Annotated in this window: 49 protein-coding genes and 1 pseudogene (1 of these 50 running past the window's edge); 32 read left to right on the forward strand and 18 right to left on the reverse strand. The window is 62.7% G+C overall.

Features of this window, described 5'->3' with window-relative positions; genetic code table 11:
• The coding region (locus tag R3E49_RS08580; RefSeq protein ID WP_371294658.1) for an NAD(P)-binding protein at positions 1–373 on the reverse strand (373 nt) is incomplete at its 3' end.
• A 6-nt stretch (positions 374–379) separates the two neighbouring features.
• Positions 380–1,519, reverse strand: a complete 1,140-nt coding sequence (locus R3E49_RS08585; RefSeq protein WP_371294659.1) for an acyl-CoA dehydrogenase family protein — start codon at positions 1,517–1,519, stop codon at positions 380–382.
• 111 nt (positions 1,520–1,630) lie between these two features.
• Here R3E49_RS08585 and R3E49_RS08590 point away from each other — a divergent pair, with 111 nt between their 5' ends.
• The 7 genes from R3E49_RS08590 to R3E49_RS08620 all read left to right on the forward strand — a co-directional run bounded on the left by R3E49_RS08590 (position 1,631) and on the right by R3E49_RS08620 (position 12,385).
• Entirely contained in the window at positions 1,631–3,058 is a 1,428-nt protein-coding gene (locus R3E49_RS08590) for an aldehyde dehydrogenase family protein (RefSeq protein WP_371294660.1), read from the forward strand.
• A gap of 1 nt (position 3,059) precedes the next feature.
• Complete coding sequence (gene glpK / locus R3E49_RS08595) at positions 3,060–4,547, forward strand: glycerol kinase GlpK (protein WP_371294661.1); 1,488 nt, start codon at positions 3,060–3,062, stop codon at positions 4,545–4,547.
• A 9-nt stretch (positions 4,548–4,556) separates the two neighbouring features.
• The gene (locus R3E49_RS08600; RefSeq protein WP_290743952.1) at positions 4,557–4,742 is read left to right on the forward strand and encodes a hypothetical protein; all 186 of its coding nucleotides are present in this window, start codon (positions 4,557–4,559) and stop codon (positions 4,740–4,742) included.
• Between the two features lie 80 nt (positions 4,743–4,822).
• Positions 4,823–6,175: an aminotransferase gene (locus R3E49_RS08605; protein WP_371294662.1), complete on the forward strand. Its 1,353-nt coding sequence runs from the start codon at positions 4,823–4,825 to the stop codon at positions 6,173–6,175.
• A 114-nt stretch (positions 6,176–6,289) separates the two neighbouring features.
• On the forward strand, positions 6,290–7,828 hold the full coding sequence (locus R3E49_RS08610) for an arylsulfatase (RefSeq protein WP_371294663.1): 1,539 nt from the start codon (positions 6,290–6,292) through the stop codon (positions 7,826–7,828).
• A 136-nt stretch (positions 7,829–7,964) separates the two neighbouring features.
• Positions 7,965–10,205 carry a TonB-dependent receptor gene (locus R3E49_RS08615; protein WP_371294664.1) on the forward strand — a complete coding sequence of 747 codons (2,241 nt, stop codon included), beginning with the start codon at positions 7,965–7,967 and terminating at the stop codon, positions 10,203–10,205.
• A 17-nt stretch (positions 10,206–10,222) separates the two neighbouring features.
• Positions 10,223–12,385 carry a PQQ-dependent dehydrogenase, methanol/ethanol family gene (locus R3E49_RS08620; protein ID WP_371294665.1) on the forward strand — a complete coding sequence of 721 codons (2,163 nt, stop codon included), beginning with the start codon at positions 10,223–10,225 and terminating at the stop codon, positions 12,383–12,385.
• 1 nt (position 12,386) lies between these two features.
• Here R3E49_RS08620 and R3E49_RS08625 read toward each other — a convergent pair whose 3' ends face one another.
• From R3E49_RS08625 to pspF, 3 genes are all read right to left on the reverse strand, one after another.
• The gene (locus R3E49_RS08625) at positions 12,387–13,325 is read right to left on the reverse strand and encodes a LysR family transcriptional regulator (protein WP_371294666.1); all 939 of its coding nucleotides are present in this window, start codon (positions 13,323–13,325) and stop codon (positions 12,387–12,389) included.
• A gap of 11 nt (positions 13,326–13,336) precedes the next feature.
• Positions 13,337–14,800 (reverse strand): succinate-semialdehyde dehydrogenase, encoded by a 1,464-nt coding sequence (locus tag R3E49_RS08630; protein WP_371294667.1) that lies wholly within the window; start codon positions 14,798–14,800, stop codon positions 13,337–13,339.
• 82 nt (positions 14,801–14,882) lie between these two features.
• The gene (gene pspF, locus R3E49_RS08635; RefSeq protein WP_371294668.1) at positions 14,883–15,947 is read right to left on the reverse strand and encodes a phage shock protein operon transcriptional activator; all 1,065 of its coding nucleotides are present in this window, start codon (positions 15,945–15,947) and stop codon (positions 14,883–14,885) included.
• A gap of 212 nt (positions 15,948–16,159) precedes the next feature.
• Between pspF and pspA the strand changes: the two genes are divergently transcribed.
• The 4 genes from pspA (at position 16,160) to R3E49_RS08655 (ending at position 18,606) form a co-directional block, all read left to right on the forward strand.
• Positions 16,160–16,846, forward strand: coding sequence for a phage shock protein PspA (gene pspA / locus R3E49_RS08640; RefSeq protein WP_371294669.1), 687 nt, complete (start codon positions 16,160–16,162; stop codon positions 16,844–16,846).
• Positions 16,847–16,908: 62 nt separating this feature from the next.
• Positions 16,909–17,178, forward strand: coding sequence for an envelope stress response membrane protein PspB (gene pspB, locus R3E49_RS08645; RefSeq protein WP_371294670.1), 270 nt, complete (start codon positions 16,909–16,911; stop codon positions 17,176–17,178).
• Positions 17,171–17,698: a PspC domain-containing protein gene (locus tag R3E49_RS08650; RefSeq protein ID WP_371294671.1), complete on the forward strand. Its 528-nt coding sequence runs from the start codon at positions 17,171–17,173 to the stop codon at positions 17,696–17,698. Before pspB ends, R3E49_RS08650 begins: the two co-directional genes overlap by 8 nt.
• 104 nt (positions 17,699–17,802) lie before the next feature.
• Complete coding sequence (locus R3E49_RS08655; protein ID WP_371294672.1) at positions 17,803–18,606, forward strand: alpha/beta fold hydrolase; 804 nt, start codon at positions 17,803–17,805, stop codon at positions 18,604–18,606.
• A gap of 7 nt (positions 18,607–18,613) precedes the next feature.
• Here R3E49_RS08655 and fghA read toward each other — a convergent pair whose 3' ends face one another.
• Positions 18,614–19,456, reverse strand: coding sequence for an S-formylglutathione hydrolase (gene fghA, locus R3E49_RS08660; RefSeq protein WP_371294673.1), 843 nt, complete (start codon positions 19,454–19,456; stop codon positions 18,614–18,616).
• A gap of 15 nt (positions 19,457–19,471) precedes the next feature.
• A complete protein-coding gene (locus tag R3E49_RS08665; RefSeq protein WP_371294674.1) occupies positions 19,472–20,578 on the reverse strand; it encodes an S-(hydroxymethyl)glutathione dehydrogenase/class III alcohol dehydrogenase in 1,107 nt (368 codons plus the stop codon).
• Positions 20,579–20,715: 137 nt separating this feature from the next.
• Between R3E49_RS08665 and R3E49_RS08670 the strand changes: the two genes are divergently transcribed.
• From R3E49_RS08670 to R3E49_RS08725, 12 genes are all read left to right on the forward strand, one after another.
• Complete coding sequence (locus tag R3E49_RS08670; RefSeq protein ID WP_371294675.1) at positions 20,716–21,540, forward strand: alpha/beta fold hydrolase; 825 nt, start codon at positions 20,716–20,718, stop codon at positions 21,538–21,540.
• Positions 21,540–22,769 (forward strand): nucleoside recognition domain-containing protein, encoded by a 1,230-nt coding sequence (locus R3E49_RS08675; protein ID WP_371294676.1) that lies wholly within the window; start codon positions 21,540–21,542, stop codon positions 22,767–22,769. Before R3E49_RS08670 ends, R3E49_RS08675 begins: the two co-directional genes overlap by 1 nt.
• Positions 22,770–22,864: 95 nt before the next feature.
• A complete protein-coding gene (gene ppk1, locus R3E49_RS08680; protein WP_371294677.1) occupies positions 22,865–25,015 on the forward strand; it encodes a polyphosphate kinase 1 in 2,151 nt (716 codons plus the stop codon).
• Between the two features lie 96 nt (positions 25,016–25,111).
• Positions 25,112–25,825 (forward strand): thermostable hemolysin, encoded by a 714-nt coding sequence (locus R3E49_RS08685; protein WP_371294678.1) that lies wholly within the window; start codon positions 25,112–25,114, stop codon positions 25,823–25,825.
• A complete protein-coding gene (locus R3E49_RS08690) occupies positions 25,822–27,318 on the forward strand; it encodes an AMP-binding protein (protein WP_371294679.1) in 1,497 nt (498 codons plus the stop codon). Before R3E49_RS08685 ends, R3E49_RS08690 begins: the two co-directional genes overlap by 4 nt.
• Positions 27,315–28,001, forward strand: coding sequence for a TenA family transcriptional regulator (locus R3E49_RS08695; protein ID WP_371294680.1), 687 nt, complete (start codon positions 27,315–27,317; stop codon positions 27,999–28,001). The genes R3E49_RS08690 and R3E49_RS08695 overlap by 4 nt, the downstream gene beginning before the upstream one ends.
• Positions 28,002–28,009: 8 nt before the next feature.
• On the forward strand, positions 28,010–28,804 hold the full coding sequence (locus R3E49_RS08700) for an SDR family oxidoreductase (protein ID WP_371294681.1): 795 nt from the start codon (positions 28,010–28,012) through the stop codon (positions 28,802–28,804).
• Between the two features lie 9 nt (positions 28,805–28,813).
• A complete protein-coding gene (locus tag R3E49_RS08705; RefSeq protein ID WP_371294682.1) occupies positions 28,814–29,476 on the forward strand; it encodes a response regulator in 663 nt (220 codons plus the stop codon).
• On the forward strand, positions 29,473–30,789 hold the full coding sequence (locus R3E49_RS08710) for a sensor histidine kinase (protein WP_371294683.1): 1,317 nt from the start codon (positions 29,473–29,475) through the stop codon (positions 30,787–30,789). Before R3E49_RS08705 ends, R3E49_RS08710 begins: the two co-directional genes overlap by 4 nt.
• Positions 30,786–31,118, forward strand: a complete 333-nt coding sequence (locus R3E49_RS08715) for a cupredoxin domain-containing protein (protein WP_371294684.1) — start codon at positions 30,786–30,788, stop codon at positions 31,116–31,118. Before R3E49_RS08710 ends, R3E49_RS08715 begins: the two co-directional genes overlap by 4 nt.
• Before the next feature lie 9 nt (positions 31,119–31,127).
• Positions 31,128–31,910 (forward strand): FTR1 family protein, encoded by a 783-nt coding sequence (locus R3E49_RS08720; protein WP_371294685.1) that lies wholly within the window; start codon positions 31,128–31,130, stop codon positions 31,908–31,910.
• Positions 31,894–32,616: a hypothetical protein gene (locus R3E49_RS08725; RefSeq protein WP_371294686.1), complete on the forward strand. Its 723-nt coding sequence runs from the start codon at positions 31,894–31,896 to the stop codon at positions 32,614–32,616. The genes R3E49_RS08720 and R3E49_RS08725 overlap by 17 nt, the downstream gene beginning before the upstream one ends.
• On the opposite strand, the gene R3E49_RS08730 is transcribed toward R3E49_RS08725, so the two are convergent.
• From R3E49_RS08730 to R3E49_RS08755, 6 genes and pseudogenes are all read right to left on the reverse strand, one after another.
• Positions 32,580–33,395 carry a hypothetical protein gene (locus R3E49_RS08730; protein WP_371294687.1) on the reverse strand — a complete coding sequence of 272 codons (816 nt, stop codon included), beginning with the start codon at positions 33,393–33,395 and terminating at the stop codon, positions 32,580–32,582. The two genes, R3E49_RS08725 and R3E49_RS08730, sit on opposite strands and share 37 nt — an antisense overlap.
• 8 nt (positions 33,396–33,403) lie before the next feature.
• Positions 33,404–33,844 carry a peptide-methionine (R)-S-oxide reductase MsrB gene (gene msrB / locus R3E49_RS08735; RefSeq protein ID WP_371294952.1) on the reverse strand — a complete coding sequence of 147 codons (441 nt, stop codon included), beginning with the start codon at positions 33,842–33,844 and terminating at the stop codon, positions 33,404–33,406.
• 147 nt (positions 33,845–33,991) lie between these two features.
• Positions 33,992–34,540 (reverse strand): annotated as a pseudogene (msrA, locus tag R3E49_RS08740) (peptide-methionine (S)-S-oxide reductase MsrA); the annotation flags it as partial.
• 125 nt (positions 34,541–34,665) lie between these two features.
• A complete protein-coding gene (locus R3E49_RS08745) occupies positions 34,666–36,120 on the reverse strand; it encodes a helicase HerA-like domain-containing protein (protein ID WP_371294688.1) in 1,455 nt (484 codons plus the stop codon).
• A gap of 11 nt (positions 36,121–36,131) precedes the next feature.
• Positions 36,132–37,760, reverse strand: a complete 1,629-nt coding sequence (locus tag R3E49_RS08750) for a wax ester/triacylglycerol synthase family O-acyltransferase (protein WP_371294689.1) — start codon at positions 37,758–37,760, stop codon at positions 36,132–36,134.
• 76 nt (positions 37,761–37,836) lie between these two features.
• Positions 37,837–38,805: a magnesium transporter CorA family protein gene (locus tag R3E49_RS08755; protein WP_371294690.1), complete on the reverse strand. Its 969-nt coding sequence runs from the start codon at positions 38,803–38,805 to the stop codon at positions 37,837–37,839.
• A 28-nt stretch (positions 38,806–38,833) separates the two neighbouring features.
• On the opposite strand from R3E49_RS08755, the gene R3E49_RS08760 reads away from it, so the two are divergent.
• The 4 genes from R3E49_RS08760 to R3E49_RS08775 are packed head-to-tail and all read left to right on the forward strand — an operon-like array spanning position 38,834 to position 42,880.
• On the forward strand, positions 38,834–39,688 hold the full coding sequence (locus R3E49_RS08760; RefSeq protein ID WP_371294691.1) for a mechanosensitive ion channel family protein: 855 nt from the start codon (positions 38,834–38,836) through the stop codon (positions 39,686–39,688).
• Positions 39,689–39,745: 57 nt separating this feature from the next.
• Complete coding sequence (locus R3E49_RS08765) at positions 39,746–41,128, forward strand: nodulation protein NfeD (RefSeq protein WP_371294692.1); 1,383 nt, start codon at positions 39,746–39,748, stop codon at positions 41,126–41,128.
• 5 nt (positions 41,129–41,133) lie between these two features.
• Positions 41,134–41,880, forward strand: coding sequence for a slipin family protein (locus tag R3E49_RS08770; protein ID WP_371294693.1), 747 nt, complete (start codon positions 41,134–41,136; stop codon positions 41,878–41,880).
• Positions 41,881–41,899: 19 nt separating this feature from the next.
• Positions 41,900–42,880 carry an NAD(P)H-quinone oxidoreductase gene (locus R3E49_RS08775; protein ID WP_371294694.1) on the forward strand — a complete coding sequence of 327 codons (981 nt, stop codon included), beginning with the start codon at positions 41,900–41,902 and terminating at the stop codon, positions 42,878–42,880.
• A gap of 13 nt (positions 42,881–42,893) precedes the next feature.
• Here R3E49_RS08775 and R3E49_RS08780 read toward each other — a convergent pair whose 3' ends face one another.
• Positions 42,894–43,772: a helix-turn-helix transcriptional regulator gene (locus R3E49_RS08780; RefSeq protein WP_371294695.1), complete on the reverse strand. Its 879-nt coding sequence runs from the start codon at positions 43,770–43,772 to the stop codon at positions 42,894–42,896.
• 43 nt (positions 43,773–43,815) lie between these two features.
• Here R3E49_RS08780 and R3E49_RS08785 point away from each other — a divergent pair, with 43 nt between their 5' ends.
• Together R3E49_RS08785 and R3E49_RS08790 are read left to right on the forward strand one after the other, a co-directional pair.
• Positions 43,816–45,246 carry a DUF2868 domain-containing protein gene (locus R3E49_RS08785; RefSeq protein ID WP_371294696.1) on the forward strand — a complete coding sequence of 477 codons (1,431 nt, stop codon included), beginning with the start codon at positions 43,816–43,818 and terminating at the stop codon, positions 45,244–45,246.
• Entirely contained in the window at positions 45,243–46,649 is a 1,407-nt protein-coding gene (locus tag R3E49_RS08790) for a DUF3482 domain-containing protein (protein WP_371294697.1), read from the forward strand. The genes R3E49_RS08785 and R3E49_RS08790 overlap by 4 nt, the downstream gene beginning before the upstream one ends.
• Positions 46,650–46,657: 8 nt before the next feature.
• Here R3E49_RS08790 and R3E49_RS08795 read toward each other — a convergent pair whose 3' ends face one another.
• Positions 46,658–49,894, reverse strand: coding sequence for an amidohydrolase family protein (locus R3E49_RS08795; protein WP_371294698.1), 3,237 nt, complete (start codon positions 49,892–49,894; stop codon positions 46,658–46,660).
• Between the two features lie 132 nt (positions 49,895–50,026).
• Between R3E49_RS08795 and R3E49_RS08800 the strand changes: the two genes are divergently transcribed.
• Complete coding sequence (locus R3E49_RS08800) at positions 50,027–50,551, forward strand: peroxiredoxin (protein WP_371294699.1); 525 nt, start codon at positions 50,027–50,029, stop codon at positions 50,549–50,551.
• A gap of 214 nt (positions 50,552–50,765) precedes the next feature.
• On the forward strand, positions 50,766–52,127 hold the full coding sequence (locus R3E49_RS08805) for an MATE family efflux transporter (RefSeq protein ID WP_371294700.1): 1,362 nt from the start codon (positions 50,766–50,768) through the stop codon (positions 52,125–52,127).
• A gap of 6 nt (positions 52,128–52,133) precedes the next feature.
• Here R3E49_RS08805 and R3E49_RS08810 read toward each other — a convergent pair whose 3' ends face one another.
• On the reverse strand, positions 52,134–53,015 hold the full coding sequence (locus R3E49_RS08810) for a lysophospholipid acyltransferase family protein (protein ID WP_371294701.1): 882 nt from the start codon (positions 53,013–53,015) through the stop codon (positions 52,134–52,136).
• A 36-nt stretch (positions 53,016–53,051) separates the two neighbouring features.
• On the reverse strand, positions 53,052–55,295 hold the full coding sequence (gene ptsP, locus R3E49_RS08815; RefSeq protein WP_371294702.1) for a phosphoenolpyruvate--protein phosphotransferase: 2,244 nt from the start codon (positions 55,293–55,295) through the stop codon (positions 53,052–53,054).
• A 139-nt stretch (positions 55,296–55,434) separates the two neighbouring features.
• On the opposite strand from ptsP, the gene R3E49_RS08820 reads away from it, so the two are divergent.
• Positions 55,435–57,174 (forward strand): DUF885 family protein, encoded by a 1,740-nt coding sequence (locus R3E49_RS08820; RefSeq protein ID WP_371294703.1) that lies wholly within the window; start codon positions 55,435–55,437, stop codon positions 57,172–57,174.
• Between the two features lie 4 nt (positions 57,175–57,178).
• On the opposite strand, the gene R3E49_RS08825 is transcribed toward R3E49_RS08820, so the two are convergent.
• On the reverse strand, positions 57,179–57,671 hold the 3' portion of the coding sequence (locus R3E49_RS08825; RefSeq protein WP_371294704.1) for a lysophospholipid acyltransferase family protein. The gene runs 296 nt beyond the window's last position; the window shows 493 of its 789 coding nt (coding positions 297–789); its start codon lies off the right edge, out of view — the gene reads right to left on this strand; the stop codon is at positions 57,179–57,181.

Genomic DNA, 57,671 nt, shown 5'->3' on the forward strand with positions numbered 1-57,671 from the left:
CGTCCAGTGTCCAGCGCGCTGTGTCACTGCTGAAGCGGGTCCGCAGTACCTTGTGTTGAAAGCGGATGCGTTCGCGCACGCCGTACTCGTCCGCCGCGCTGTTGATGTACTCGAGAATCGACGCGCCGTCGGCAATGGCGCGTTCGTGTATCCAGGGTTTGAAATCGTAGCCCAGTGTATGCATGTCGCTGTCGGAACGAATGCCGGGATAGCGAAACAGGTCCCAGGTGCCACCCACCCGCGGCCGGGTCTCCAGCAGCATGACACGCTGGTCCGGGCACAGGGTTTGCAGGTGTACTGCGGCGCCGATGCCGGACAGCCCGGCGCCGACGATGATCACATCGGCGCTGTGCCCGCTGTTCGGTGCTCGCATTGGCGCTCAGCCCCGACCGAGTATCGAGCGCGCCACCAGCTCCCGCATGATTTCCGATGAGCCGCCATAGATGCGCTGGATGCGGGCGTCCGTGTAGAAGCGGGAAATCGGGTATTCCACCGTATATCCATAGCCGCCGAACAGCTGCAGGCACTCGTCAATGGTGTCGCACTGCATTTCGCAGGAGGCGAGCTTCAGCATGGCAGCCTTGTCGGCGGTCAGCTCACCACGGCTGTATTCATCGGCACACTGCTCGTACAACGCGCGGTTGAGGGCGATCTGCGTGCGCACATCCGCCAGCTTGAAACGGGTATTCTGAAAGCTGCCGATGGCCTGGCCGAAGGCCTTGCGCTCCAGCACATAGTCCACGGTCAGTGCGAGTGCGCCCTCGGCGGCGGCCACGGCCTGCGCCGCAATCCCCAGGCGCTCCCGGGGCAGCTCCTCCATCATGATCACGAACCCCTTGTTTTCCTCGCCGAGCAGTGCATTGGCGGGCAGGCGCATGTCCTGGAAGAAGAGCAGGGCGGTGTCGGATGCGTGCTGGCCGATTTTCTCGATTTTTTTGCCGCGCTCAAAGCCGGGCAGGGTGGTGTCGACAAGGAACAGGGAGGTACCCTTGGCTCCCTTGCCGGGGTCGGTAATGGCGGCGACGATAACCAGGTCGGCGTGCATGCCGTTGGTGATAAAGATCTTGGAACCATTCAGGATCCACTCGTCGCCGTCACGCACGGCATTGGTGCGTATGCCCTGCACATCGGAGCCGGCGCCCGGCTCGGTCATGGCCAGCGCGCCCACGGCGTCACCGCTGACCATTTTCGGCAACCAGTGCTGCTTCTGCGCTTCGGTCCCGTGGCGGGCCAGGTAGGGGGCGACGATATTCGAGTGGATGCCGAAGCCGGAGGCGAAGCCACCGAAGCCCATCCGCGACAGCTCTTCAATCAGCATCAGGGTGACGTGGGGCGTGGTGCCGGCGCCGCCGTAGGCTTCGTCCATGTCCGCGCAGAGCAGGCCGGCTGCACCCAGTGTGCGCCACAGTTCGCGCGGCACCATGTGATCCTGTTCCCACTGTTCATAGTAGGGCGTGATTTCCTGTTCAAACGCACGTCTGGCCATATCGCGGAACAGTGTCAGTTCGTCACTCTGCATGATCGTTTCTCCAAATCGAGGGTGGCGCAATGATAACCTCATGGGGTAGTGGCCGACCACTCATCGGGTGCTACACTACGCCGCAACGATAATCAGCAATGGAGAGTACCGATGCGCGAATACCTGCAGTTCTATATCAACGGTGAGTGGGTCGACCCCGTTACCCCCAAGGTGCACGACGTGATCAACCCCGCCGATGAGTCGGTCTGTGCCCACATTTCCCTGGGTAGTGAAGCCGATGTGGACCGCGCCGTGGCGGCCGCTCGCAAGGCGTTCGACACCTGGGGCTACAGCAGTCGTGAGGAACGGATTGCGGTGCTTGAGTCCTGCGTTGCCACGTACGAAAAGTACTACAACGACATGGCCGACGCGATTCGTGAGGAAATGGGTGCGCCGAAGTCCCTGGCTGTTTCTGCACAGGCGCATGCCGGGCTGGGGCACCTGCAGGAGGCGCTGCGCGTGCTGCGCGAATTCGAATTCGAAGAAGACCTGGGTGAACACCGTCTGTTCAAGGAACCGATCGGCGTATGCGGCCTTATCACGCCGTGGAACTGGCCGGTCAACCAGATCGGCTGCAAGGTGGCACCAGCGCTCGCCGTGGGCTGCACCATGGTCCTCAAGCCGTCTGAAGTGGCGCCGCTGTCGGGCTACCTGTTTGCGAAGATCATGCACGAGGCGGGTGTACCCGCTGGTGTGTTCAACCTGGTCAATGGCGACGGCCCTACCGTCGGCGCCGCGCTGTCCCGTCACCCTGATGTGGACATGATGTCCTTCACCGGTTCCACCCGGGCGGGCTCCCAGGTGGCGCAGAACGCCGCGCCCACGGTGAAGCGTGTCACGCAGGAACTGGGTGGCAAGTCGCCGAACATCATTCTTGACGATGCGGACCTGGAAGCCGCGGTCACCCGTGGCGTGTTGCACATGTACAACAACACGGGCCAGTCCTGCAACGCGCCATCGCGCATGCTGGTGCCGCGTGCGCGTCTGGCTGAGGCCGAAGCGATCGCCGCTGCGGTCAGCGCCAAGGTGGTTGTGGGTGATCCGGCCGATGAGGCGACCACCATGGGCCCCGTGGTGTCTGAACTGCAGTTCAACAAGATCCAGGGCCTCATTGAAAAAGGCATTGCCGAGGGTGCCAAACTCGTGTGCGGGGGTCCCGGGCGCCCCGAGGGCATCGACAAGGGCTACTTCGTACGCCCCACGGTCTTTTCCGAGGCCAATAACGAAATGACCATCGCCCGCGAAGAGATCTTTGGCCCGGTACTGGTCATGATTCCCTATGACACTGAAGAGGAAGCCATCGCCATTGCCAACGACACCCCCTACGGTCTCGCAGGCTACGTGCAGAGCGGCGATATTGCCCACGCGCGCCGGGTCGCCTCGCGCATCCGTGCTGGCAACGTGCACATCAACGGTGCCAGCGGCGGCTACAACGTGCCGTTTGGCGGTTACAAACAGTCTGGCAACGGTCGCGAGTGGGGCGCCCACGGCTTTACCGATTTCCTTGAAATCAAGGCGGTAGAGGGCTTCGGCGGCTGAGATGTCGGCGTTCATTCTGGCCATAGACCAGGGGACGACTGGCACCACGGTCGCGCTGATGGACGCCTCGGGGCGCTTGCGCACCAGCGTCAACATCGAGTTCCCCCAGCACTACCCGAAACCGGGCTGGGTGGAACACGATGCCGCGGACATCTGGTCCTCGGTGCAGCGCGGTATCCGCAGTGTGCTGCGCAAGCGCGTCTGCAAACCGTCGGACATCGTCGGCATTGGCATCACGAACCAGCGCGAAACCTCACTGCTGTGGGACCGCAGTAACGGCGATGCGCTGAACCGGGCTATTGTCTGGCAGTGCCGTCGCACAACCGACTTTTGCGAAACCCTCAAGGCCGGTGGTCACGAGGCGCAGGTCAGGCGCAAGTCGGGCCTGGTGCTGGACCCGTACTTCTCCGCCAGCAAGTTCCGCTGGCTGCTGCGTAACACGCCCGGCGTGGGGCGTAAGCTGCGTGCGGGTCGGGTGGCTGCGGGTACCATCGACAGCTATCTGGTCTGGCAACTCAGCGGCGGGGCAGTGCATGCGACCGATGTGTCGAATGCGTCGCGCACGTCGCTGATGAACCTGCAGCGCCTGAGTTGGGACAAGGAACTGATGGCCCTGTTTGAGGTGCCTGAGGGCGTGCTGCCGGATATCGTACCCTCCAGTGGTATCGTTGCGCATACCCGTGGCGTACCCGGCCTGCCGGATGGCATTCCCATCGCCGGTATCGCCGGGGACCAGCAGGCAGCCCTGTTTGGCCAGGCCTGCTTCAGTGCGGGGGATGCAAAGTGCACCTTCGGCACAGGCTCTTTTATCCTGATGAATACCGGTGCCGAGCTGTTGCAGTCCCGCTCCGGGCTGCTGACCACCGCAGCCTGGCAGTTGGGCAACGCGGACCCTGTCTATGCACTGGAGGGCGGCGCTTTCGTGTGTGGCGCAGCGGTGCAGTGGCTGCGCGACGGACTGTCGCTGATCCGGCGGTCCGCAGAGGTGGAGGCACTGGCCGCCTCGGTTCCCGACAGTGGCGGCGTGGAATTCGTGCCTGCCCTGACCGGTCTCGGTGCACCACACTGGGCGCCTGACGCACGCGGTGTGCTGACAGGATTGACCCGCGGCACAGGCCGTGGGCACATCGCCCGGGCCACGCTGGACGCCATGGCGCTGCAGAATGCCGATATCCTGCTCGCCATGGAGCGCGACCTTGGCAGGCGCATGCGTCCCCTGCGGGTGGATGGCGGGGCAGCGGCCAACAACCTGCTCATGCAGATCCAGGCGGATGTGCTGGGCCGCAAGCTGATCCGTCCCGAGGTCATTGAGACCACCGTGGCGGGTGCGTGCTATCTCGCCGGGCTGGGTGTGGGGCTGTGGTCCAGCACCGCTGACCTGCGCAAGATCTGGTCGGTAGAGCGGGAGTTCACCGTGCGTCTTTCGGCATCGGCGCGCCGTCGGCGGCATGCTTCCTGGCAGGCCGCGCTGGCCCGGGCGCTGCTGTGAGGAGGCCACGTGGCTGATATCCTCACGTTCCGCAGGCCTTCGCTGAAAGAGAAGCACAAGGGCAACACGCTGTGTCGCCACGGTCATCACAAGTGGCTGGTCGACAAGGCGAAACAGTTCGACGTCAAGCAGGGTCGCCTCGTCACTGTGTATTGCTGTGCACGCTGCGGTGAGCGTAAAGTGAAGGCCTTGTAGGCACCGGCGTGTGTTGAGGCAGGGCGTACGCCTGCCCGCCAGCCGGTTTTCACTCACCGTCAGGCATTCGGGTGACCACCATGACGCAGATGATCTATCCCACCACCAATTTGAAGGCCACTGAACAGCTGGTCATCGAGCGCGGGGAGGGCGTATACGTCTACGACAACCACGGTCGGCAATATCTCGAGGGGATGAGCGGGCTCTGGTGCACCGCCCTGGGGTACGGCAACGAGGAAGTGGTCGAGGCTGCGGCACGGCAGATGCGTACCTTGTCCTACTCACACCTGTTCGGCGGCAAGACGCACCCGGCGGCCATGCAACTCGCGGATACCCTGGCGTCCATGGTGCCGGTGAACAATGCGCGCGTATTCCTTGGCAACTCAGGGTCCGACGCCAATGACACCCTGGTCAAACTGTTGCGCTATCACTTCAACGCCATCGGTCAGCCGGAAAAGTTCAAGATCATAGCCCGTGAGCGGGCCTATCACGGTGTGACGGTGGCTGCCGCCTCGCTGACCGGGCTGCCGCCCAATCACACGCATTTCAGCCTGCCGTTTGATGCGCTGGGTGTGCTGCGCACAGGTGCGCCGCACTTCTACCGCGACGGTTTGCCCGGTGAAAGCGAGTCGCAGTTTGCCAGCCGCCGGGCCGAGGAACTCGAAGCCCTGATTCTTGCCGAGGGTCCGGAAACGATCGCGGCGTTCATCGCCGAGCCGGTCAATGGCGCCGGCGGCGTCATCGTGCCGCCCGCCGGCTATTTCGACAAAGTGCAGGCGGTGTTGCGCAAATACGACATCCTGTTCTGGGATGACGAAGTGATTTGCGGGTTTGGCCGCACCGGTGAAGACTTTGGTGCAACCACCTACGGCATTCAGCCGCAGCTGATGTCGCTGGCCAAGGCCCTGTCGTCCGCGTACCTGCCGGTGAGTGCGGCGGTTGTCAGCGGCGACATCTACGAGTCGCTTGTGGAGCCGAGTGCGGCGGTCGGTGTATTCGGCCACGGCTACACCTACGGGGGGCATCCGGTCGCCTGTGCTGTGGCATCCAAGGTGCTGGAAATCTACGAGCGCGATCAGCTGTTTGCCAGGGCGGCTGACACCGGCCGCTACCTGCAGCAACAGCTGCAGCGGTTCGCCGATCATCCGCTGGTGGGCGAGGTGCGCGGAGTGGGCATGATAGCGGCGCTGGAACTGGTAGCAAACAGGACAACGCGCGAGGCCTTCAGCGGCAACGCGATGGGCGGCTACTGCGCCCTGCGAGCGCAGGCGCACGGCCTCATCGTACGCGCCATGGGCGGTAACAGCATAGCCCTGTGCCCGCCGCTGGTGATCACCCGGTCGCAAGTGGATGAACTGGTCAGCAAGCTCGGCAGCGCGCTGGATGACACGCTGCAGCACGCGCAGGCCGAGGGGTTGCTGCGCGGCGACTGACCACTACAGCGCCATAACCTCAGGCTATCGGCCACATGACTCCAAGTGCCTGTGCGTCTCATATTCAGTCTCTATAATCGGGAGTAAAACGGCGAGACGTTGAGGACGCACAACATGGTAACAATAACACTCAAGCGCACAGCGGGGCGTCTGCTGGCCCTGTTGCTACTCGGCTTTTCCGCAGTCGCCTCTGCCAAGGCACCCAATATCCTGGTGATTTGGGGCGACGATATCGGCATGACCAATCTCAGTGCGTACAGTGACGGGTTGATGGGCTATCGCACGCCCAACATCGACCGTATTGCGCGCGAAGGCATTCGTTTTACCGACTATTACGGTGAGCAGAGCTGTACCGCGGGTCGCTCGGCATTCATCACCGGCCAGAGCCCGATCAGAACCGGCCTTACCAAAGTGGGCATGCCCGGTGCCGATATCGGCCTGCAGCCGGAGGACGTGACACTGGCGGCGCTGCTCAAGGATCGCGGTTACGCCACCGGCCAGTTCGGCAAAAATCACCTGGGTGACAAGGATAAGTTTCTCCCCACCAACCATGGTTTTGACGAGTTTATGGGGAACCTGTATCACCTGAATGCTGAAGAAGAGCCCGAGCATCCCGATTACCCGCAGGATGCGGAGTTTCGCAAGCGCTTCACACCGCGGGGTGTGATCCACAGCCACGCCGATGGGCGCATAGAAGACAGCGGCCCATTGACGCGCAAGCGCATGGAGACTGTGGATGAGGAGTTCCTGGCGGCGGCAACGGATTTCATCGGCCGTTCCGCACGTCAGGAAAAGCCGTTTTTTGTCTGGTTCAACACGACGCGCATGCACTTCTACACGCACATTGCAGATGCCGAGCGCGGTCTTTCAGGCCAGGGCTTCTATAACGATGCCATGGTGGCACACGATGCACTGGTCGGCCGTCTGCTCAACCAGCTGGATGAACTCGGCGTGAGTGATGACACCATCGTTGTGTATTCGACCGACAATGGCCCGCATTACAACACCTGGCCGGATGGCGCTATCACACCTTTCCGCGGTGAGAAAAATACCAACTGGGAGGGCGGCTACCGTGTGCCTGCCATGGTGCGCTGGCCGGGTCGCATTCCGGCGGGCAGGGTATCCAATGAGATCATGTCCCACATGGACTGGGTGCCCACCCTGGCCGCCGCAGCGGGCGCGCCAAATGTCATTGAGGATCTGAAACGCGGGACCACCGTCAACGGGCGCAAGTACCGCGTGCATCTCGATGGTTACAATTTTTTGCCCTACCTGACGGGCGAGGTGGAGGCCGGTCCCCGCGAGAATTTCCTCTACTGGAGCGATGACGGCCAGCTCACCGGGATGCGTATTGGCGACTGGAAGGTGGTGTTCGCCGAACAGCGCGCAGCCCGCTTCGATGTCTGGCGCGATCCCTTCGTGCCACTGCGCATTCCCAAGCTGTTCAACCTGCGCCGTGATCCCTTCGAGCGTGCGGACACGGATTCCAACGCCTACAACGAGTGGTGGGGGCGCATCGCCGGGCCCTTTATATCACTGTCCAGAATGCAGCTGACCGAGTTTCTGGCCACGCTGGAGGAGTTCCCGCCGCGCCAGCGCCCCGCGTCGTTCACGGTCGACCAGGTGCTCGAGGCGGCATTCCAGGACCGCTAGGCTCACCGCGCCCCGGGCTTTTCCGGCCGGGGCGTCTGCCACCCGCCGGTTATGCGCCTGATAACAATTAGTCATTTCCGCCCTGCCGGGTGGGCCGGTATGGTTCCCGCAAATTCCTACAATAACGGAGACACGCATGTTTGCCCGATTCGACAAGACGATGAAAATACTGCCTTTGGCGGTCGCCTGTGCCTGTGCGGCCAATGCTGCATCGGCGCAGATGCTGGAAGAGGTCGTGGTGACCGCGCAGAAGCGAAGCCAGAGCCTGCAGGATGTGCCGATATCCATCAACGCAGTATCCGGTGAAAAACTCAAGGAGGCGGGCATCACGCGTATCGCCGATCTGCAGGTGTATGTGCCGAACCTCACCATGAGTGAGGCGGCGATCGGTTCCAACATCTATATCCGCGGCGTCGGGTCACAGGTCAACCAGGGTTTCGAGCAGTCGGTGGGAACCTATGTTGATGGCATCTATTTTGGCCGCCCGCGCCAGTTGCGTGCGCCGTTCTTTGACCTCGAGCGTATCGAGGTACTGCGCGGCCCGCAGAGTATTCTGTTCGGCAAGAACTCGATCGCAGGCGCCCTCAACCTTGTCTCTGCAAAACCCACCGAAGAGTTCGAGGGCAGTGTTTCCGCGCTCCTGGAGCCGGACCATGGTGAACTGGAAACCAGCCTGGTACTTTCCGGGCCGCTGAGTGACACCCTGTCGGGCCGCCTGGCCTTGCGCTACCGGGAAATGGACGGCTTCATCGACAACGTCGCAAAAGACATTGATGAAATGGAGACCGAGGAAACCGTGGTGCGGGGCGCGCTGCGCTGGGATGCCTCCGACAACCTGCAGGTCGACCTGAAACTGGAGACGGGTGAATTCAACTCTGTGGGCCGCAACTCGATTATTATCGGCAACCCTGCGCCGGGTGGGGCGACCCCGGTAGTGGGTGACTTCACACGCAAGGCCGCGCTGGACCCGGAATTCAGTGACAACAATTACGACAATGCGACACTCACGCTCAACTACCAGATGGGCGAGTATGAGCTGGTGTCGATCACCGGCTGGTCTGCCTACGACTACACCGAAGAAGTCGACACCGACTTTGGTGTGGGCAGCACAGTGCAGTCCCCCGCCGCCGAGGATTTCGAGCAACTGAGCCAGGAACTGCGTCTGGTGTCGCCGCAGGGAGAAACCTTCGAGCACATCGTCGGCGTGTTCTATCAGGCCTCGGAAATCGATTACGCGGAACCTGCCCGGATTACCCTGCCGGCAGTTGCCGTGGAGATCGATCGTGAATACTTCTCCGACAGCGATCTGTGGGCGGTGTTTGGTCAATCCACCTGGAACATCTCGGACACCTTCCGCGCGACACTGGGTTTGCGCTACACGGTTGAAGACAAGGACGGTGGACGTCGCCTGGCTCTGCGCAATCCCGATGGCAGCATTTTCAACCCTCTGGGTTTGCCCGAGTTTGCGGAGTTGGGCATGCCACTGCCGCCCCTCGGTATCACCCCGCATGACCTGAAGGGGGACCGCGACGAAGAAGTGGTCACGCCCATGGTTAACCTGCAGTGGGATGTGTCTGGCGACGCGATGTTATACGCCAGTGTGTCGACCGGTTACAAGGCTGGCGGATTTGATGCGCGCAGCAACCGCGCCACCCTGCCTGCGGGCGGCCCGGCGCTGGAGTTCGAGGAAGAGGAAGCCTTGTCCATGGAACTCGGGGCGAAGCTCGGGTTGATGGACGGCGCGGCGGAATTGAACATCGCGCTGTTCCGCACCGAGTACGATGACCTGCAGGTCAGCGTGTTCGACGGCGTGCTGGGTTTTGATGTGCAGAACGCGGCTTCAGCGACCACCCAGGGCCTGGAAATGGACGGCCGCTGGCAAGTTACGGAGAAGCTGCGGCTGACCGGTGCACTGGCCTACACCGATTTCGAGTTTGACGACTATGAAAACGGTGCCTGTTACAAGGGCCAGCAAGCTGACCAGGTGGTGGATGGGGTGCCATTCTGCAACTGGTCGGGGAACACCAACCAGTTTACCCCGGAGTTCAGTGGCACCCTGGGTGTCGATTTTGTCCAGCCGGTATTCGGTAATCTGGAGTTGAGGTCAACGCTGGATATCATATACTCGGACGAGTATTTCGCCGCGCCCGATCTCGACCCCAACGCTGTGCAGGACAGTTATGCCAAGCTCAATGCACGGATTGCCCTGGGCCGGGCCGATGGTGTGTGGGAAGTGGCGCTGGTTGGCAAGAACCTGACCGATGAGGAAATCATCACCTTTGCCAACGATGTACCGCTGACCGGGCCGGTCACCAGCTACTTCGCTTTCGTGGAGCGTCCGCGGACAGTGGCGGTGCAGGCAACCTATAACTTCTGATAAAAAAAGAGGGCGGTATGGCAGTTTCCGGTAGCAGGTTGACAGGCCTGAAGATGGGTCTGGTGGGGGCGCTGCTTGTTGCAGCGGTAGGTTGCGAGCAAAAAGCCTCCGAGCCAGCGGCCGCACCGCCCGCGCCGCCGCCCGTACCGGCAGTGGCCGAGGTCGACACGGCGCGTTTGCTGGCGGCAGACGCGCAGCCCGGCAACTGGATGACGCACGGGCGCACCTACAGTGAGCAGCGCTACAGCCCGCTGTCTGCCCTGGACGCCAGTAACGTGGATGAACTCGGCCTGGCCTGGTATTTCGATCTGCCCGATGACCGCGGGATCGAAGCGACACCGATCATCGTCGACGGTGTGATGTATGTCACCGGGGCCTGGAGCAAGATCTTTGCCCTGGACGCCGCTACGGGCGAGTTACTCTGGCAACACGATCCGCAGGTGCCGCGGGAGTGGGCATCCAACCTTTGTTGTGATGTCGTTAACCGTGGCGTTGCCGTATGGAAGGGCGTGCTCATTTCCGGCACCCTGGACGGGCGCCTGCTCGGCCTTGACGCTGCCTCCGGCGACGTACTCTGGGAAACCCGAACCACGCCCCAGGATCGCCCGTATTCCATTACCGGTGCACCACGGGTGATCAAGGACCGGGTGATCATCGGTAACGGCGGTGCTGAACTCGGTGTGCGGGGCTATGTTTCCGCTTACGACTACCGCACCGGAGAAATGCTCTGGCGCTTCTACACCGTACCCGGCGACCCCTCGAAGCCGCTGGAACACCCGGCGCTGGAACTGGCGGTTGACACCTGGAAAGGCGGTGCGTGGTGGGAAGTTGGCGGCGGCGGCACGGTGTGGGACTCAATGGCCTACGATGCCGAGGCTGATCTGCTGTATATCGGCACCGGTAACGGGTCCCCCTGGAACCGCAGTATTCGCAGCCCGGGTGGTGGCGACAACCTGTACCTGTCGTCCATTGTTGCACTGCGCCCTGAAACCGGGGAATACGTCTGGCACTACCAGACTACGCCGGGCGAGAGCTGGGATTACACCGCGACACAGCACATGATCCTTGCCGAGCTGTCCTGGCAGGGCGAGCCGCGCAAGGTGATTATGCAGGCGCCCAAAAACGGCTTTTTCTACGTGCTGGACCGGTTGACGGGTGAACTGCTGTCCGCGGAGCCGTACACGCAGGTGAGCTGGGCCGAGCGTGTGGATCTGGAAACAGGCCGTCCTGTGGAGAACCCGGAGGCGCGTTATGAAAATGGTGAGGCCGCACTGGTGTGGCCGCACCCGTTGGGCGGCCACAACTGGCACCCGATGAGCTACAGCCCGGACACCGGCCTGGTCTATATTCCCGCGCAGGAGATCGCCATGAACTACGCGCATGACGCGGAGTTCACGTACACGCCTGGTGCCTGGAATACGGGGGTGGTCTTCGAGGTGGCGGGCATGCCCGATGACGTGGAAACACGCGAGGCGTTCGCCAAGCTGATCAAGGGGCATGTCAGCGCCTGGGACCCGGTAGCCGGGCGCGAGGTCTGGCGCATCCAGCACGACAACGTCTGGAACGGGGGGTTGCTCTCGACGGCGGGCAATCTGCTCTTCCAGGGCAATGCCGAGGGCGAACTGGTTGCCTACCGCGCCAATGACGGCGAACCTGTGTGGCGTTTTCCGGCCCAGACGGGGATTGTGGCAGCGCCGGTGAGCTACACAGCGGGCGATACGCAGTTTGTGGCTGTCGCTGCGGGCTGGGGCGGGGCGTTTGCACTGGCCGGCGGCGAGCTGGCGTCTCGCAGTGCGGGTTCCGTGACCCGTGCGCGCGTGCTGGCCTTCCGCGCTGGCGGTAATGCATCACTGCCGCCAGTAAAGGTCGCGGAGGAACGCCCTGCGACCGTCGCCGTTGCCGTCAACCCGGAGGACGCTGAGAGCATTGAGCGTGGGCGGGTGTTGTTTATGCGCAACTGCCATATGTGCCACGGTGACCGCGCGATTTCCGGCAGCAGCCTGCCCGATCTTCGCCAGATGTCAGATGCGACGGTCGCGGAGTTCGGCGCGATCGTCCTCGGCGGCTTGCGGCACCAGGGAGGTATGCCCGGCTTCGCCGAGCGTCTCGACCAGGCCAACGCCGAGGACCTGCTTGCCTACCTGCTCAGCGTGCGCGCCGGGGCATCCGGGGAAGGCTGATTCAGTGTGCCGGGGCCCCCGGCTCCGCTTCCCCGGAGAGTAGCTGTTCGATCAACACCCTGCCCGCCGGTGGCAGGGTAGTATTGCGCAGGTAGACGATGCCCGGGCGCACCAGGATGTCACTGAAGCCCGGGAAGTCGATTTCCACGAGCTGTCCCCCCACAACGTTGTCGCGCAGGATCCGTTCCGGTCCACAGGTGATAAAGTCCGAGTGCAGGACGACTTTACTGAGGAGGCTGAAGTCCTCGCAGTAGATGCGGCAGGCCTGGGCGACGAAGCCGTCCGGATCCGCGCCTGCCGGGGCGTTGGCACGCAACCACTCCACCCAGCGTCGCGGCAGAGACGGCAGTGCCAGCGGGTAGCTCGTCAGGTCTGTCGCCTGCACCCGGCCAACCTGCAGCAGGGGGTGACCCGGCCGACAGACGGCGATGGAGCGAATGGGGTTTAAGGGGACAACCTCGAGATCCGCCTGACCTTCAAATTCACCGATGTCCGCAACCATGAGGTGCAGAGCACCAGCGTGCAGTTGCTGTACCAGGCCTGCCCAGCTATCAATGGTGACCCGGATGCTGAGTCCGGGGTGCCTGGACACCAGCCGCGCCACGGCGTCACCAATGGGGCCGCGAGCCACGATAGGACCACTGCCCACACGCAATTCGCCGCGCAGGCTGTCGGAGAGCGCATCGAGGCTGTGATGAATATCGTCCAGTTCGTGCATGATGCGCTGCGCGTGTTCCATCAACACCTCGCAATGCGGCGTTGGGTCCACACTCTGGGACTTGCGGTCGAACAGCATGACGTCCAGCTGCTGTTCCAGGTTCTTGATGCTCTTGGTGAGTGCCGGTTGCGTGATAAACAGGGCGTCTGCCGCTTTGCGAAAACTGCGATGCTTCGCCAGCATCAGTACGTGGCGGAGCTGGCGGGTATCAATGGGATGCATGGCCGGCGCCCCTAACGGTCGAGGCCGCCCATGAGCATGTACTTGATTTCCAGGTAATCATCCATGCCGTACTTCGAACCCTCGCGTCCGGAGCCGGACTCCTTTACGCCACCGAAGGGCGCCATCTCATTGGAGATCAGGCCTTCGTTGATACCCACGATGCCATACTCCAAAGCCTCGGCGACGCGCCACACGCGCCCGATATCCCGCGTGTAGAAATAGGAGGCAAGCCCGAATTCGGTGTCGTTGGCGAGTTCGATGGCCTCGGCTTCCGTGTGAAAGCGCACGACGGGTGCGACCGGGCCGAAGATCTCATTGCGGAACACTGGCATCTCGCGGGTCACGTCCGTGAGGATTGTCGGCTGATAGAAGCAGCCCCCCAATGTGTGCCTGCCGCCGCCCAGCGCGACCTGCGCGCCCGCGTCGATGGAGGCCTGCACCAGGGCGTCCACGTCATCCACAGCGCCGCTGTTCACCAACGGGCCGATTTTCACGTTGTCCGCAAACCCGTCGCCGACCGCCAGTTCCCGCGTCGCGGCAACCAGCTTGCCCACGAAATCGTCATAAATGCCGTGTTGCACAAGGAGACGGTTCGAGCAGACGCAGGTCTGGCCCGCGTTACGGTACTTGGATGCGATGGCGCCATCCACCGCAGCGTCGATGTCGGCATCGTCGAAGACGATGAACGGTGCGTTGCCGCCCAGTTCCATGGAGGTCTTTTTCAGGGTGTCGGCGCACTGCGCTTCGAGCATCTTGCCGACGGGTGTGGAGCCGGTAAAGGTCAGTTTGCGCACCACCGGGTTGCTGGTCAGCTCGCCGCCGATAGCCGAAGAACTGCCGGCCACAATATTCAGCACGCCGGCAGGCACACCCGCGCGCTCGGCCAGCACGGCCATGGCGAAGGCGGAAAGCGGGGTTTCGCTGGCGGGTTTGATAACGATGCTGCAGCCGGCCGCCAGCGCAGGCGCGGCCTTGCGGGCGATCATGGCATTCGGGAAGTTCCACGGGGTGATGGCGGCAACGACACCGACGGGTTGCTTGATGCAGACAATGCGCCGGTCAGACCCGGGGCCAGGTATGACGTCACCGTTGACGCGCTTGGCCTCCTCACCGAACCACTCAATGAACGAGGCGCCGTAGGCCACTTCCCCACGCGACTCGGCGAGGACCTTGCCCTGTTCCGCGGTCATGATCCTGGCGAGGTCTTCCTGGTGCTCCATCATCAGGTCAAACCACTTGCGCAGAACAGCGGCGCGCTGTTTGGCCGGCCGGGCTTTCCAGTCGTTCATGGCGAGCTGCGCTGCGTCGATGGCGCGCCGCGTTTCCGCCGCCCCCACCTTTGCCACGCGCACCAGTAACGCGCCATTGGCGGGGTTGTTCACGGGGAACGTGGCGCCGTCATCTGCATCCACCCAGGCGCCGCCGATATAAGCCTGGGTCTGCAGTAGGGTAGGGTCCGACAGTGAAAGGTCCATAACGGTGCTCCTTGAAGTTTCCGGGCCGGAGCAATGCGCCGCCCACTTTGCGCTCTAGTGTGAAGCACAACCCGCAGCGGCTTCAAGAGCGCGTATTTTTCGCATCTGCGCGTGTGTGACGGGTGCGACGCCGGCGGCCACTGAGCTTGTGCTTGCGCACCAGCCCTCGCAGCTGGTCATAGCTGAGCCCCAGCGCCTGTGCTGCCCGCCGCTGGTGGTGGTTGTGCTCCGCCAGCGCCTGGTGGAGGAGGCGACGCTCGATAGCCAGCATGCGCGCACTGAAATCGGTAATACCAGGTGTGGTGAGCTCTGCCGCCGCGCTGGCCCCCGGCGGCGATGCCCGATCCCCGGACGGTGGGATCGATAGCGGCGCAAAGGGCGATTGAAAGGGGTCCAGTACGATCTCTGCCACCGGGCGCGACTTTTTGCCCCAGCGGTGCAGTGAGCGTTCCACGGTATTTTTCAGTTCCCGCACATTCCCCGGCCAGCTGTGCCCCTGCAGGCTCTCCAGAGCGCTCGCGCTGAACCCCGGAAACAGCTCCCAGCCCAGTTCCTTGCACATGAGAATGGCAAAGTGACGGGCCAGTTCGGGAATGTCCTCGGGGCGTTGCCGTAGTGCGGGCAGGTGCACCACGTCAAAGCTCAGGCGGTCCAGAAGGTCGGCACGGAAACGCCCCTCGGCCACCAGGGCCCGGAGATCCGCGTGGGTGGCGGCAACCACCCGCACATCGACCTGCAGTGTCTCTTGGCCGCCGAGCCGTTCGAATTCACCGTACTCGACCAGTCGCAGGAGTTTTTCCTGCACCGGCAGGGGCATGGTGCCCAGTTCGTCGAGAAACAGGGTGCCGCCATCCGCGCGTTCAAAGCGCCCCTGGCGGAGTCGTGTGGCCCCGGTGAATGCGCCCGCCTCATGGCCGAACAGCTCGGAGTCCAGCAGCGTCTCGGACAGTGCCGCGCAGTTGACCTTGACGAAGGGCGCCGCCCACCGGGCTGAAAGAAAGTGCAGCCGTTCGGCCGCCAGCTCTTTGCCCGTGCCCCGTTCACCCTGAACCAGCACGGGCCGATTGATTCCTGCCAGTTGCGAGACGTGCTCAAGGGCATGAGCCAGCGCGCTGGAGCTACCGATAATACCTTCGCCACTTCGCATGGGTGAAAAAAACCAATTAAAAGAGCTAATAAAACCTTTATAAGGTAAATAAAACCTATAAATCAAGAGGATAGGCCTGAATTTCGCCCCATGACGTATGTTTAGCCAAGAAAAACAGTGACTTACGTGATCTGGCACGGTTCCTGTATCAAGAAGCCTAGAAACGCCATGAATGGCATACGGCAAACGGGCTAGGCCCGGGGAGAAGGACCATGGGCATTTTTTCGCGAATGAGCGACATCATTAACTCCAACCTCAACGCCTTGCTGGACCAGGCTGAAGACCCGCAGAAGATGATTCGCCTGATCATCCAGGAAATGGAAGATACGCTGGTGGAGGTGCGCAGCTCCTCGGCACGGGTGCTCGCAGACCGCAAGGCCGCTGCGCGTCGCCTGCAGCAGGTACAGGCCGAGGCGGAGAGCTGGGAGCAGAAAGCCAGACTGGCGGTGAACAAGGGGCGCGAGGACCTCGCACGGGCAGCGTTGCAGGAAAAGCACGCCATTGAGGATGAAGTCGCGGTGGTGGAAGCCGAGTTGCGGGCAGCAGACGAGCACATTGCCCAGCTCAGCACCGAGATTGGTCAGCTGCAGCAGAAGCTCTCGGACGCCAAGTCACGCCAGCAGGCACTCTTGATGCGCAGCAAAACCGTGGAATCGCGGATCAAGGTGAAGCGTCAGATGCACCGTGAGGCACTGGATACTGCCTTTCAGCGTTTCGAGCACTTCGAACGGCGCATCGACAACCTCGAAAGCCAGCTGGAACTGCTCGATGTGGGGCGTGACGTTGCACCGGACCTCGCCGCCGAAATCGAATCCCTGGAAGAGGACGAGCGCATCAGCAACGAGTTGCAGCGACTGAAGGCCGAGATGCAGGGCAGCGCAGAGAACAAGGCCCAGTAGGGCCTGCTATGATCGAGCTGTCGGCTTAGCCGGGTTTCCCACTCCGTCCGAGGATACCGTCCATGCAATTCTGGCAATTCATGTTTGTGCCAACCATCCTGTTTCTGGTCATCGTGGCTCCGATCTGGATCACCATGCATTACCGCAGCGTCAACCGCTCATCCCAGAGCCTGAGTGCGGCAGATCGGCAGGATCTTGAAGACCTTCTGGCCACGGTGGATCGACTCACAGAGCGTATCGGCGCCCTGGAAACGATTCTCGATGCCGACCACAGTACCTGGCGCAAGCCGTCGGAGCGCACGCCGCGCAATGAGGAGCACAACGATGAGTAACCATTACCAGCGCAATCGGGATCGCCATAGCCCTGACTGGCGCACGGCAGAGCGGGGTTTTCGCCAGCGTCGTGATGCGGGATGGGGTATGAACCTGTATCGCAGCACACGCAGCCGACGCATTGCCGGTGTCTGCGCTGGCCTGGCAGATCACTTTGATATCGCCCACTGGGTGGTGCGTTTGCTCTGGGTTGCCGCCGTGCTGTTTACCGGCACGCTGGCCCTTTGGGCCTACCTTGGCGCATGGCTGTTGCTGGCGCCGAGGCCGCAAGCGCAGGGCAGGGCAGGTGCTGTGTCGGGCGGACCTGCTGGTGGCCCGGAGTCCGGCGTGGAGATGGAATACGACGAGCGGAACCACCACTATCGGCCGCGCAAGGTGTTCCGCTACAGCGAGCCGGGGCCGGTGCGTCTGCGCCGCGCCCGGGAACGCCTGGACGCCGCCCTGCGCCGTGTAGAAGCCATGGAAAGCTACGTGACGTCCCGTCAGTTTGAGCTGGATCGGGAGATTTCACGACTGTAGGCGTTTCCCGGCGGGACTTCCCCCCGGCCGTTGCGATAGGCTATCCTCCGGCGTATTCTTTTTACGCAAGCTGCCCCGGTGGTGGGCACTGCGAGGGGTGAAGCATGACCGCGATGGAAACCTTTGACAGCAGCGCGCCCACGGTACGGGAGCCGGTTGTGCCACCGCCTCATGCGCTGCTGGCGCTTACCGAAGCGCACCGTGCGGTGGTGGAGGTGGTCACGCTGGGGCTGAGTCGCAGGCTGTTGGAGCGCGCCCCACGCGGCGATGGGCACCCGGTGATGGTCCTGCCCGGTTTTCTCGGCGCCGACGGCTACAACGCCGGATTCCGCCGCTACCTGACCCGCCTTGGCTATGCAGTTCACGGTTGGGGCCTCGGCCGCAACCTGGGTCCGCGTGAGGGGGTGCTTGAAAGCCTGGAAGCGCGGATAACGTTTCTCTCGGAGCGCTACCAGGGCCCTATCTCCCTGGTCGGGCATAGCCTTGGTGGTATTTTTGCGCGGGAGCTGGCGCGTGCCTTTCCCGAACGGGTGAGGCAGGTCATATCACTGGGCAGCCCGTTTGGTGAAGGCCGGATGGTTGCATCCTATCCCGCCCGCCTGTTTACCGCGCTCAATCCGCCGGAGGAGTTGCCGATTGACCAGAACATCCTGCATGTCGCGCCGCCGGTGCCGACCACCGCGATTTACAGCCGCGGGGACGGTGTGGTGAACTGGCAGACGACGCTGCAGCGCGCGGGCCACGCGCGCACCCAGAATATCGAAGTGCGCGGCAGCCATTGTGGTATGACCTTCAACCCGACCATCTGGTATCTGGTTGCCGACCGCCTGTCACAGCCCGCAGACGGCTGGAAGCCTTTTGAGCGACGCAGCTGGTCGAGCCTGCTGTATCCGGCCGCCGTGCAGTGAAACGGTGCTATACCGCTTTCAGCGCTGCGGCGTGGAAGGCGATATGCTCACCGATAAATGAGGCGATGAAATAGTAGCTGTGGTCGTAACCCGGCTGCAGGCGGATGGTTGCCGGGAAGCCCGCGTCCGCGCAGGCCTGCTGCAGAAGAGGCGTTTTCAGCTGCGGCGTCAGGAAACTGTCCGCATCGCCCTGGTCGATCAGCATAGGCAGCTGTGGCGCTCCGCCACGAATCAGCGCACAGCTGTCGTAGGCCTGCCAGGTGCTGCGGTCCGTACCCAGGTAATGGCCAAAGGCCTTTTCCCCCCAGGGGCACTGGGTCGGCGCCACGATTGGCGCAAATGCCGACACCGCCGCAAAGCGTCCCGGGTTGCGCAGGGCCATCACCAGCGCGCCATGTCCCCCCATGGAATGGCCGGAGATGGACCAGCGATCCGACGCCAGCGGGAACTGGCTGTTCACCAGCTCGGGCAGCTCCAGGGCGACGTAATCGTACATCCGGTAGTGCTGTTGCCAGGGCGCTTGCGTGGCGTTGACATAAAATCCGGCGCCGAGGCCGAAATCCCAGGCACCTTCTGGGTCATCCGGCACGCTCTCGCCGCGCGGGCTGGTATCGGGGCAGACGATGGCCAGACCGTGCTCCGCGGCGTAGCGCTGGGCCCCGGCTTTCTGGGTGAAATTTTCGTCTGTGCAGGTAAGCCCCGATAACCAGTAGAGCACCGGTACCGGGTGCTGCTCAGCCTGTGGTGGCAGGAAAACAGCCCCCTGCATGGTGCAGGCAAGCGTTTCCGACGGGTGCTCGAATCGCAGCTGGCGACCACCAAAAACACGATGCTCTGCAATGATATTCATCGTCATACCCGGCCCTCAGTACACGACAACCGAGCGGATACTGTGTCCGCCATGCATGAGGTCAAAGCCCCGGTTGATGTCATCCAGGGGCATGGTATGGGTGATCAGATCGTCGATATTGATCTTGCCGTCCATGTACCAGTCGACAATCTGCGGCACATCGGTCCGGCCGCGCGCGCCGCCGAAGGCCACGCCGTGCCAGGAGCGGCCGGTCACCAGCTGGAATGGCCGCGTGGCGATCTCCTTGCCGGCGCCGGCGACGCCGATGATGTACGACTCCCCCCAGCCCTTGTGGCAGCATTCAAGGGCCTGCCGCATGACGTCGACATTACCGATACATTCAAAGCTGTAGTCGGCCCCGCCACCGGTGAGCTCGAGAATCGCCTCCACCACATTGGCAACCTGTGCGGGGTTGATAAAGTCGGTCATGCCAAACTTGCGTCCCAGCGCTTCCCGCTCGGGGTTCAGGTCCACGCCGATGATGCGATTGGCGCCTACCATACGCGCGCCCTGCAGCACGTTCAGGCCAATGCCGCCGAGGCCAAACACCACCACATTGCTGCCAGGCTCAACTTTTGCCCGGTAGACCACCGCGCCCACTCCAGTGGTAACCCCGCAGCCGATGTAGCAGATCTTGTCGAAGGGCGCATCTTCACGCACCTTGGCTACCGCGATCTCGGGCATGACGCTGAAATTCGAGAAGGTCGAGCAGCCCATGTAGTGCAGCAGGGGTTTGCCGTCCAGGGAGAAGCGGCTGCGACCATCGGGCATGACACCGCGCCCCTGTGTTTCCCGAATGGCCTGGCACAGGTTGGTTTTCGGGTGCAGGCAGAAATTGCACTCCCGACACTCCGGGGTATAGAGCGGAATGACGTGATCGCCGGGTTTCACCGATTTTACGCCGGCGCCGACTTCGCGCACGATACCGGCACCCTCGTGCCCCAGGATTGCGGGGAATGCGCCTTCAGGGTCGTCCCCCGATAGGGTGAATGCGTCGGTGTGACATATGCCCGTGGCCATCATTTCCACCAGGACCTCCCCAGGCTGTGGGCCCTCGAGGTCGACTTCGACCACTTCCAGCGGCTGGCCGGCAGCAAAGGCAACGGCGGCTCGTGTTTTCATCGGTAACTCCCGGTCAAGACAGCAGGCTGGCATGGTAAGTCGCGGTGTCGAACGGGACAAGCGTGCGGTTTTACATTAGGCTGGCGCCAGCACGCGGCAGGTGGCCTGAAGCGACAGTCTGGGGGACGCTCAACGATATGCAGGAGAGGTTGGAATCCTTTGGTGGAGCGGGGGCGAAGCTGGTCTTCGCCCACGCCAACGGCTATCCGCCCGGCAGCTACAGGCGCCTGCTGGCGCCGCTCGCTGAACACTACAGCGTCAGCGGCTATCGCCACCGGCCGCTGTGGTCGCGGGAGCCCGCACCGGCTCGCGCCAACTGGCGCCAGTTTGCCGACGACCTGATTGTCACGCTGGAACACAGCGACGTCGGGCCGGTCTGGATGATGGGACACTCGCTGGGTGGGGTCGTGGCCATGCTGGCGGCCTTCAAGCGCCCGGAACTGTTTCGTGGCCTGGTGTTGCTTGACCCGGTGTTCATGCCGATGCGCCTGGCGCTGGGCCTGAACCTGACGCCGCGCAGCCGTTTGCCCAGGATTCCCATGGTGCGTCGCGCATTGCGGCGACCCGGCCGCTTTCCCAGTGTGCAGCAGGCCTACGCGTTCCACCGGGACAAGCGTGCCTACAGCGGTTTTTCTGATGACGTACTCTGGGATTACATCCACGCTGGTGTGCGCGCTACGGCGGACGGCGATTGGGAACTGGCCTACTCCGGTGCCTGGGAGGCCGCTGTGTACTCCTCGCTGCCGCTGGTGTGGCCGCGCCTGTGGAGACTGCGCCTGCCCACCCTGGGGCTGCGTGGCGAGCACTCGGATATCCTTTCCGCTGCCGGGCTGCGTCGCTGGGCAGCGCTACAGCCGACTGCGGAACTGGACACCCTGCCCGGTGGACACCTGTTTCCTCTGGAGTTCCCGGATGCCACCGCCCGACGTGTTCTGGATTTCCTTGCGCGGCAGGTGGCCTGATGCTGCACCGTATCTGGCTCGGGTTCTTCCTGCTGGCGTTTGCTGCGGCGCTGGTGCAATGGCTGCTGGCCGGCGATGCGGCGGTCTTTCAGCGCATGGTCTCCAGCCTGTTCGACATGGCCGCGCTGGCCGTGGAACTGGCAATTGGGCTCATCGGGCTGATGGCATTCTGGCTGGGCGTGGTCGCGGTCGGCGAAGCCTCCGGCCTTGTTGATCGGCTGGCGCGACTGCTGTCGCCGCTATTCACCCGGCTGATGCCGGACGTCCCGCGCGGGCACCCGGCGATCTCCTCCATGACCCTCAACCTGTCGGCCAATATTCTCGGGCTGGACAACGCCGCCACGCCCCTCGGTATCAAGGCAATGAAAGACCTGCAAACCCTGAATCCGCGGCCGGAGGTTGCGACCAATGCGCAGATCCTGTTCCTGGTACTGAACACCTCTTCGGTGACCCTGTTTCCGGTGACCATATTGCTGTACCGCGCGCAGATGGGGGCAGAGGATCCTGCCGCCGTGTTCATTCCCATTCTCATCGCGACCAGTTGTTCAACCCTGGCAGGGCTGTTGGTGACCGCATGGGTGCAGCGTATCCGCCTGCGGGACACGGTCGTACTGGGCTTCCTCGGCGGCGCCTTTGCCCTGTTGCTGGCACTGGTGGGCTGGTTTTCCACCCTCGGTGCCGATGCCCTGCAGCGGCAGTCCAGTCTGATCAGTAACCTGTTAATCGTGAGCCTGATCATGCTGTTTCTGGTCGTTGCGCACCGGCGCGCCGTGAATGTCTATGACACCTTTATCGAAGGCGCCAAACAGGGGTTTGAGACGGCCATCGGCATCATTCCCTATTTGCTGGCGATGCTGGTGGCGATCGGCGTATTCCGCGCCAGTGGGGCGCTGGACCTGGTGTTGGGCCTGCTTCGCGGCGGCGTGCAGTTTCTCGGCTTTGACACCCTGTGGGTGGATGCCATGCCGACCGCCCTGATGAAACCGCTGTCGGGTTCCGGCGCGCGGGCCATGATGATCGACACCATGAACACCTTTGGTGTCGACTCATTCCAGGGGCGCCTGGCGGCAACGATGCAAGGGTCCACGGAGACCACGTTCTACACGCTGGCAGTGTACTTCGGTGCGGTGGGTATTCGCCGAGCACGCCACGCCCTCGGCTGCGGCCTTGCGGCGGATGCCGCGGGTATTGTGGCCGCTATCGTGGTCGCCTACTGGTTCTATACCTGAGTGCGCGTCACAAAAGTTTCATCAAGCTTCGGCAGCAAGTGCCTTTACTGCATCTGCAGGCGCGCTAGACTGGTCGTTTTTACCGAGGGTCAAACATGACGGACTCCCACAATTCCCTGCAGAGGCGGTTGGCGGATCTCGACGAGAGCCTGTTCATCCCCCGGGAAATCAGCTGGTTGTCCTTTAACGCGCGCGTGTTGCAGGAAGCCGCAGATGAGACCGTGCCGGTTATCGAGCGGCTGCGTTACCTCGGTATTTTCTCCAACAATATGGACGAATTCTTCCGCGTGCGTGTGGCGGAGGTGCGCCGCCTGATCACGGTCTCCGACGCCACGTCGAAGCAGCGTGCCAAGGATCTGCTGGCGGCCATTCTCAAGCGCGTCGTGGAGCTGCAGAAACAGTTTGAGAAAACCTATAACGCCGTGTTGCGTGACCTGCGTGCGCGGCAGATCTATATGGTCAACGAACGTCAGTTGGACCCGGGCCAGGCCGCGTTTGTGCAGGCCTATTTTACCCGCACGGTGTTGCCCGAACTGGAGCCTATTCTGCTGCGTGACGGCCAGGCTATTCCCGCCCTGAATGACGAGTCCATCTACCTGGCCCTGGATATTCGCTCGGGTGATGACTACAACTACGCGGTCGTGGAGGTACCCACGGACCGGCTCGACCGTTTCGTGCAGATACCCAAGCGCAAGGGACGCGCTGGGAAGGTGTTTATCGCCCTGGACAACGTGATCCGTTTCTGCCTGCCGCAGATGTTCCGCGGCGTCTTCCACATTGACGAGGCAGCGGCCTATTGCTTCAAGTTCTCGCGCGACGCCGAACTGGAGATCGACCCGGGTATTACGGAAAGCCTCATCGACAAAATGGAGAGCAGCCTGAAGCAGCGACGCAAGGCGGAAGCGGTGCGCTTTGTCTACGACGCGGCCATGCCGCAGCGGCTACTGGACTATCTCTGTTCCCGTTTTGGCTTTGGCAAGTACGACAGCCTGATCCCGGGCGGGCGTTACCACAATTCCAAGGACTTCATGTCCTTCCCCAATGTAGGCCCCAAGTACCTGGAATTCAGGCCGCTGCCGCCGATTCGTCTGCCGCGCCTGGATGAGCCCGGCAGCCTGTTTGACAACATTCGCGAGCAGGACGTGTTCCTGTACTACCCCTACCATCCCTTCGACTACATCATCGACCTGCTCAAAACCGCGGCGCTGGATCCGAATGTGTCGACGATCAAGATCTGCCTCTACCGGGTTGCCAAGGTGTCGCGCGTTATTGATGCGCTGGTCAATGCGGTGCAGAACGGCAAGCGCGTGCTCGCGGTGGTGGAGCTCGCGGCGCGGTTTGACGAGGCGGCCAACATCAGCTGGGCCCAGCGCCTGACCGAAAGCGGTATCGACGTGATCTTTGGGATTCCCGGCCTCAAGGTGCATAGCAAACTGCTGCTTATCGAGCGCCGCGAAGAGGGCCAGATCCGCTATTACAGCCATATCGGCACCGGCAATTTCAACGAAAAGACCGCGCGCCTGTATACCGATTTCACACTGCTGACCTACGATCAGAACATTGGTCGCGATATCTACGATGTGTTTGATTTCCTGCAGTTCACCTACAAGCGGCCGCGCTACAGAACGCTGCTGGTGTCGCCACACAGCACGCGACCCGGCTTGATGCACCTGGTAGAGCAGGAAATCGCCAACGCCCGTGCCGGTTACCGGGCGGAGATGACCCTGAAGTGCAACAACCTGGTGGACAACCAGCTGGTGATGAAGCTCTATGAGGCCTCGGATGCGGGTGTCAAGATCAGGCTGATTATTCGCGGCATGTGCTCACTGCTGCCGGGTGTGCGGGGGATTTCGGAAAATATTGAAGCGATCAGCATCGTCGACCGTTTTCTTGAGCACCCTCGGGCTTACGTGTTCTATAACCGGGGTAATCCGCGTTACCTGCTGGGTTCCGCTGACCTCATGACCCGTAATCTCGACTACCGGGTTGAGGTGCTGTGCCCGATCCGCGATCGGGCCGCGCAGCGGGTTTTGCAGGATATCCTCGATCAGCAGTGGCACGACAACGTCAAGGCACGGATCATCGACCAACATCAGGTGAACGAATACGTACCGCGGCGCGCCAAGGCGGCGATGATCCGCTCCCAGGAATCGATTCACCGCTACCTCTCCAGCGGTAAACTGCCCCGCTATCCGAAGACCCCTGTTGCGGTCAGTAAACCGCAGCGCCGGCGCAAGCGGCACTAGCTGCACCGACGCGGCAATAAATCTTCGTTCTGTTAAGTTTTCTCTAAGTTTCGTACCTCACACTGTCCCCCAATGAGACCTTTGTGAGGTACGACAGTGACAGCTTCCCTGCACAGCATACCGAGCGGTGGCAACCTCAGTGTCTTCCAGGCCGCTACACTTGCGGCGGATGCCCCCTTTTCCCTCTGCGCCTGTGAGGAGATGCACCCGCGCCGCGAGCGCGTGGAGCGCTATATCGGCAGCGTCTTTCAGGCTGCCTGGGACGCGCGTGTACTCTCGTTTCTGCCGCTGCTCTGCAGCCTTGAGCGGGAGGGCACCCTGCAGGCCGCGTTGGGCCTGCGCAGCGCCAACCGGGGTCCATTGTTCTGTGAACAGTATCTCGATGTCCCGGCTACGTCCGCGGTTGATGCCCTGCACGGAGGCCGCTGCAGCCGTGGCGACGTCCTGGAGCTGGGTAACCTCGCGGCCTCTGAGCCGGGGCAGGGTGCACTGCTGTATCTGCTGGTCACTGCAGCGATTCATGAGGCCGGAATCGGCTATCTCATCTTTGCTGCGAACCGCGCGGTGCGCCTTTCCATCCGTCGCAGTGGCTTTACGCCGGAGGCCGTTGGCGCCGCGCGCCCCGAGCGCCTTGGCGGCGCAGCTCGCGACTGGGGGCGTTATTACGATGGCGATCCGCAGGTCATGATCGGCGACATGCGCCTGACCCATCAGCAGGCGTGGTCCCGGCCGGCGATGGCGGCCGAACTGCAGCGTTATGCTGCAACCATCTCGGCCCTCGCGGTCACCATTCGCGAGCATGCCGGGTGAGCGCGCTGGAGCAGATACTGGCACGCCGCGCGGCACAGGATCCGCAGTCGGTGGTGCTGGAAGATGGGCGCGTAACGGTCACCGCTGCAGACCTGGTTAAGGATGTCGCCCAGCTGGCGGCCGGCCTGCGCGCGTCCGGCCTGCAACGTATTGCGCTGCTTGCGGAAAACTCAGTGAACTGGGTGCGTGTCGACCTCGCGGCACAGGCGGCCGACCTCTGTCTGGTGCCGATACCGACTTTTTTCAGCGCTGGCCAGCGCGCCCATGTGTTGCAGGCATCCGGGGCGCAGGCGGTGATTGCCAGCCCCGCGCTGTGCCCATCGCTGGCAACCCTGCCCGGTGCAGGTGAGAGGGGCGACCTGCCTTTTGGTCTTACCTTGATGTTACTCGATGTGGGCGCAGGCGGTGCTGTACCGCCCGGGACGGCCAAAATCACGTTCACCTCAGGCTCCACCGGCAACCCCAAGGGGGTCTGTCTTTCTACTCAGCAGTGCCTGCGGGTGGCGCAGTCGCTGGTGACAGCTGTGGGATTGACGGCACCTCGTCATCTCTCGCTGTTGCCCTTAAGCACGTTGCTCGAAAATATCGCCGGTGTGTATATGCCACTGCTGGCCGGCGGTAGCATCGTCCTGCCGGCGCCGGCTGAGCTGGGTCTTGCAGGCAGCTCCGGCGTCGATGCAGAACGTCTGTTGGGCGCCCTTGCGCGCATCAACCCACAGACCCTGATCGTCATACCGCAATTGTTGACGCTCTTTGATCAGGCCCTGCAAAGCGGCTGGCAGCCGCCACCTGCACTCGCGTTTGTGGCCGTAGGCGGGGCACGTGTTGCGCCCGATCTGCTACAGCGCGTTCGGCGGGCAGGAGTGCCCGTGTACGAAGGCTACGGCCTGTCGGAGTGCGCGTCTGTGGTCAGCCTGAATACGCCGGAGTCGGACCGCCCGGGAACCAGCGGGCGGGTACTGCCGCACGTCCGGGTCAGCGTCAGCGCGGGCGAGCTTGTGGTCGAAGGCAACCGTTTCCTTGGTTACCTTGATGACCCTCGGAGCTGGCAGTCCGGCCCTGTCGCAACCGGCGACCTGGGCCAAATTGATGCTGACGGCTTCCTGACGGTGTCCGGTCGTCGCAAGCATCTGCTTATCAGCAGTTTTGGCCGCAACATCTCGCCGGAGTGGGTGGAAAGCGAGTTGCTGGCAGACGGCTGCCTGCGTCAGGTCGTGTTACTGGGTGATGACCGCCCCTTCTGCGTTGCCCTGGTCTACCCGACACGGCCTGAGTGCAGCGATACGGAGATTGGCGCCAGCATCGCAGCCGCCAACGCGGGCCTGCCAGACTATGCCCGTGCACAACGCTGGATTCGCCTGTTATCGCCGCTGTCCGCCGAGAATGGACTGCTTACCGAAAACGGGCGACCGCGCCGGGACCGGATTGCGGCGCACTTCGCTGCGTCACTCGCTACGTGTTATTTACCCGAAAAGGAGTTGCTGGCAACATGAATGATTCAGGCAATGGTTTCTTCCAGACGCTGCAGAATGCCACCCTCGCAGAGCGTGAGGCCCTGGTGGCTACGGACCTGGTGCGTGATGCACTGGCCGGGAAGCTGACGACGGAGCGCTACGTTGCGTTTCTGGTACAGGCCTATCACCACGTCCGGCATACCGTACCCCTGCTGATGGCGGCGGGGGCGCGCATGCCGGCAGACAAGGAGTGGCTGCGCACGGCGCTGGCTGAATACATCGAGGAGGAACTCGGCCATCAGGAATGGATCCTCAACGATATCGAAGCCTGCGGCTATGATCGCGACAGGGCCCGCCTCAGCGTGCCCAATCGCGCGACCGAGTTGATGGTTGCCTACGCGTACCACGTTATTGATCGGGTAAATCCGGTGGGCTTTTTCGGCATGGTTCATGTGTTGGAAGGGACCTCCATTCGTGTTGCCGATAGCGCTGCGGACGCGATCGCGGCATCCACTGGGCTGTCGCGCAAGGCCTTCAGCTATTTGCGTTCCCACGGCGCCCTGGACATCGAGCACGTACAGTTCTTTGAAAACCTGATGAACCGTATCGACCAGCCAGAGGATCAGCGGCAGATACTGCATTGCGCGCGTATCTTCTATCACCTGTATGCGGATGTGTTCCGCAGCGTCAGCGCCGATCAGGCGCAGCGCCTCGCGGCTTAGGTGACAGTATGCATATAGCAGGTCAGCGGGTTCTACTCACCGGCGCCGCAGGGGGCATCGGCCAGGCCTGTGCGCGAGCGCTCGCAGCGGCGGGCGCATCACTGCTGCTCGTGTCGCGCAATGGCGATGTGCTGGAGTCATTGCGCACATCGCTGGTCGGTGATGGGCATCGCGTGCTGGTCGCCGACCTTGCCACACCCGCGGGGCGGGCGTCGGTCATCGCCGCTGCTCAGGATGCCGATGGATTGATCAACAACGCCGGTGTCAATCATTTCGGTCTGTTTGCCGAGCAGGACGAATCGCAGTGGCGCCAGACGCTGGAACTGAATCTCATGGTACCCATGCTGCTCGTGCAGGGTTTGTTGCCGGTTCTGCAGGCGCGGCGGGGTTGGGTGGTCAACGTGGGGTCCGCATTTGGCAGCATCGGCTTTCCGGGCTATGCGGTCTACAGTGCCAGCAAATTCGGGCTGCGTGGATTCACCGAGGCGCTGCGCCGCGAACTCGCTGACAGCGGCGTCAGCCTGCACTACCTTGCGCCCAGAGCCACAGCGACGGATATGAATGCAGGGCCCACAGCAGCGATGAACGCCGAACTGGGTACAGCTGTGGATGAGCCCGAGCGGGTAGCCGCTGAATTGCTGGCGCTGTTGCACTCGGCGCGTGGCGTGCGGTTTGTGGGCTGGCCCGAGCGCTTTTTCATCAAGCTCAACGGCCTCTTTCCGTCGCTGGTGGAAAAGTCACTGATCAAGCAGCTACCGGTTATTCGCCGTCACGCGCTGGCTGCCCGGGGTGCCGGCGAGTAAACTGGTCACATGCGTATTCTCCTGGTTGAAGATGACAGATCCCTTGCTGCCGGCCTGCAGGCCGCGCTGAGCCGGGAGGGTTTTGCCGTGAACCATGTTGCCTCAGGCGGGCAGGCACTGTCCGCTGTGCGGGCCGAGGCGCCGGATATGGTGGTACTGGATCTGGGGCTGCCGGACATGGATGGGCTACAGGTGCTGCGTGCACTGCGCGAAACGCACCGCAGTCTGCCAGTCCTGTTATTGACTGCGCGGGACGGGGCTGATGATAAAGTGCGCGGCCTGGATCACGGTGCCGACGACTACATGGCGAAACCCTTCGATGTGAAGGAGCTGGCCGCCCGGCTGCGGGTCATCGAACGTCGCTTGTCGAACACAGCGGCCAGCAGCTGTCTTACGGTTGGCCGCGTGGCACTGGATACCGCGGCGCACACGGTCATGGTTGGCGATCAACCGCTCGATCTTCCGCGACGCGAGTACATGCTGCTGAAGGCGTTGATGGAGAGCGTGGGCAAGGTACTGACACGCGAGTCCCTGGAGGGGCGTCTCTACAGCTGGGGCGAAGAAGTGAGCAGCAATGCGCTGGAAGTCCATATTCACCACCTGCGCAAGAAGCTTCCGGACGACTTTATCAAGACGGTGCGGGGTATTGGCTACACCGTGCCGCGGCAATGAAGTCTATACGCCGTTCGCTGGTTACCATGCTGATCGCGGCGTTCACGCTGGTGTCTTTTGTGGCTGCACTGAATGGTTACCGCGCCAGCATGGACAAAGCGGAGGACCTGCTGGACGCACAGCTACAGTATTCCGCGGAGATTCTCGTTGGCCTCGGGGGTGGCGGTATAACGTCACAATCCCTCGGCAGCGGCGTGGAGGGCTTTGTCTTCCAGATATGGGAGGATGAACGCCCGGTGCTGCGCTCTGCCGCGGCGCCCGAAGCGCCGATAACGGCATTTACTGCGGGTTACCGGTATGCCAATTTCGGCGGTTATCGCTGGCGCACACTGACCGTCGCCATGGGGGACCGGCGTTGGGGAATGGTGGCAGAGCGGGCCGATGTGCGCCACACCCTGGCCGAAAGCGTCGTGCTGGAATCCGTGATTCCCCTGTTGCTCTGGTTGCCGGTTGCGGCATTGCTGATCTGGGTGCTGGTGGGCTGGGGATTGGCACCGCTGCGGGAGCTTAGCGAGCAGATCAATCGCAAGGCCACGGACGACCTTACTCCGCTCCCTGACACGGATCCGCCGGCCGAGCTGCAGCAGGTGATTACCTCGACCAACGGCCTGCTGCTGCGCCTGGCTGCCGCATTGCAGCGGGAAAAGCATTTCGCCTCTCATGCCGCTCACGAGTTACGTACGCCCATCAGCGCGCTGAAGATTCACCTGCACAATCTCGAAAATGAAGTCCCGGCGGGGAGCAGTGCCCTGCAGCATGCCACCGAGGGCATCGAACGTATGCACCACCTGGTCGAACAGCTACTGGACCTTGCACGCACGCAGCCGGAGCTGATCAAGGCCAACTTTCAGACAGTCGACCTGCATACGCTCGCACAGCGGGTAACGGCTGAGATGTGGCCCGCATTCGAATCGCGTCACCAGTCGCTATCGCTACAGGGTGAGCCCGCCGTCATGCAGGGTGACGAGACCATGCTGGCGATTCTGCTGCGCAACCTGCTCGACAATGCACGCAAGTATACGCCAGAGGGCGGAGAAATTACGGTGTTTGCGGGAAGTCGAGCCGGTGTGCCCCTGCTGGAAGTTGCCGACAGCGGGCCGGGAATTCCCTGCGCTGAGCGGGAGCGCGTTTTTGAGCGGTTTTACCGGGTCGGCACCAGCGCCAGTGAGAGCATCGCCGGAGCCGGTTTGGGTCTGGCGATCACCCAGCACATCGTGCAACTGCACGGTGCGAAGGTGCAGCTCTCCGACAGCCCTCTGGGCAGCGGCCTGGCCGTCACGGTGCAGTTTCCGGTTGTGAGGGTCGCGTCATGAAGCCTGCGCAGCGGTGGGCCTGCGCCGTGCTGTGTAGCTTCGCGGTCGGTATGGCGCAGGCGCGCACACCGGTTTTTGAGTTGGAAATCCGTGATCACCTGTTCATTCCCGAGGAAATCGTTATTCCGGCCAACACCAAGGTGAAGCTTGTAGTCATCAACCATGATGTCACCCCGGAGGAGTTTGAGAGTTACGAATTGAATCGCGAGAAGGTCATTCTCGGGGGCAGCAAGGCCAATATCTTCATTGGGCCATTGGCACCTGGCGTGTACCCTTTTTTTGGTGAATTCAACCCACGCACGGCGCAGGGCAGGGTGGTGGTGGAATGAGGACCTGTCGTGTTTCTTAATTCAGTGGTTATCGTCCTGCGCGAGGTGCTGGAGGCGGCGGTACTGGTGAGTGCCCTGCTGGCCCTGGCGCGCTGTATTCGTCTTGGAAACCGCTGGTTGTGGCTCGCCGTGCCGCTGGCGGCGGCGGGAGTGACGCTCTATGCCTCGTTTCTGGCGACGATTACCGATGCGCTGGACGGCGCAGGTCAGGAGGTGGTGAATGCCAGTCTGCAAGCGGGCGTGTACCTGCTGCTGGTGCCCATTCTCGCGCTCAGTTGGCGTGCACAGAGGCGGCCGCGTCTACTGATGGTATTGATGGCAATCGCCATCAGCCTGGCGATCGTGCGCGAGTGCGCAGAGATACAGATTTATGTGCGTGCCTTTGCCGCACTCGGTGAACACGCGGCAGCCGTCTGGGCAGGCAGTGCCCTGGGCATGGGCATAGGCATCAGTGCCGGAGTGCTGGTCTACGGTGCCCTGCGGGCCTTGCCACGGCGTTGGGCCCTGTGGGGCTGCTGTGCGGCCCTGGCCCTGATTGGCGCCGGCATGCTCATGCAGGCCACCCTGTTACTGGAACAGGTGGATTGGTTGCCGGATCAGTCCCCGCTCTGGGACAGCTCGGCGCTGCTCAGCGAACAATCGTTTTTTGGTGAACTGCTGTACGCCGTACTGGGCTACGAAGCCACGCCCGGGGCGCTGCAGGTGGGCCTGTATCTGGGCAGTCTGGCGCTGGCCGGTTTTGCGCTCTGGTGGGGCAGTGAAGGGAGGGCAGAACATGCGGTCAGGGAATAGCCCCAGGGGGTTGATGCTGGCGGTGTTTGCGGCGCTTCCAACAGCCGTTCTGGCCGACGGCAGCGTTGTCGACAAGGTCTATCACCCCTATGTGGAACAGCTGGAATGGGAGCTGGAGTGGCGCGCGGTGCAGGAACACAATCCACCCGCCGGCGAGGCACAACGGCAGGCCACACACCGTGTCGGTCTGGGTCGAGCCGTGTCGGAGTTCCTGTTTGCCGAAGCGTATCTGGTCGGCCGGGAGGGCAGCGACAGCGGATTTACCATCGACGCCTGGGAGTTGGAGGCACTGTGGCAACTGTCAGAGCAGGGGGAGTTTCTGCTCGATTACGGCCTGTTGTTCGAGTTGGAGAAGTATCGACACGAAGAAATCTGGGAGTACTCCACCACCTTGCTACTGGAGCGAGAACTGGGTCGTTTCAGTGCGACAGCCAACGTCGGGGTCATCTACGAATGGGGTGATGACATTGAGGACGAGTTCGAGACCGCCGCCGCGCTGCAGGCGCGCTACCGTCACTCCCCGTTACTGGAGCCAGCGCTGGAACTCTACCTGGGCGAAGACACCCGGGCACTGGGCCCCATGCTGCTGGGCATGGCGCGCCTGGGCAGCCGCCAGGCGCTGCGCTGGGAGGCAGGCGTTGTCTGGGGTCTGGATGCGACCACCGCAGACTACACGCTGCGCGCGGTCCTGGAGTACGAGTTCTGAGCGAGCAGGGGCAATTGCTGCAGTAGGGCCTGCGATACGAAGTACACCATGAAGTTGGCATAGGCGATGGCAGGATAGTGGCCGCTGCCATACAACCAGAACTGGCCGATCATGCCATCGGCGACCGTTGCCATGGCGGCACCCAGAGCGACCCAGCGACCGCGGCGGCCAAAGGCCAGCCCTATCCACAGTGCGCAGGGCAGCATGAGCGCGATCAGGATCGAGTAGGCACCCGTAAGCCAGGCAATGTAGGCGGCTGTGCCTGGCAGGAGTACCTGGAAGAAGGCGAAAAGGCCGCCGGCGGCGGCGAGTACCATCGGCACGACACGCCACAGTGGGTGCACCCGGCCCCGGGTTGCCAGCCAGACGGCGGCCAGCAGCAGCGCGTATCCCGGGAAGAAGAACCAGACTGAATCCGCCAGATAGCTGTGCTGGACGACGTCATCGTAGCTGTAGAAGCGCGCCGGCACATTGCGGTTCACGGCGTCGCCGAGCAGACACACAGTGAGACCGGCGACGGTGAGGTCTGCAACCGCACAGTGTCTTGCGGTACTGGTCTGGTAGACCCAGCGGCGAATGCGCCAGCCATTCCACAGCAGGCCGCCCAGCAGCCCCATTTCCAGCGCCGCGAGCAGGATCTTCCAGGTACCACTCTCCACCTGTGCGATCCAGAATGCACTTTCCAGCAGGATGATGGCGGTGCACAGCAGCCAGGGCAGCCGGCGTAGCGGCAGGGGTGGAATGGCATCACGGCCGGTTGCGCTGGTCGGGTGGTGCATGGCGTGCCTCAGTCCTCGCCGGTCACGGCGGGAATGTAGTCGCCGTAACCTGCGGCCGCCATATTCTCAAGCGGAATGAAGCGCATCGCTGCCGAGTTCATGCAGTAGCGCAGTCCGGTGGGCGCAGGACCGTCATCAAACACGTGACCGAGATGGGAGTCCGCATAGCGGCTGCGAATTTCTGTGCGCGCGATGAAAAAGCTGCTGTCATCCCGTTCCACAACACTGTCCCCGCTGATCGGTCGAGTGAAACTGGGCCACCCGGTGCCCGATTTAAATTTATCGCGCGAGGAAAAGAGCGGCTCCCCGGATACGATGTCCACATAGATCCCTGCCCGCTTTTCGTCCCAGTAGGCGTTGTTGAAGGCACGCTCGGTTCCATCCTGGCGCGCCACCCGGAACTGTTCGGCGGTGAGGCGCTGGCGCAGGACTTCGTCAGAGGGGCGCACGAAACGTTCAGGATCGAAGGCCGTTTGCGTGCCCGCTGCTGTAGGCGCAGGACGAAAACGGGAGAAATCAAGCGTCTGCTCGTCCCCCCATACCCGGTCTATGAACTGATAGCGCCCCGAATTGAAGGTGTAGAACTGGTAGCGCAGTGGATTCTTACTGGCGTAGTCCTGATGGTAGTCTTCTGCATCGTAGAATGCCGTGAACGGCGTAATTTCGATGACCACAGGTGTGTCGTAGCGGCCAGAAGCCTCCAGCGCATCCCTTGACGCCTGCGCGACGCGCTGCTGCTCCTCGGAGTGATAGAAAATGGCCGGGCGGTACTGGCGGCCTCGATCAACGAATTGCCCGTCCGCGTCGGTGGGGTCCATAAAGCGCCAGAAGCCCTCCACCAAACCCTCGTAGGTGATCACGGTGGGGTCATAGTACACCTGCACCGCTTCGGTATGGCCGGTTTTGCCGGCGGAGACCTGCTTGTAGTCCGGGTTCTTTTCGGTGCCGCCGCTGTAGCCGGAAACTGCCTCCACAACGCCGGGTATCTTCTCAAAGCCGTCTTCCACGCACCAGAAGCAACCGCCGGCAAAGGTTGCTACGGCGAGGCCCGTATCGGCGGGCGCATAGGCGGATCGGGTGTGGCCGGGTGAGGCAGCGACAATGGCGGCCAGCAGCAGGGCCGCCAGTCTGAGGGTATAACGCATGGTGTGCTCCTTTGAGAGAGGTCGCGCTTGCTACGCGCTGCAACGCTCAGGCGATGACAACACGGCGGCGGTCAGCAGTAGACCCCGTTACCGGTTGCGGAGTTCCATCGGGTGGTGGCGGTGATTCATTTGAGCAGAGATCCCAGCAGTCCGCGAAACAGCTTGCGGCCCAGACTGCTGCCGGCGGCAGAGCCGAGGCTGCGGGCCATACTCTTGATAAACGCCTCGCTGGTGCTCTGGCGTCCACCCGTGCTGCGGGTTTTCGCTTTGGCTGCTTTTTGTGTCGCGTCCTGAGCGCTCGCGGCTTCAATTCTCTCGCGCAACACCTCGTGGGCAGAGCGGGGGTCAACCGACTCGGCATAGCGGCGCTGGTTGGGGTCGTGCGTTAGAACCGCAGCGCGCTCCTGCGGGCTCGCAGGCCCCATGCGCGAGCACGGTGGGCGAATCAGGACGCGCTGCACGGGCGCCGGAATGCCCTTGTCCTGCAGCAGGGACACCAGCGCTTCGCCGACTCCCAGCTCGGTGATGGCGGTGACCGTATCCAGTGCGGGGTTCTCGCGAAACGATTGCGCGGCCACGCGCACGGCCTTTTGTTCACGGGGTGTGTAGGCCCGCAGCGCGTGCTGGATACGGTTCCCCAACTGACCCAGCACCGAATCCGGTATATCGCTGGGACTCTGGCTGATGAAGTAGACGCCGACGCCTTTTGAGCGAATCAGGCGCACGACCTGCTCGATCTTTTCCAGCAGCGCTCGGGGCACATCGCGAAACAGCAGGTGAGCTTCGTCGAAAAAGAACACCAGCACAGGCTGCTCGGGGTCCCCGAGTTCCGGCAGCGTTTCAAACAGTTCGGAGAGTAACCAGAGCAGGAACGTAGAGTACACGCGCGGGCTCTGGATGAGGGTGTTGGCGGCAAGCAGGTTGATCACCCCGCGTCCGTCACGGGTGGTTTGCATAAAGTCCTTGAGTTCCAGTGAGGGCTCGCCGAAAAACGCGCGCCCCCCCTCACGCTCAAGCACCAGTAACCTGCGCAGAATGGCATTCACTGAAGCCTTGGCGACACCGAAGCCTGCTCCCAGTTCCGAGCCGTGCTCCGCGAGATATTCCAGCGTTGTACGCAGGTCAGCCAGATCCACCAGCAGCAGGCCCTCGCTGTCGGCGAACTCGAAGACCACGTTCATCACACCTTCCTGGGTGTCGTTGAGGTCCAGCAGGCGGGCAAGCAGCGCGGGCCCCATCTCGGTGACGGTGGTGCGCACCGGTGTCCCGGCCTCCCCGAACACATCCCAGAAGGCGACGGGAAAGCCGCGCTGCTGGTAGTGGGTAATGCCGATGTACTGGTTCCGTTCATCCACTTTGGGGTGTGGTGTTCCCGCCTGGCTGATACCTGAGAGATCGCCTTTGACATCCGCCATGAACACGGGCACACCGCGGTCAGAGAAGCTCTCTGCGAGGCACTGCAGGGTGACGGTTTTCCCGGTGCCGGTAGCGCCGGCAATCAGGCCGTGGCGGTTGGCGTAGCGTGGCAGCAGGCCGCACTGTCCTTCGGCGTTGCCGCCAATCAGAATTTGCTCGTTCATTGCTGGGGAATTCATCCTTTTGCGTTGTTGCTACCCGCCAGTTTCGGTTTACTGGCACGCTTCGGCGTGGCGCGCGGCACGGCCTTGCTGCCAGCGGCCTGACGGGATTTGGTTTTGGTTTTGGTATTGGTTTTGGTTTTGGCCGTGGTTTTGGTCCCGGTCTTCGTTGACGCCCTGGCGGTGCTGCCAGCCGCCGCTTTTGCCTTGCTGCGGCCAGAGCGTTTCGGGGCCGTGCGCAGCCCCGCCAGTTCCTCCAGCTCTGTCAGCGCTTCTTCGAGATAGTCGATAATGCGCTGTACCTGGGGCATAGAGCGCCGGCAGGCGACGATGCCGAAATCCAGCTGCTTGCGATAGCTCACCAGCGTTATGTTCATGGCGAAACCATCAAACACAATGGACGCAGGATACACGCCTTCCAGGCTGGCGCCGTTCCAGTAGAGCTGCTCCCGCGGCCCGGGGACGTTGGATATCACAGTGCTGAAGGCGGGGAAATTGGCCGCGATGCCGAGCACCGAGGTGAGCAGGGCGGGTATCTGGGTAATCTGCATGAACAGCGTCGCCTCGCGTTGGGACATGCTGCGCAGCAGTGTCTTGCCCGCCGCCATCGAGGCCTGGATCTTGCGCAGCCGCTGCTCCGGATCGGCGACGTCGGTTGCCAGGTCGGCGGTAATGAAGCCGACGGCGTTGGATGAATCGAGATCGCTCTCCTCCCGGAGCGAGATCGGCGCCATCGCCTTTAGCGAGTGCGCGGGGTGCTCGCCCAGGTTGGCAAGGTGGCGCCGCAGAGCACCTGCACACATCGCCAGCACGATATCGTTGACGGTGGCATGGGTTGCCTTGCAGACGTTGCGTACACGTTCGAACTCGAAGGACTGGGCAACGAAGCGCCTGGACCCGCTGACATTGGTGTTGATCGAGGTGCGGGGCACGTGATGCCAGGGTACTGCGAGGTTACCACTGCGGCCAAAGAAAGCGCCGCCGAACTGGCGAAAGGCGCTGACCAGGTTGGTTGTGGTGTCGTACTGCTGGCGCAGCGCTTCCAGCACGGTTTTCAGTTCCCGCCCGCGCGGCTCTACACGCTCCACGGGGGGTGGCAGGCGCCTTGCCTTGTACTGCTCGAAGGCTTCGAAGGACATTGCGGAGTGGCGCGCTCGACTGCGGGGGCTGGTGGAGTACATGGCGTTCATCATGTGCATCGCCGAGGCGCCGTCGGTCGCCGCGTGATGGCATTTGCTGTACACGGCAAACTGGTTGTTGCGCAGGCCTTCGATGAGATGCAGTTCCCAGAGTGGTCGCGTGCGGTCAAGCAGCGTGCTGTGCAGCCGGGACACCAGCATGAAGAGCTCACGATAGCGTCCGGGTTGGGGCAGGGCGGAGTGGCGCACATGGTAGTCAATATCGAAGTGCTCATCCTTTTCCCAATAGAGCCGCAGGGGACCTGCGCGACCGGTGGTGACATACTCACCAAACGGGCGCCGGTACTCCTCGTCGGTGCGCAGGGCGGCAAGCACCTGCTGCAGGAATTCGCGTTGGTCTACACCCTTCGGGTAGTTGAACAGGTGCAGTCCGCCCACATGCATGGGGGTCTGTCGTTTCTCCATCAGGAGAAAGCCGGCGTCGGCGAGGTTGACTGGGCGCATGGGGATGACCTCTCGTTATTCTGTTTGACCAAACAATAGCGTCAATGCGGCTATCCGCAAAGGCCTGATTTCGCTGTCACAGCCAGCGCACCTTACGGAACAGGGTCAGCATGCCCACCGCCAGAAGTGCCATCAGTCCCAACACCACAAAGTAACCGTAGCGGAACTGCAGTTCGGGCATGTGCTGGAAGTTCATGCCGTACAGACCCGCCACAAAACTCAATGGCACAAAGATCGCTGTGATGATGGTGAGGACCTTCATGGTCTGGTTGAGCTGGTGGGAGGTGATGGAAATATGGCTCTCCACGAGGTCGCCGCAGATCTCGTAGTACATGGAGCACAGGGTTCGCAGCCGTTCGCAGCGGTCGAAGAGGTCGCGACGCACGTGATGGCTCTTGTCCTTGCCGGTACCCAGGTGGACAGTGCCGCTGTGCAGAATGTGCTCGGCCAGCGCTTCATGGTAGTTGAAAATACGCAGCAGTTTGCGCAATCGCGAGCGGTAGATCACCAGTTCTTTCATCACGGTATCGGTCTGGTCGGTCAGCAGGGCATCTTCCAGACCGGCCAGGGTGTCCTCGAAATCCATGAGCTTTTCCAGATAACGCCCACCCACGTAGTGCAAAATACGCAGGGCGAGGACATTGGGCGTTTTCAGCAAGGACTGTTGTTCCTCGCTGTCCCAGAAGTGGTTTACACTGACGGCCGTGCCGGGGTGGCTGGTGATGAGAATCCGCTTGCCGACCCACATACCGACAGGCATAGGCTGTAATTCCAGGTTGTCGTCCAGGCTGGTCATGCCGCGAAACAGGATGAACGTGTCCTGGTCGAATTCTTCCACCTTGGGCGGATGCCGGGTGCGGGCGCAGTCAGAGACAGCGAGCCGGTCACAATTGAGTGAAACGAGCAACTCCTGCCGCTCTGCGGTCAGCTCGCCCTCCATATCCAGCCAGAGCACGCTGCTTTCCTGTCCACGCCAGACAGCAATCAACGATTCGTCGCCTGTCTGGTACTGCCCTTGCGGTGAGAGTAATTTTGCCCTGATCATGTGTCTGTGACCCTTCAAGGAACCCTGCATGGAACAGCTTAACCGAATCCTCAATGCGCCTCTAATTGTATTTGGCGACGTTGCCATTACCCTGGCCCAGGTGTTGACCGTTCTGGCCCTGCTGGTCGGTGGGATCTTCTTCGTGCTCTGGAGCGGTCGCTTCCTGCGCTCGCGTATGCTCAAGCGCAACCTCGATCCGAATGTGGTGCAGCTGGCTTTCCGTGCCTACCTCATTCTCGGTATGGCCATTGTGGGCATGTCGACGCTGGATCTGCTGAGTGTCCCACTGGCGGCGTTCGCATTCGTCTCAGGCGCCGTGGCGATCGGGTTTGGCTTCGGTGCACAGAACATCATCAACAACTTCATCAGTGGCTGGATACTGATGTGGGAGCGGCCCATCAAGATCGGTGATTTCCTCGAGCTTGGTGAGGTGCGCGGGACGGTGGAGTCTATCAACACGCGCTCGACGCGCATCCGGCGTGTTGATGGCGTACACCTGCTGATTCCCAACAGCCAGTTGCTCGAGAATACCGTCACCAACTGGACACTGGTGGACGACCTGGTGCGCACGGCGGTGCGGGTGGGTGTTGCCTACGACAGCGACGTGCGGCTTACCGAGACCCTGATGTACCGTGTTGCCGAGGAGCATCCGAACGTGTTGAAGACGCCGGAACCCATGGTGATTTTCGACAACTTTGGCGACAGCTCGCTGGAATTCGAACTCAATTTCTGGGTGCACTCCACCGCCGAGCGCGGCTTGCGCCTGATTCGCAGCGACCTTCGCTTCCAGATCGATGCGCTGTTCCGGGAGCATGGGCTGGTTATCGCCTTCCCGCAGCGGGATGTGCACCTGAATGGTGAGCTGCGCCTGTTGAATTCCTGAGGCAGATGGCCTGACGTGGCCTCGGCGCCGTCCGTCAGCTTGCACTATACTGGGAGCATGAAAAGGTATTCCTTGTATCGCTGTCTCGCCCTGCTGCGTCTGTTGCTGCTGGCCTGGGTTCTTGCAGCCCCCGCTGCTGCCGCACAGGTCTGGGTGATTCACATCGACGGCCCCATCGGCCCGGCAACCGCGGACCACATGATTCGCTCGCTCGAACGCGCCGTCGCTGCGAACGCCGAGGCGGTTGTACTGCGCATCGACACACCAGGTGGCCTGGACAGCGCCATGCGCGACATGATCAAGGCCATACTGGCAGCACCCGTCCCGGTATTGGGATACGTGGGACCCAGTGGCGCGCGGGCCGCCAGCGCCGGCACCTACCTGTTGTATGCCACACACATCGCGGCCATGGCCCCGGGGACCAATCTGGGGTCGGCGACACCGGTGCAGCTTGGCGGCGGCGGTCTGCCGGGGTTGCCGGGTGCGGATGAGGGGGAGGAGGGCGCAGCATCGTCGCCCGCCACCACCGCGGGCAGTACAGCGATGGAGCGCAAGGTGGTGAACGATGCGGTGGCCTACATCCGCAGCCTCGCGCAGCTGCGCGGGCGCAATGGTGACTGGGCGGAACGCGCGGTGCGCGACGGGGTCAGCCTGCCGGCAGAAGACGCGCTGGCCGCCGGGGTCATCGATCAACTGGCGGACTCGATTCCCCTGCTGTTGCAGGGCGTGCACGGGATAGCGGTCGATGTGGGGGATGCCACCCGGGTGCTCGACACGGCTGGCGTGGCAATCGTAGACCAGGCGCCGGACTGGCGCAGTGAGTTCCTCGCTGTCATCACCAATCCCAACATCGCGTATATGCTGCTGCTGGTCGGTATCTACGGTTTGGTCATCGAGTTCTACAACCCGGGCATTGGCCTGCCCGGTATCGTGGGCGCCGTCAGCCTGCTGATTGCCCTGTATGCCCTGCAGATGCTGCCCGTCAGCTACGCCGGTATGGGTCTGCTGCTGCTCGGCGTGGCCTTGATGGCGGCCGAAGCCTTTGCGCCGAGTTTCGGGGTGCTGGGGCTGGGTGGAGCTGCCGCTTTCGTAATGGGTTCGATCATGTTGATGGATACCAACCTGCCCGCCTACCAACTGGCACTGCCTATCGTGCTCGCGGTTACCGTATTCAGTGTCGGCTTGCTGGTGTTTGCACTGGGCATGGTGCTGCGCGCGCGCAAGCGCGCGGTGGTCAGTGGTGTGCAGCGCCTGGTGGGCATGACGACACACGTGGCACGCCTGCACGATGGCGAGGCCTGGGTATGGCTGGATGGGGAACTCTGGCATGCGCGCAGCGAGGCTCCCCTGCAACCTGACGAGCCAGTCGTTGTGCTGGCAATCGACGGATTGACAGCGGTCGTCCGCAGTCAATCCGAACAACCTCCGGAAAAAGGATAAGCCTGATGTTCGAGATCGAGATGTTTACCGGCGCCGTTATCGTGCTCGCGATAGTGTTGCTGCTGTCCATGTTCCGGGTGCTGCGCGAGTATGAGCGGGGTGTCATTTTCATGCTGGGCCGTTTCTACAAGGTGAAAGGCCCTGGCCTGATCATCATCATTCCCGTGCTGCAGCAGATGGTGCGTGTGGACCTGCGTACCCTGGTCATGGACGTGCCTACGCAGGACGTGATTTCCCGTGACAACGTGTCGGTACAGGTCAACGCTGTGATCTATTTCCGTGTGGTTGACCCTGAGCGGGCCATCATCCAGGTGGAGAACTACCTTGAGGCGACAAGCCAGCTGTCCCAGACGACGCTGCGCTCGGTGCTGGGGCAGCATGATCTCGATGACATGCTCGCCGAGCGGGATCGTTTGAACGACGACATTCAGTCCATTCTCGACAAGCAGACAGAAGCCTGGGGTGTGAAGGTGGCCAACGTCGAGATCAAACATGTGGATCTCAACGAGTCCATGGTACGGGCGATTGCGAAACAGGCGGAGGCCGAACGCGAACGCCGGGCCAAGGTGATCCACGCCATGGGTGAAGCCGAAGCTGCCGAGAAACTGGCTGAAGCCGCCAAGATGCTGGCCACTGAAGAGTCCGCGATCCAGCTTCGTTACCTGCAGACGCTGGTGGAGATTGCCGGTGACAAGAGTTCGACGATTGTGTTCCCGCTACCGGTGGATATCATGAAGAAATTTACCTCCTAGGCAGCGGAGTCACGGCCCCATGCAGTGCATCGAAATCAGTCAACCCGGCGCACCTGCCGTATTGAAAATGACACGTCGTGAGGCCCCTGTTGCGGGTGCCGGCGAACTCCTGATTGATGTTGTCGCGGCAGGGGTCAACCGGCCGGACGTGATGCAGCGACTCGGTCTGTACCCCCCACCCTCAGGGGCGTCAGACCTTCCCGGCCTGGAAGTGGCAGGTCGCGTGGCGGCGGTGGGGGCCGGTGTTGTCGGCTGGCAGGTCGGTGATCACGTCTGTGCCCTGACCAATGGTGGTGGCTACGCAGAGCAGGTTGTAGCGCCGGCGGGGCAGTGCCTGCCGCTGCCTGCTGGTATGGACTTTGTCGCGGCTGCCGGCCTTCCCGAGACGTTTTTCACCGTGTGGACCAACGTGTTCATGCGCGGGCGCCTGCAGGCCGGCGAAAGCCTGTTGGTGCATGGTGGCAGCTCGGGTATCGGTACCAGCGCAATCCAGATGGCGCGGGCCCTTGGCGCAACCGTGTATGCAACGGCGGGCAGCGAGGAGAAATGCGCGGCCTGTGTCCGGCTCGGTGCCGCCCGCGCGGTCAACTACCGCAGTGAAGACTTTGAGCAGGTGCTCGGTGAACTGACCGGCGGCAGCGGTGTGGATGTCATACTGGACATGGTTGGCGGCGAGTATATCAACCGCAACCTGCGGCTGGCGGCGACCGACGGTCGCATCGTGAACATCGCCTACCAGGGTGGTTTCGAGGCTACGGTCAACTTTGTGCCAGTGTTGTTGAAGCGCCTGACCCTGAGCGCGTCGACCCTGCGCCCTCAGTCAAGTGAGGCGAAAGCGGAGATCGCCGCGCAGTTGCGTGAGCGTATATGGCCGCTGCTGGAGGCGGGTGAAATCCAGCCGGTGATCGCGGCGACGTTCCCGCTGCAGGACGCTGCGGCGGCCCACGAACTGATGGAAAGCAGCGCTCATATAGGGAAGATCATACTCACGGTGCGCTGAAAGCGCTCTTTGATCAACTGAACAGCCAGGGCCTGAGTGCCTCCCGGTTTTCCACCACGATCTGCTGTGCCATAGGGTCTTCAAGTGAGGCCGGCTCAGGGTCGATGTGCAACAGCTTCAGGGCGTAGGGCACCAGCCGCCCACGCACGGTGATGTGCAGGGCGCCCTCCAGCATGCCGTAATCTGTCTCCACCACCTGCTGCTGTGCAGGCGACAGCCTTGGATCCGGCACAATACGCAGCGTCACGTGGGTGTTCCAGTCGTGGTCGTTCTCGACCCCCTGGGGCGAGTCATCAAGTATCTCCGGAATATCGCGGAAACGGCTGAGCACAAAGTCGCGGTACTCCTGGTTCTTTTCACACCAGGCACGTACATGCCAGCGCAGCCCGGTGAATACCAGAGTATGCGGCACGATGATACGCCCCTCGCGGTTGGGGTTGTGCAGTGACACGTAATCCACTTCCAGGCGTTTGCGCTGACGTGCGGCCTGCATGATGGGGCGCAGTACCTCGGGGCGCACATCGCGCACCGGTACCCGCAGCACCTCAATATTCGCGACGTTCAGTGCCAGCGATTCGAACACGTTTGACAGTTCGTTGTTGCGCGCCATCAGGTGCAGGTACTCGTCCGCCACGCCCTCTGTCACTTGCGGCCTGAACCCCGCTGCCGGCATGTAACCCTTGAGCGACGCATCGTAAACAAGATTGCCCGGCCCGATGTCACGGATGTAGCGATTGATATCCTTGCTCGCCTGCTGGCGACCAATGCCGAAGGTTTCACACAGGTGGCGGGTGGTCAGTCGACCCTCCCACAGAACAATGGTCTCAATGTAGCGGTAACGTACCAGCAAGTCCCAGCGTATGGGCCATGGGTTGGAGGGTGTTGCTGGCATACCTGCTCCCGTTCAGATTGAATTGCCTGTATCGTACACTGCAGTGCAGCCAGCGAATACCGAGGACAGGGCAATCGCTTCTCCCGACATCAGTGACTTGTATCACCTAGCCAGCCAGCTTGAGCACGACCGGGATCTGTCGCTGGCGCAGTTACGGCAGCGCGACCGGGAAATCGGCCGGAGCTGCGTCGAGACTGCTGATGACTGGCAGCGGGTACAGCACTGGTTGCAGTCGGTGGACCCGCAGTCGCAACGCAGGCCGGAGTGGGCCAGCCGCGCCAATCCCGCGGTTCTGCTCAACCTGTTGGCGCTGTGTGCAGGTTTCGCCGCTATGGCGGGGCTGTTACTCGGCAGCGCGAATGCGCTGGTCAATGTGCTGTTCTGGTTGTTGGTGTTCGTGGGGCTGCAAGGGCTGCTGATGGTGGGGTCGCTGCTGGTGCTGTTGCAGCTGCTGTGGGGCAGGGTGCCCCCGGCGTCGCCGGTACAACCGATACGTTTTGTTCTGCGGCGGCGCTGGCCTGATGCGCGGGCGCTGCGCGAGGCACAGCCGCTGTTGCGCCTGCTTTTTCTACGCCACGGCCAGGCGCTGGGTGCGCTGTTCGCGGCAGGTGCGGCGGCGGCATTTCTCGTCTTGCCGGCAGTGGACAACTACGGGTTTGTGTGGGGGTCCACCTATCCGCTCAGCGACCCGTTCATGCAGGCCCTGGTAGACGCGCTTGCCTGGCCCTGGCAAAGCCTGCTTCCGAGTGCCACGATCGCGCCCGAGTTGCTGAGCAGTAGCCGCTATCACGCGGCGCTGCAGCTGCTGGACGTCGAGCGGTTGGAGCGCATGCGCGGCTGGTGGGGTTTCTTGATGCTGTGCCTGCTGGTTTACAGTCTGTTGCCGCGCGTGTTGCTGTACCTCCTGTCACGCGCCCTGTACCGGCGGCAGTTGCTGGCCAGCCTGCTCAGCTATCCCGGTGTCGAGCGCGTGCTGGCACGGATGCAGGCGCCGCTGGTGGCAACCGGTGCGGCACCTGAAGCCGCCATCACGGGGCCGGGCAAATCCGGCGCTGCGGAGCCGGGCGTTGATACGGCGCCTGTCGCGTGGCCGCGTGCCTTGCTGCTGGAGGTGGCTGGCGCTTTCGGTGAACAGGCCCCTGCAAGCTACGAAGAGCTCGCGGACGGGCAACCTGCGCAGCGTGCGGGTATTGCCGGTAGCGATCTTGCCACGGACCGGCGGACGCTGGCGGCGCTGCCGCTTGGGGATATCGACCGGCTCTATCTTGCGGTAAAGGGCTGGGAGCCACCCGTCGCGGAGCTGGCCGATCTACTGGAGCCCCTGTTCAGCATTCCACAGTGCAGTGTTCTCCTGGTACCGCTGCCGGGCCGTCCCTTGCCGCACCGCAAGGTGGAAGACTGGCGCCTGTTTGCCCGGGCCATGCCGTTTCAGGCGGTGGATGTGCAGCTGCTGAATCCGGTGGTGATCTCATGAGTCTGCCGGTTTTTGCGGTCGTGGGCCGTCCCAACAAAGGCAAGTCAAGTATTGTGGCAACACTCGCGCGAGACGATTCCGTGGGGATTGAGGCGCGTGCGGGTTCGACACGCGAAGCACGCGAGTTTCCGATGCGCGTCGATGGCGAGACTCTGTACACGCTGGTGGATACGCCCGGCATACAGCGGGCGCGTGCGGTGCTGGAGTGGTTGCGTGCACACGCCGCTGATGCGGCCAGCAGGCCCAGGGCAGTACGCGACTTTGTTGACGCGCACCGCGACGATCCGCGGTTTCACGATGAGTGTGCACTGTTGCAGCCTGTTGTTGCTGGTGCCGGGATTATTTACGTGGTCGACGGATCTGTGCCTTTCGGTGCCGACTACGAGGCGGAAATGGAAATTCTGCGCTGGACAGGCCGCCCCAGCCTCGCGTTGATCAACCCCATCGACAATGAAGATTATGTGGCGGAGTGGCAGGCCGGTCTGGGGCAATATTTCCAGACTGTGCGCCTGTTCAATGCGCAACGTGCCGAGGCAGAGAAACAGCTTGAGCTGCTGGTACTGTTTGGGCACCTCGATGAGCAGTGGCGGCAGTCACTGGACCGTGCGGTTGAGGTGTTACGCAGGGAACGCGGGCGTGAACACCGTGAGGCTGCGGCACTGATTACCGAATGGATTGCCGAAGCACTGGAGTTTCAGCTCTCGCAGCGGGTACCCGAGGGGCTGCCGGTGCAGCCGGTGCAGGACCTCCTGTTCAGCCGCTACCAGCATGAGCTAAAGGCTCGCGAGCGGCACTGTCGTCGACAGGTGGAGGAGGTCTACCACTATCATCGTCTGCAGCGCAGTGAGCTGGATCTCGACCTGGAAGCGTCAGAGCTGTTCAACGTGGAGCAATGGTATCTATGGGGGCTGGATCGTCGAGCGCTGGCGCTGGTGGCAGCCTCGGCGGGCGCATTGCTGGGCGGTGGCACGGGGATGGCCCTGGACGGCGTCACAGCGGGGCTCACAGGCGGCCTGGGCACACTGGTCAGTGGAGCGCTCGGCGCGGCGTCTGGCGGTATGGCGGCCTTGCGGTATGCTGATGAGATTGCTCAGCTTAGGGTCAAGGGCATTCCCAGCGGCGGTAAACTGGTGAGCTACGGGCCCTCGCGAAACCCGAATTTTCCCTTCGTGCTACTGGGCAGGGCGCTGCTGCATCAGCAACGTCTGTGCAGTCGCACACACGCCGACCGCAGTGCACTGCAGCTGGATACCGCCCTGCTGGCCGATGTCAGCGACGCCGAACGTCGCCAGCTGGCGCGCTGGTTCGCGTCCCTGCGCCAGCCGCGCCGCGCCGCGGCCGCGCGCCAGGCGCTGGCCGACTGGATCCTGGCCCGCAGGGGTGCGACGCAGGGCGACGCCTGAGCACTCGCTCAGCGGATAGCCGATTCCGGCCTGCCTTGCCAGTAAAAGGGCTGCAGCGTGCTGTCGCCGGTAAATACCTCGGACAGCGACTCCGCCGCATAGACGCGGCCATTCAGCACAACGTGGCTGATACGGTCTGTCTGCCGGATATCCTCCAGCGGGTTGCCGTCAATAATGACCAGGTCTGCCAGCTTGCCCGCCTCCAGTGAGCCGATGTCGCCTTCCATCCCGAGGTAGCGCGCCGGATTGATGGTCGCTGCGGCCAGTGCCTCCATCGGGCTGAAGCCACCACGCACGAAACTCCACATTTCCCAGTGCGTGGCCAGGCCCTCGCGCTGGCCGTGTCCGCCGGTGTTGACCAGTATTCCGGCGTCCAGCAAGCCTTTGGCGGCCGCGGCGGCGTCGTCATCGCGGTAGTCAGCTTCCGGGGCCATGGGCCTGCGCACCGAGCGAGGTTGTAATACGGCTGGCGGGACGAAGTTGGCGAGCAGGGGGTGTTTCCACACCTCCGTGTCCTGGTAGTAGTAGTCCTCGGAGGTCAGCCCACCGAAAGTCACCACCAGCGTGGGGGTGTAGCCCGCTTCGCTCTGTCGCCAGTACTGCAGGACATCCTCGTACAGGCGCAGGGCAGGGACATTGTGCTCGACCCCGGTGATACCGTCGCCGATCAGGTTCATGTCCATGTGGTACAGGGCCCCACCTTCGGCGACGGGCATCAGGCCCTCGCGGCGGGAGGCTTCGATCACCATCTGCCGCTGGTCGCGACGCGGCTGGTTGTAGTTTTTCACGGTCACTGCGCCCTGGGCCTTGAGCCGGCGCACGTGTGCCAGGGCATCGTCCAGGGTCTCTACCGGCGAATAATAGGTGGACTTCGCACCGTAGATGATTTCAGCCGTGGAGAAAATCCGCGGTCCGAGAATGCGCCCGGCACGGGCATACTCAGCGGCAGCAAACACCTGGGAGGCGACGCTGGACGGGTTGTGCACCGTGGTAACGCCCAGTGCAAGGTGCGCGAGCAGATCCCAGTTCTGCTGCGGGATAATGTCGGCGCGGCCGTAGGGGCCGTGCGCATGGATATCAATAAAACCTGGCAGCAGTGTCTTGCCGCCCAGGTCCACGGTGCGGAAGCCCTCCGGTATTGCGAGGCTGGCATCCCCCACGGCGCGGATGCGGTTACCGTCCAGCAGCACCGTGCCACCGTCAATCACCTCGCGCCGGCTGTTCAATGTGACTACCCGTGCATTGGTGAGTGCGAGGCGTGTGTCGGGGCGGGCACTGGCCACGCGCATGCTGAGATCCACACCGCTTTCGGGGGGCGTGAAGTCTGCACGCATCGCATCGGCGACGGTGACCGTGTTCAGTGTCGGGCCCGTACTCCAGACCACTGCGCTCCCTGCGGCGTTCCAGTTCAGGTAGTCGCCGCCGACCCGGCTCAGGCGCACAATGGGGAACGCGGGCCTGGGATCATCGAGCACCAGCGTTTTGCCCGCGGTGGGCGCGGCTGCTGCGAGGTACATCTGGTGGCCGTTTTCGAAGGCGATGTGCCGACCGTCGGGGGCCAGACGGATGCGTGTGGCCAGCTCGGCACTGGCGACCTGTTGTACATCGTGGCCAGTGCGCGACATGGCGATGAGCACTGTGCTCGCGGTGCTGCTGCCGCGGCCCGAGGCGGTTTCGGCGCGTTCCTGCGCGTAGACCCGGCCATCCGGACCAAAATGGGGGTGTTCACCGCGTGCGCTGACAAACTGCATGTCGCCGGTGGCGCGCGAGACCAGGTAGATGCCGGGTTGTACCGACCACTCCGGGTTGAGCAGGGCACTGCCGGCCAGCTTGCGCAGGGCCAGGGTATCGCCGCTGCCGTCGATAGCCAGTTCCGTGTACTGGCCTTTCGGATGATCCAGGGCACGCGCCTTGCCGCCGCGGACCGGCACGCGGTGAATGCGGCTGAGTTCGCTGTCTGTCCAGCGCAGGAACAGGATTTCACGACCGTCGGGACTCCACACGGGGGCGTAGTCGAAACCACCTTCGCCGTCCCCCGTGAGGCGCTGGGGTTCCGCGCTGCCGCGCTTGATATACAGCCGGCCCAGCGATTCGAAAACGATGGCCTTGCCGTCCGGTGACGGTGTGGCGAAGCGCACCATACGGGTGCTGAAGTGCTCCGGTGCCACGTCGACCGGGAAGCGCACGGCGGGATAGATGTCACGGCTGTCCCTGACTTCGAAGGGGATGTTCAGCAGGGAGCCGTCAAGCGTGTTCAAACGCCAGATCTTGCCCTGTGCCCAGAACACGATATCGCGGCTGTCAGGGGTCCATTCCATGGTGGGGTAGAGCCCGTGCACAGCCCAGGTCTCCTGCATATCGAGGTCGAGGCCATCGAACAGCATGCGTTCGGTGCCGGTGGCGAGGTCTTTGACGAACAACCGCGACTGGGCGCGCACCCGCTTGACGTAGGCGAGTCGCTTGCCATCCGGTGACGGCGTGGCGCGCACCGCGCCGCCGGGGCCGCCGGCCACAGTGCTGACATTCCCACTGGCGAGATCAACCCGGCGAATCTGGAACAGTTCGGTATTGCTGTCCTGGTGATAGATAAACGTGTCGCCCGGTGTCGTGTTCAGGGAGAAATACAGGCTTTTGCCATCCGGACTGAAAGCGGGTTCGCCCTGTTCTTTCTGGAAGGTCGGGCTGGGGCGGGGAATCAGCATCTGCCCCGCGTTCTGCGCAGTGCCGCCAACGTGGTACATCCAGATTTCGCCGGTCCCCAGGGAGCGGGAGGTGGTGTAATGCTTGCGGGCCGCCAGATACTTGCCGTCCGGGCTCCAGCTGGGGCTGTTAAGCAGCCGGAAGTCCTCAAAGGTAAGTTGCTGCAGTGCGCCGCTGCCGCGTTCCAGCAGCCACAGGTTGTCGCCGCCAGTGCGATCCGAGGTGAAGGCGATATGGCGGCCATCCGGGCTGTATTGAGGTTGCATGTCCCAGGCGAAGCCCGTGGTCAGTGGCGTTGCGATCCCGCCGCTGATGGGCATTTCATACAGGTTGCCCAGCAGGTCAAAGGCAATATGCCTGCCATCCGGGGAGACGTCGATGCTCATCCACGTGCCTTCGCGCACATTGATCGCGGCGCGGGTGGCCGGGGCCGAGAAATCGGGCTCGTCGACGCGCCATGTGCTACTGTCTTGAGCGTGGGCGGTAGCGCCCGGGATCAGGCCCGCGAGTAGCAGGCCAAGAAGTGTGCGGGTCAGGATGGGCATGGCATGGTCCGGATTCGGTGGTTTGAGTAGAGCGGCCCGGACACAGAGAGTGATCCAGCCGCCGACAGGCGCGTACCATACTACGTGGTTTCCCTGCTGTGAAATGCAGCCCCGTTCAGTCATGGAGTTTGTATGGAATTGATTCGATCCCTCGCGTTGCTGCTGGCTCTGGCTTGCGCTGTTCCGGCCATCGCGGAAGAACTGCAGGTCGGGGATAGCGCCCCCGCGTTCAGTCTGATGGGCAGCGATGGCAAACAGTATTCGCTGGCCGACTTCAAGGGCAAACAGGCGGTGGTGCTGGCCTGGTACCCGCGTGCCTTTACGTCGGGCTGCACCGTGGAGTGCAAGTCGCTTGCTGAAAACGGGCACCTGATTCGGGAATACGATGTGACCTATTTTATGGCCAGTGTCGACGAGGTTGAGGAGAATCGCCGGTTTGCTGAGGAGACCGAGGCCGATTTTCCGCTGCTGAGTGACCCGGAGAAGCAGGTGGCGGAGGCCTACGGCGTGCTGGCCATGATGGGCTTTGCCAAGCGGCATACGTTCTACATCGGCGTTGATGGCACCATTCTCAAAATTGACCGCGCCATCAACCCCGCTACGGCCGCACAGGACATGGCGGCGAACCTCGGCGCCCTGGGCATTCCCAAGCGCTAGGCCCGGCGCTCACTGTGCTGCGGGGCCCCGTTCGTCCCGCGGCACCCTCCGTTGGTCGTTTTATCCCGGACTGAGCTGGCACTTCCGCGAGCGGCTTCTATAATGTCGGCCTTTTTCACCATGTAACGCTGACGCTGCACCGGCGGCCGGTTCCGGTAGACCGCGCTTGCGGGCGTCGGCGGCGGGGCCAGTCCGGGCGCCGTCGGGGATAATAATGCTCAGCACAGGCCAGACACGTGAATTGCTTCGCTTGGCGCTACCCATGGTGGTGTCGCAGAGTGCGTTCGCCTTGATGGTGTTCACTGATCGCCTGTTTCTGTCGCGTATCGACGCCCTGCACATTGCCTCCGCCCTGGGTGGCGGCGTTACATTTTTTGTCAGTGTATCCCTGTTCATTGGCGTAATGTCCTACGCGACTGCGCTGGTGGCACAGTATTACGGCTCCGGTCAGTTGCAGAAGTGCCCGCGCGTGCTCACCCAGGGCGTCATCATGGCGCTCGCCTGCCAACCGCTGCTAGTGGTTATTGCCTGGGGCATGGGCGGCCTGTTTGCCGCCATGGGGCATCCTCCGGAACAGGTGATACTGGAGCGGCAGTACTATCATGTGATGATGGGCGGTGCCTTCTTTGCCCTGGTCAAAGCCTGTGTGGCGGGCTATTTCTGCGGCATTGGCAAAACCCGCGTCGTGATGATCACCGATGTGCTGGGCGTGCTGATCAATATACCGCTCACCTGGGTATTGATCTTCGGCAAGTTTGGCTTTCCCGAGTTGGGTATTCGCGGCGCTGCGCTGGGCACCGTAATCGCCACGGCATGCAGCCTGCTGATCTATGCGGCCTTTTATTTCAACCGTATCCATCGTGAGCGCTTTCACGTCGCCGAGGCTTTCCACTATGACCGGGGAATCCTGCAGCGCTATGTGCGGCTCGGTCTGCCATCGGGCTTCGAGACGTTTGTTGGCGCCGCCACCTTCAATTTCTTTTTACTGCTGTTCCAGTCCTATGGCATCACCGAGGGCGCTGCAATGGCGATTGTCTTCAACTGGGACATGTTGAACTACGTGCCGTTGATAGGCCTGAACATCGCCGTCACCAGTATGATTGGGCGCTATGTGGGTTCGGGGGACATGACCCGGGCGAACCAGGTGATCGCGGCCGGTTTTACCGTCGCACTTGGCTTCTCCGTGCTGCTGGCCCTGTTCTTTGTGCTGTTCCGATACGAGCTGATGATGGTGTTTGCCACCCCGGAGCAGGATTTCACCGCCATCGTCGCACTGGGCGCGAGCATGATGCTGGGGATGGCGACCTATGTGGTGGCAGATGCGGTCATTCTGGTTTGCAGCGGGGTGTTGCGTGGTGCCGGGGATACCCGCTGGCTGATGAACACCTCCATGACCCTGCACGTGCTGATGCTTCTGGGCCAGTATGTGATGATCAAGCATCTCGGCGTGGGCCCCCTGGTCAGCTGGTGGGGCTTTGTGGCGATGCTGTTGGCACTCGCGCTGGTGTATCTCCTGCGCTTGCGCGGTACGACCTGGCGCAGGCCGTCCCGGCTGGCCCGCGTGATGGCCGAATAACTGACGCTACAGGGTCAGTATGCGGCGCAGCAGGCTGTTTTCACTGCGCTGCTGTTCCCGTAAAAGCAACAGCGCCTGCAGTTGCTGTTCGATCTCGCCGGCGACGTCATCGCGAATCTTGCGCAGCTGCGCCTTGCCCGGTTTCCGCCGCGCGTAGGCTGCCAGGTCAATGGGTCGGCCGAAGCCGAGAAAGCAGCGCTGGGGTTTGGGCAGCGCGGTGCCCAGTGCGCCGATGGCGAGGGGGGGCAGCGCGTCGCTGCGCGTATCTTCTGTCAGCAGGCCGACACGGCGTAACAGCCGGCCTGGTAACGAATCCGGCAGTGCCTCGCTTTCTATCAGGTGGTCATAGAACTCGTCCGGCCCCACGATGCCAAAGGGCATGATGGTATAGCCGTATTGCGCGGCCATGCGGATGAAGCCAAAGCGCTCCTTCCATTGCAGCTGGTAACGCAGTCGGTTTGGCTTCACCGCCTCATGCGCACCTCCGGGAAACACCAGAAGGTCCTGGCCGTGGGCCATAAGGGCACTGCAGACCTCGGGGTGACCCATGGCGGCGCCGCGCGCCAGCAGGGCCTGCTCCATCTGCGGGTGGGTAAACAGGAATTTGTCACCCAAGGGGCGCAAAAAGCGTCCGTACTGCTGCTGCAGTACGGAGACAACAACCATGCCATCCAGTGCGAACAGGCTGTGGTTGCCAACGAACAGGCAGGGTCGCTGGGGTATCCGCTCAACACCGCGCACTTCAGGCCTGAAATAGCGCTTGATGATCTGATACGCAATCTGCAGGTCGCGACTGCGCGGCACCTCGGTGAGCGCGAGGGCTTGCGCAATGTGTCGCTGCAGACGTTCGCCTTCCAGTGGCTGATTGTCCCGGTCAAGTGCTGTCATGCGATGGTCCGTTGTGCCGGCAGGCCAGCCAGTATATCACTCACTGCCCAGCAGGCGCCCGAGCCCGCGCTGTTGCAGAGCCCCTTCCAGGAGGGCGCGGATGTCGGCGCTGTTGTCCAGGGCGAGCGCCTGCTGTGCGAGCCCGGCGGCGTCCTTCGCTGACATTGAGCGCAGCAGCCACTTGATTCTGGGCAGCTTCGATGCACTCATGCTCAGGGTGCGAATGCCGATACCCAGTAGAAAGACCACGGCGGCGGGATCGGCCGCCATTTCGCCGCACAGACTGAGGGGCAGCCCGCCAGCGTTCGCGGCGGCGGTGATGCGGGCGATTTCCTGCAGCACTGCCGGGTGGATGTGGTCGTAGGCACCGGCCACCCTGGGATTGTTGCGGTCCAGTGCCAGCAGGTACTGGCTGAGATCGTTGGAGCCGATCGAGATAAAATCCAGCCTGCCTGCCCAGGCCGGCAACAGCGAGATCGCCGCGGGCACTTCAACCATGATGCCCACCCGGGGTCGCCGCGTGTTCACGCCCTCGTCCTGAAGCTGCTGCAGCGCATCGTCCAGCACGCCCTTGAAGGCGGCGATTTCTCCACTGTTGCTGACCATGGGCAGCAGAATGTGCAGGTCCGCAGTGCCCTCTGCGGCACGCAGCATGGCGCGGACCTGGGTCATCAGCAGCGAGCTGTTGTCGAGGCAGAAGCGGATGCCGCGCCAGCCCAGAGCCGGGTTCTCCTCGTGGATCGGGAAGTAGGGCAGTGGCTTGTCGCCACCAATGTCGAGAATGCGCATATACACCGGTCGGCCGTGGTAGGCCTGCAGAACCTGGCGGTAGATCTGCAGCTGCTCCTCCTCAGAGGGAAAGGTTTCGCTGATCATGAAGGGCATCTCGGTGCGGTACAGCCCGATCCCTTCCGCGCCGTTGGCGAGCCCGGGGGAGATATCCGCCAGCAGGCCGGTATTGGCCATGAGGCGCACGCGCTCACCATCCGTCGTTGTCGCCGGCTCATCTCTCAGGCTGGCGAGTTCTCCCTTCAGCGCCTGTTCAGCGCGCTGCAGCCGCTCGAACTCCAGGCGAATCGACGGGCTGGGGTAGAGAATAACCTGCCCTGTATTGCCGTCCACGATCAGCGGGCTGCCGTCTTCGATGTTTTTCAGTTTGCCGGTGCCCATCACGGCGGGCACACCCAGCGCGTTGGCAAGTACCGCCGTGTGGGACAGGCTTGACCCCTCGTAGCAGACAATACCGGCCAGCCGCACCGGGTCGCAGGCGGCAATATCCGACACGCTGACCTTGGCGCCGACCAGTACGATGGGGCCGTGGTCATCCGCGGGCAGGTTGCCGCTGGCCCCGGCCCAGGACTGGTAGAGCTTGTTGCCCAGGTGATGCAGGTCCTCGTTGCGGGCGCGCAGATAGGGGTCCTCCATGGCCAGGAATACCTCCGCGTAGTGGTGCACGACCTGCCGCAACGCGCCGGGCAGCCACTGCCCTGCGGCGATGGCCTGTTCCACCCCGACTCGCAGCCCGGGGTCATTGAGCAGCATCTGGTAGGCTGTAAACACCGCGCTGACACCGTCGGAAAGTTGCTCTCCCAGCGCCCTGCGCTCGTTTTCCACGTCCTGGCTCACGGTCGACAGCAGTTGGTGCCACTCGCTGATCGCAGCAGCGGGGTCCTCGCAGGGGCGGTCAGGTACTGCGTAGAGGTCGACATTCTCGCACAGCCAGGCGCTGCCGATGCCGGTCCCCGGCGCGCCCTTGACCCCGCGGACCCGGCGTACGGCGTTGGACGGGGTGTGTACGGCAAGGGGCTCTGGAGGCAACACAAGCGCCAACTGGGTCGACAGGGTTACCAGGAAGGCCTGCTCATCTGCGGACATCAGGCGGCCCTCGCGGGATTGCACCACCAGCACGCCTATGACGGCGCCAGCCCTGACCACAGGTACCCCGCAAAAGCTGATGAACTCGTCCTCGCGGGTCTCGGCCAGGTAGCAAAAATCCGGGTGGGAGGCCGCTTCCGCGACGTTGATCGGGTGTCGGGTCTGTGCCACGCGGCCAACGAGTCCGCGACCGGCGGGCAGACGGCTGTAACCGACCGCCTGTTGGTCGAGACCGTGACTGGCCACCAGCACCATGGCGCCATCCGTCGCGGCGATGTAAAGACTGCACACGTCCACGGCAATGGCGCGGTGAATGGCTTCGACAATCAGCTTGACCTGATCTTCAGTCTGGTCCGCCTGGGCAGCGGCTTGCACAATGCGGGTCAGTTCCTGCAGCGTATTCATTGATGGGCGATCCGGTGCCTTTGTTGGGGGGTTGAAGCACGTGACCCCAGTATCCGCTATAGTGCCCGATCGTGACCAGTCTACAAGCGTAAACTGTGAGCCTCGCCGGACTGAATCCGGTTCTGGATTGGAGACCAACATGAGATCTACCCTGTTTGGCCTGCTGATGCTGGCCGCCTACCTGGCTGTCGCCTCGCCGGCGGAGGAGTTCGACGCGCTCGTTGAGGAGCACTGGGCCTGGACCCTGGAACAGTCCCCCCAACTGCGTACCCACCTCGGTGATTCGGGTGCCAACGATCGCTGGGGCGACATGAGCCTCGCTGCCCACGCAGAGCGCGACACGCGCCGCGCGGAATTCCTGGCACAGCTGGAGGCGATTGACGCGGACGCGCTCGGTGAGCAGGCGCAATTGAGCTACGCCATGCTCCTGCGGCGCCTGCAGAGTGAGCGCAGTGAGTACAGGCTGGGCCTTCACCTGATCCCCATCAACATGCGCTCGGGTCCGCAGCACCTGCACTCGCTGCAGGAGCGTATCCGCTTCAGCAGCGAACGTGATTATCAGGACTGGCTGCAGCGCCTGCAGCGCATGCCTGCCCTGCTGGCGCAATACCGCGAACTGCTTGAGGAGGGAATCGCACAGCAGCGTACCCAGGCGCGTGTGGTCATGCAGCGTGTCCCCGCCCAGATCGACCGCCTGCTCGCGGGTGAGCCGGCCGAGAGTCCATTCTACAAGCCGTTTCGCACTGCGCCCGAGGGCATGTCGGAATCACAGTGGGCCGCGCTGCAGAGCCGCGCTATGGAGGTCATTGATCGCGAGTTGAACCCGGCGCTTGCCGAATTCCGGGCGTTCCTTACCGCTACCTACCTGCCCGCCTGTCGTGAACAGCCGGGCATCGGCAGCCTGCCCAAAGGCAAGGCGCTGTACCGGTTTCTGGCGGGTTATTTCACCACCACGGATATGACGCCTGAAGCCATTCACGCAGTGGGCAAGGCGGAGGTGGCGCGTCTGCTGGCTGAAATGGAGCAAGTGAAGGCGAGCGTGGGGTTCGACGGTGACCTGCAGGCCTTCAACGCTTTCCTGCGCTCTGATCCCCGCTTCTACTACGAGACGCCGGAAGCGCTTTTTGAAGGGTACCTGGCCATTTCCAAGCGCCTCGATCCGGAGTTGGTGAAGCTGTTCGGCAAGCTGCCGCGCATGCCCTATGGCGTGCGCCCGATTCCGGACACCATCGCACCTGATACCACCACGGCGTACTACAGCCGACCCGCGGCCAATGGCACGCAGGCCGGTTACTATTACGTGAACCTCTACCGTCCCGAGGTGCGGCCCAAATACGAAATGGAAGTGTTGTCTGTGCACGAGGCTGTGCCCGGACACCATCTGCAGATTGCACTGGCGCAGGAGCTTGAAGGCCTGCCCATGTTCCGCACCACAGGTGGCGAGACGGCGTTTATCGAGGGCTGGGGCCTGTACTCCGAACGCCTGGGCTACCAGATGGGGCTGTATACAGATCCTTACTCGCGCTACGGCCAGCTCACCTACGATATGTGGCGTGCCGTGCGGCTGGTCGTCGATACCGGCATTCACTATTTTGACTGGAGCCGGGAACAGGCCATCGATTATTTCAAGGCCAATGCAGGCAAGAGTGAGGCCGATATTGTCAATGAAATTGATCGCTATATCGGTTGGCCGGGGCAGGCGCTGGCCTACAAGATCGGTCAGCTCAAGATTCTGGAGATTCGCCAGCGCGCAGAGCAGGCGTTGGGTGAGGATTTTGATATTCGTGCCTTCCACGACCACCTGCTCGGTGCAGGGGCGATTCCACTGGACGCGCTGGAGCGACGCATGGATGACTGGCTTCTGGAGCAGCGCGGCTGATGATTCAGTCCGAGCTGCTGAGCCGTGCCCTTGGTGGCTGGCCGAGGCGCCTGCGATAGCGGTTTTCCACCTGTTCGCACAGCCCTCGCACGTTGCGCTCGGCATCGTGTGCAACCGGTGGCAGTACTGACACCCTTACCGTCGCCGGTCGCAATAGCAGGCCGCCTTTGGGGAGGGCGTCATGCACATTGTGCAGGACAATGGGCACAATGGGCACGCGGGCCTTTTTCGCCAGGAAAAACGCGCCGTGGCGGAACGGTTGCAGCGTTCCCGAGGCGCTGCGGGTGCCTTCCGGCGCAATGACCAGAGATCGTCCATCGGCCAGCACCGCCTGTGCCGCCTGCAGCACCGCCGACTGATCCTGCGCCGCCCGGTCAACGAAAATCGTGCCGGCCCTCGCCAGCAGGGCCCCCAACAGCGGCTTCCTGGCCATTTCCTGCTTGCAGAAGGGCACCACGTCACGCCGCAGGAGACGGGCCAGAATCATCGCGTCCAGC

Origin of the sequence: Haliea sp. (genome assembly GCF_041395985.1) — a bacterium.
GTDB lineage: Bacteria > Pseudomonadota > Gammaproteobacteria > Pseudomonadales > Halieaceae > Haliea.

Excerpts from the sequence above, each read along its gene's own strand:
- R3E49_RS08585 (WP_371294659.1), bottom strand. The coding sequence starts at position 1,519 with ATGCAGAGTGACGAACTGACACTGTTCCGCGATATGGCCAGACGTGCG.
- R3E49_RS08590 (WP_371294660.1), top strand. The coding sequence starts at position 1,631 with ATGCGCGAATACCTGCAGTTCTATATCAACGGTGAGTGGGTCGACCCC.
- glpK (WP_371294661.1), top strand. The coding sequence starts at position 3,060 with ATGTCGGCGTTCATTCTGGCCATAGACCAGGGGACGACTGGCACCACG.
- R3E49_RS08605 (WP_371294662.1), top strand. The coding sequence starts at position 4,823 with ATGACGCAGATGATCTATCCCACCACCAATTTGAAGGCCACTGAACAG.
- R3E49_RS08610 (WP_371294663.1), top strand. The coding sequence starts at position 6,290 with ATGGTAACAATAACACTCAAGCGCACAGCGGGGCGTCTGCTGGCCCTG.
- R3E49_RS08615 (WP_371294664.1), top strand. The coding sequence starts at position 7,965 with ATGTTTGCCCGATTCGACAAGACGATGAAAATACTGCCTTTGGCGGTC.
- R3E49_RS08620 (WP_371294665.1), top strand. The coding sequence starts at position 10,223 with ATGGCAGTTTCCGGTAGCAGGTTGACAGGCCTGAAGATGGGTCTGGTG.
- R3E49_RS08625 (WP_371294666.1), bottom strand. The coding sequence starts at position 13,325 with ATGCATCCCATTGATACCCGCCAGCTCCGCCACGTACTGATGCTGGCG.
- R3E49_RS08630 (WP_371294667.1), bottom strand. The coding sequence starts at position 14,800 with ATGGACCTTTCACTGTCGGACCCTACCCTACTGCAGACCCAGGCTTAT.
- pspF (WP_371294668.1), bottom strand. The coding sequence starts at position 15,947 with ATGCGAAGTGGCGAAGGTATTATCGGTAGCTCCAGCGCGCTGGCTCAT.
- pspA (WP_371294669.1), top strand. The coding sequence starts at position 16,160 with ATGGGCATTTTTTCGCGAATGAGCGACATCATTAACTCCAACCTCAAC.
- pspB (WP_371294670.1), top strand. The coding sequence starts at position 16,909 with ATGCAATTCTGGCAATTCATGTTTGTGCCAACCATCCTGTTTCTGGTC.
- R3E49_RS08650 (WP_371294671.1), top strand. The coding sequence starts at position 17,171 with ATGAGTAACCATTACCAGCGCAATCGGGATCGCCATAGCCCTGACTGG.
- R3E49_RS08655 (WP_371294672.1), top strand. The coding sequence starts at position 17,803 with ATGACCGCGATGGAAACCTTTGACAGCAGCGCGCCCACGGTACGGGAG.
- fghA (WP_371294673.1), bottom strand. The coding sequence starts at position 19,456 with ATGAATATCATTGCAGAGCATCGTGTTTTTGGTGGTCGCCAGCTGCGA.
- R3E49_RS08665 (WP_371294674.1), bottom strand. The coding sequence starts at position 20,578 with ATGAAAACACGAGCCGCCGTTGCCTTTGCTGCCGGCCAGCCGCTGGAA.
- R3E49_RS08670 (WP_371294675.1), top strand. The coding sequence starts at position 20,716 with ATGCAGGAGAGGTTGGAATCCTTTGGTGGAGCGGGGGCGAAGCTGGTC.
- R3E49_RS08675 (WP_371294676.1), top strand. The coding sequence starts at position 21,540 with ATGCTGCACCGTATCTGGCTCGGGTTCTTCCTGCTGGCGTTTGCTGCG.
- ppk1 (WP_371294677.1), top strand. The coding sequence starts at position 22,865 with ATGACGGACTCCCACAATTCCCTGCAGAGGCGGTTGGCGGATCTCGAC.
- R3E49_RS08695 (WP_371294680.1), top strand. The coding sequence starts at position 27,315 with ATGAATGATTCAGGCAATGGTTTCTTCCAGACGCTGCAGAATGCCACC.
- R3E49_RS08700 (WP_371294681.1), top strand. The coding sequence starts at position 28,010 with ATGCATATAGCAGGTCAGCGGGTTCTACTCACCGGCGCCGCAGGGGGC.
- R3E49_RS08705 (WP_371294682.1), top strand. The coding sequence starts at position 28,814 with ATGCGTATTCTCCTGGTTGAAGATGACAGATCCCTTGCTGCCGGCCTG.
- R3E49_RS08710 (WP_371294683.1), top strand. The coding sequence starts at position 29,473 with ATGAAGTCTATACGCCGTTCGCTGGTTACCATGCTGATCGCGGCGTTC.
- R3E49_RS08715 (WP_371294684.1), top strand. The coding sequence starts at position 30,786 with ATGAAGCCTGCGCAGCGGTGGGCCTGCGCCGTGCTGTGTAGCTTCGCG.
- R3E49_RS08725 (WP_371294686.1), top strand. The coding sequence starts at position 31,894 with ATGCGGTCAGGGAATAGCCCCAGGGGGTTGATGCTGGCGGTGTTTGCG.
- R3E49_RS08730 (WP_371294687.1), bottom strand. The coding sequence starts at position 33,395 with ATGCACCACCCGACCAGCGCAACCGGCCGTGATGCCATTCCACCCCTG.
- R3E49_RS08745 (WP_371294688.1), bottom strand. The coding sequence starts at position 36,120 with ATGAACGAGCAAATTCTGATTGGCGGCAACGCCGAAGGACAGTGCGGC.
- R3E49_RS08750 (WP_371294689.1), bottom strand. The coding sequence starts at position 37,760 with ATGCGCCCAGTCAACCTCGCCGACGCCGGCTTTCTCCTGATGGAGAAA.
- R3E49_RS08755 (WP_371294690.1), bottom strand. The coding sequence starts at position 38,805 with ATGATCAGGGCAAAATTACTCTCACCGCAAGGGCAGTACCAGACAGGC.
- R3E49_RS08760 (WP_371294691.1), top strand. The coding sequence starts at position 38,834 with ATGGAACAGCTTAACCGAATCCTCAATGCGCCTCTAATTGTATTTGGC.
- R3E49_RS08765 (WP_371294692.1), top strand. The coding sequence starts at position 39,746 with ATGAAAAGGTATTCCTTGTATCGCTGTCTCGCCCTGCTGCGTCTGTTG.
- R3E49_RS08770 (WP_371294693.1), top strand. The coding sequence starts at position 41,134 with ATGTTCGAGATCGAGATGTTTACCGGCGCCGTTATCGTGCTCGCGATA.
- R3E49_RS08775 (WP_371294694.1), top strand. The coding sequence starts at position 41,900 with ATGCAGTGCATCGAAATCAGTCAACCCGGCGCACCTGCCGTATTGAAA.
- R3E49_RS08780 (WP_371294695.1), bottom strand. The coding sequence starts at position 43,772 with ATGCCAGCAACACCCTCCAACCCATGGCCCATACGCTGGGACTTGCTG.
- R3E49_RS08790 (WP_371294697.1), top strand. The coding sequence starts at position 45,243 with ATGAGTCTGCCGGTTTTTGCGGTCGTGGGCCGTCCCAACAAAGGCAAG.
- R3E49_RS08795 (WP_371294698.1), bottom strand. The coding sequence starts at position 49,894 with ATGCCCATCCTGACCCGCACACTTCTTGGCCTGCTACTCGCGGGCCTG.
- R3E49_RS08800 (WP_371294699.1), top strand. The coding sequence starts at position 50,027 with ATGGAATTGATTCGATCCCTCGCGTTGCTGCTGGCTCTGGCTTGCGCT.
- R3E49_RS08805 (WP_371294700.1), top strand. The coding sequence starts at position 50,766 with ATGCTCAGCACAGGCCAGACACGTGAATTGCTTCGCTTGGCGCTACCC.
- R3E49_RS08810 (WP_371294701.1), bottom strand. The coding sequence starts at position 53,015 with ATGACAGCACTTGACCGGGACAATCAGCCACTGGAAGGCGAACGTCTG.
- ptsP (WP_371294702.1), bottom strand. The coding sequence starts at position 55,295 with ATGAATACGCTGCAGGAACTGACCCGCATTGTGCAAGCCGCTGCCCAG.
- R3E49_RS08820 (WP_371294703.1), top strand. The coding sequence starts at position 55,435 with ATGAGATCTACCCTGTTTGGCCTGCTGATGCTGGCCGCCTACCTGGCT.